Origin of the sequence: Nocardia sp. GP40 (genome assembly GCF_050434125.1) — a bacterium.
Taxonomy (GTDB): domain Bacteria; phylum Actinomycetota; class Actinomycetes; order Mycobacteriales; family Mycobacteriaceae; genus Nocardia; species Nocardia albiluteola.
On the sequence record NZ_JBNPVW010000010.1, the window covers coordinates 287592 to 345262 of the forward strand.

General features: G+C 67.8%; 52 protein-coding genes, 1 tRNA gene and 1 pseudogene (2 of these 54 cut by a window edge). 28 read left to right on the forward strand and 26 right to left on the reverse strand.

Going from position 1 to position 57671, the window contains the following annotated elements:
• A protein-coding gene (dnaG, locus tag ABH933_RS28820; RefSeq protein WP_429413279.1) for a DNA primase crosses the window boundary here: on the forward strand, positions 1-349 show its 3' end. The gene continues 1538 nt to the left of window position 1, outside the view; the window shows 349 of its 1887 coding nt (coding positions 1539-1887); its start codon lies beyond the left edge, outside the window; the stop codon is at positions 347-349.
• A 43-nt stretch (positions 350-392) separates the two neighbouring features.
• On the opposite strand, the gene ABH933_RS28825 is transcribed toward dnaG, so the two are convergent.
• On the reverse strand, positions 393-638 hold the full coding sequence (locus ABH933_RS28825; RefSeq protein WP_215917864.1) for a hypothetical protein: 246 nt from the start codon (positions 636-638) through the stop codon (positions 393-395).
• 153 nt (positions 639-791) lie between these two features.
• Complete coding sequence (locus tag ABH933_RS28830; protein WP_215918475.1) at positions 792-1256, reverse strand: PPOX class F420-dependent oxidoreductase; 465 nt, start codon at positions 1254-1256, stop codon at positions 792-794.
• A 144-nt stretch (positions 1257-1400) separates the two neighbouring features.
• Between ABH933_RS28830 and ABH933_RS28835 the strand changes: the two genes are divergently transcribed.
• Both ABH933_RS28835 and ABH933_RS28840 read left to right on the forward strand, forming a co-directional pair.
• Positions 1401-3293 carry a cutinase family protein gene (locus ABH933_RS28835; protein ID WP_429413282.1) on the forward strand — a complete coding sequence of 631 codons (1893 nt, stop codon included), beginning with the start codon at positions 1401-1403 and terminating at the stop codon, positions 3291-3293.
• Positions 3294-3461: 168 nt separating this feature from the next.
• Entirely contained in the window at positions 3462-4010 is a 549-nt protein-coding gene (locus ABH933_RS28840) for a YaeQ family protein (protein WP_429413284.1), read from the forward strand.
• A gap of 7 nt (positions 4011-4017) precedes the next feature.
• Here ABH933_RS28840 and ABH933_RS28845 read toward each other — a convergent pair whose 3' ends face one another.
• From ABH933_RS28845 to ABH933_RS28855, 3 genes are all read right to left on the reverse strand, one after another.
• The gene (locus ABH933_RS28845) at positions 4018-5037 is read right to left on the reverse strand and encodes an alpha/beta hydrolase (RefSeq protein WP_429413286.1); all 1020 of its coding nucleotides are present in this window, start codon (positions 5035-5037) and stop codon (positions 4018-4020) included.
• 214 nt (positions 5038-5251) lie between these two features.
• Positions 5252-5728 (reverse strand): N-acetyltransferase family protein, encoded by a 477-nt coding sequence (locus ABH933_RS28850; protein ID WP_429413288.1) that lies wholly within the window; start codon positions 5726-5728, stop codon positions 5252-5254.
• 48 nt (positions 5729-5776) lie between these two features.
• Positions 5777-6283: a pyridoxamine 5'-phosphate oxidase family protein gene (locus ABH933_RS28855; RefSeq protein ID WP_429413290.1), complete on the reverse strand. Its 507-nt coding sequence runs from the start codon at positions 6281-6283 to the stop codon at positions 5777-5779.
• A 398-nt stretch (positions 6284-6681) separates the two neighbouring features.
• Between ABH933_RS28855 and ABH933_RS28860 the strand changes: the two genes are divergently transcribed.
• A tRNA-Asn gene (locus ABH933_RS28860) sits at positions 6682-6754 on the forward strand.
• A gap of 99 nt (positions 6755-6853) precedes the next feature.
• Here ABH933_RS28860 and ABH933_RS28865 read toward each other — a convergent pair.
• The 4 genes from ABH933_RS28865 to ABH933_RS28880 all read right to left on the reverse strand — a co-directional run bounded on the left by ABH933_RS28865 (position 6854) and on the right by ABH933_RS28880 (position 10664).
• The gene (locus ABH933_RS28865; RefSeq protein ID WP_429413292.1) at positions 6854-8149 is read right to left on the reverse strand and encodes a tyrosine-type recombinase/integrase; all 1296 of its coding nucleotides are present in this window, start codon (positions 8147-8149) and stop codon (positions 6854-6856) included.
• Positions 8150-8177: 28 nt separating this feature from the next.
• On the reverse strand, positions 8178-8609 hold the full coding sequence (locus ABH933_RS28870; protein ID WP_429413294.1) for a helix-turn-helix domain-containing protein: 432 nt from the start codon (positions 8607-8609) through the stop codon (positions 8178-8180).
• 439 nt (positions 8610-9048) lie between these two features.
• Positions 9049-9951, reverse strand: coding sequence for a TRM11 family SAM-dependent methyltransferase (locus tag ABH933_RS28875; RefSeq protein WP_429413296.1), 903 nt, complete (start codon positions 9949-9951; stop codon positions 9049-9051).
• 80 nt (positions 9952-10031) lie between these two features.
• Complete coding sequence (locus tag ABH933_RS28880) at positions 10032-10664, reverse strand: hypothetical protein (protein WP_429413298.1); 633 nt, start codon at positions 10662-10664, stop codon at positions 10032-10034.
• A 494-nt stretch (positions 10665-11158) separates the two neighbouring features.
• Here ABH933_RS28880 and ABH933_RS28885 point away from each other — a divergent pair, with 494 nt between their 5' ends.
• The 11 genes from ABH933_RS28885 (at position 11159) to ABH933_RS28935 (ending at position 27143) form a co-directional block, all read left to right on the forward strand.
• Positions 11159-12067, forward strand: coding sequence for a hypothetical protein (locus ABH933_RS28885; RefSeq protein WP_429413300.1), 909 nt, complete (start codon positions 11159-11161; stop codon positions 12065-12067).
• On the forward strand, positions 12058-12462 hold the full coding sequence (locus tag ABH933_RS28890) for a pilin (protein WP_429413302.1): 405 nt from the start codon (positions 12058-12060) through the stop codon (positions 12460-12462). The genes ABH933_RS28885 and ABH933_RS28890 overlap by 10 nt, the downstream gene beginning before the upstream one ends.
• On the forward strand, positions 12459-14357 hold the full coding sequence (locus tag ABH933_RS28895; RefSeq protein ID WP_429413304.1) for a hypothetical protein: 1899 nt from the start codon (positions 12459-12461) through the stop codon (positions 14355-14357). Before ABH933_RS28890 ends, ABH933_RS28895 begins: the two co-directional genes overlap by 4 nt.
• On the forward strand, positions 14354-17443 hold the full coding sequence (locus ABH933_RS28900; RefSeq protein ID WP_429413306.1) for a PrgI family mobile element protein: 3090 nt from the start codon (positions 14354-14356) through the stop codon (positions 17441-17443). The genes ABH933_RS28895 and ABH933_RS28900 overlap by 4 nt, the downstream gene beginning before the upstream one ends.
• Positions 17440-20028, forward strand: coding sequence for a type IV secretory system conjugative DNA transfer family protein (locus tag ABH933_RS28905; RefSeq protein WP_429413308.1), 2589 nt, complete (start codon positions 17440-17442; stop codon positions 20026-20028). Before ABH933_RS28900 ends, ABH933_RS28905 begins: the two co-directional genes overlap by 4 nt.
• Positions 20029-20139: 111 nt before the next feature.
• Positions 20140-21183: a replication-relaxation family protein gene (locus tag ABH933_RS28910; RefSeq protein ID WP_429413310.1), complete on the forward strand. Its 1044-nt coding sequence runs from the start codon at positions 20140-20142 to the stop codon at positions 21181-21183.
• Complete coding sequence (locus ABH933_RS28915) at positions 21183-22196, forward strand: C40 family peptidase (RefSeq protein WP_429413312.1); 1014 nt, start codon at positions 21183-21185, stop codon at positions 22194-22196. Before ABH933_RS28910 ends, ABH933_RS28915 begins: the two co-directional genes overlap by 1 nt.
• Before the next feature lie 966 nt (positions 22197-23162).
• Positions 23163-23903, forward strand: a complete 741-nt coding sequence (locus ABH933_RS28920; protein WP_429413314.1) for a helix-turn-helix domain-containing protein — start codon at positions 23163-23165, stop codon at positions 23901-23903.
• A gap of 98 nt (positions 23904-24001) precedes the next feature.
• Positions 24002-24859 (forward strand): hypothetical protein, encoded by an 858-nt coding sequence (locus ABH933_RS28925; protein WP_429413316.1) that lies wholly within the window; start codon positions 24002-24004, stop codon positions 24857-24859.
• A 101-nt stretch (positions 24860-24960) separates the two neighbouring features.
• Positions 24961-25347, forward strand: coding sequence for a hypothetical protein (locus tag ABH933_RS28930; protein WP_429413318.1), 387 nt, complete (start codon positions 24961-24963; stop codon positions 25345-25347).
• A 326-nt stretch (positions 25348-25673) separates the two neighbouring features.
• Complete coding sequence (locus tag ABH933_RS28935; RefSeq protein ID WP_429413320.1) at positions 25674-27143, forward strand: cutinase family protein; 1470 nt, start codon at positions 25674-25676, stop codon at positions 27141-27143.
• Positions 27144-27264: 121 nt separating this feature from the next.
• Here ABH933_RS28935 and ABH933_RS28940 read toward each other — a convergent pair whose 3' ends face one another.
• The 13 genes from ABH933_RS28940 to ABH933_RS29000 all read right to left on the reverse strand — a co-directional run bounded on the left by ABH933_RS28940 (position 27265) and on the right by ABH933_RS29000 (position 41531).
• Positions 27265-27957, reverse strand: coding sequence for a TRADD-N-associated membrane domain-containing protein (locus ABH933_RS28940; RefSeq protein ID WP_429413322.1), 693 nt, complete (start codon positions 27955-27957; stop codon positions 27265-27267).
• 279 nt (positions 27958-28236) lie between these two features.
• Complete coding sequence (locus tag ABH933_RS28945) at positions 28237-29016, reverse strand: GIY-YIG nuclease family protein (RefSeq protein ID WP_429413324.1); 780 nt, start codon at positions 29014-29016, stop codon at positions 28237-28239.
• Between the two features lie 702 nt (positions 29017-29718).
• Complete coding sequence (locus ABH933_RS28950; protein ID WP_429413326.1) at positions 29719-30114, reverse strand: hypothetical protein; 396 nt, start codon at positions 30112-30114, stop codon at positions 29719-29721.
• A gap of 63 nt (positions 30115-30177) precedes the next feature.
• On the reverse strand, positions 30178-30792 hold the full coding sequence (locus tag ABH933_RS28955) for a hypothetical protein (protein WP_429413328.1): 615 nt from the start codon (positions 30790-30792) through the stop codon (positions 30178-30180).
• A 79-nt stretch (positions 30793-30871) separates the two neighbouring features.
• Positions 30872-32248 (reverse strand): hypothetical protein, encoded by a 1377-nt coding sequence (locus ABH933_RS28960; RefSeq protein ID WP_429413330.1) that lies wholly within the window; start codon positions 32246-32248, stop codon positions 30872-30874.
• A gap of 751 nt (positions 32249-32999) precedes the next feature.
• Positions 33000-35015, reverse strand: coding sequence for a BTAD domain-containing putative transcriptional regulator (locus tag ABH933_RS28965; protein ID WP_429413332.1), 2016 nt, complete (start codon positions 35013-35015; stop codon positions 33000-33002).
• A gap of 79 nt (positions 35016-35094) precedes the next feature.
• The gene (locus tag ABH933_RS28970; RefSeq protein ID WP_429413334.1) at positions 35095-35847 is read right to left on the reverse strand and encodes a hypothetical protein; all 753 of its coding nucleotides are present in this window, start codon (positions 35845-35847) and stop codon (positions 35095-35097) included.
• A 6-nt stretch (positions 35848-35853) separates the two neighbouring features.
• Positions 35854-36753 (reverse strand): alpha/beta hydrolase, encoded by a 900-nt coding sequence (locus ABH933_RS28975; RefSeq protein ID WP_429413336.1) that lies wholly within the window; start codon positions 36751-36753, stop codon positions 35854-35856.
• A gap of 364 nt (positions 36754-37117) precedes the next feature.
• A complete protein-coding gene (locus ABH933_RS28980) occupies positions 37118-38248 on the reverse strand; it encodes a lipase family protein (protein WP_429413338.1) in 1131 nt (376 codons plus the stop codon).
• Complete coding sequence (locus ABH933_RS28985) at positions 38245-38550, reverse strand: hypothetical protein (protein WP_429413340.1); 306 nt, start codon at positions 38548-38550, stop codon at positions 38245-38247. The genes ABH933_RS28980 and ABH933_RS28985 overlap by 4 nt, the downstream gene beginning before the upstream one ends.
• Positions 38551-38638: 88 nt before the next feature.
• Entirely contained in the window at positions 38639-39781 is a 1143-nt protein-coding gene (locus tag ABH933_RS28990; RefSeq protein ID WP_429413342.1) for a lipase family protein, read from the reverse strand.
• On the reverse strand, positions 39781-40998 hold the full coding sequence (locus ABH933_RS28995) for a cutinase family protein (RefSeq protein ID WP_429413344.1): 1218 nt from the start codon (positions 40996-40998) through the stop codon (positions 39781-39783). The genes ABH933_RS28990 and ABH933_RS28995 overlap by 1 nt, the downstream gene beginning before the upstream one ends.
• A 17-nt stretch (positions 40999-41015) precedes the next feature.
• On the reverse strand, positions 41016-41531 hold the full coding sequence (locus tag ABH933_RS29000; RefSeq protein WP_429455151.1) for a hypothetical protein: 516 nt from the start codon (positions 41529-41531) through the stop codon (positions 41016-41018).
• Positions 41532-42629: 1098 nt separating this feature from the next.
• On the opposite strand from ABH933_RS29000, the gene ABH933_RS29005 reads away from it, so the two are divergent.
• A complete protein-coding gene (locus ABH933_RS29005) occupies positions 42630-43406 on the forward strand; it encodes a hypothetical protein (RefSeq protein WP_429455153.1) in 777 nt (258 codons plus the stop codon).
• An 88-nt stretch (positions 43407-43494) separates the two neighbouring features.
• Here the strand turns inward: ABH933_RS29005 and ABH933_RS29010 are convergent, their stop codons facing one another.
• The 3 genes from ABH933_RS29010 to ABH933_RS29020 form a co-directional block, all read right to left on the reverse strand.
• Complete coding sequence (locus ABH933_RS29010; protein WP_429413350.1) at positions 43495-43683, reverse strand: hypothetical protein; 189 nt, start codon at positions 43681-43683, stop codon at positions 43495-43497.
• Positions 43684-44019: 336 nt separating this feature from the next.
• Positions 44020-44358 (reverse strand): DUF397 domain-containing protein, encoded by a 339-nt coding sequence (locus tag ABH933_RS29015; RefSeq protein WP_429413352.1) that lies wholly within the window; start codon positions 44356-44358, stop codon positions 44020-44022.
• Between the two features lie 5 nt (positions 44359-44363).
• Positions 44364-45224, reverse strand: a complete 861-nt coding sequence (locus ABH933_RS29020; protein WP_429413354.1) for a DUF5753 domain-containing protein — start codon at positions 45222-45224, stop codon at positions 44364-44366.
• A gap of 466 nt (positions 45225-45690) precedes the next feature.
• Between ABH933_RS29020 and ABH933_RS29025 the strand changes: the two genes are divergently transcribed.
• The 11 genes from ABH933_RS29025 to ABH933_RS29075 all read left to right on the forward strand — a co-directional run bounded on the left by ABH933_RS29025 (position 45691) and on the right by ABH933_RS29075 (position 56535).
• The gene (locus tag ABH933_RS29025; RefSeq protein WP_429413356.1) at positions 45691-46029 is read left to right on the forward strand and encodes a hypothetical protein; all 339 of its coding nucleotides are present in this window, start codon (positions 45691-45693) and stop codon (positions 46027-46029) included.
• Complete coding sequence (locus ABH933_RS29030) at positions 46026-46874, forward strand: hypothetical protein (protein WP_429413358.1); 849 nt, start codon at positions 46026-46028, stop codon at positions 46872-46874. The genes ABH933_RS29025 and ABH933_RS29030 overlap by 4 nt, the downstream gene beginning before the upstream one ends.
• A complete protein-coding gene (locus tag ABH933_RS29035; protein WP_429413360.1) occupies positions 46871-47764 on the forward strand; it encodes a helix-turn-helix domain-containing protein in 894 nt (297 codons plus the stop codon). The genes ABH933_RS29030 and ABH933_RS29035 overlap by 4 nt, the downstream gene beginning before the upstream one ends.
• Entirely contained in the window at positions 47761-48393 is a 633-nt protein-coding gene (locus ABH933_RS29040) for a hypothetical protein (RefSeq protein WP_429413362.1), read from the forward strand. The genes ABH933_RS29035 and ABH933_RS29040 overlap by 4 nt, the downstream gene beginning before the upstream one ends.
• Before the next feature lie 97 nt (positions 48394-48490).
• Positions 48491-48913 carry a hypothetical protein gene (locus tag ABH933_RS29045; protein ID WP_429413364.1) on the forward strand — a complete coding sequence of 141 codons (423 nt, stop codon included), beginning with the start codon at positions 48491-48493 and terminating at the stop codon, positions 48911-48913.
• Positions 48910-49557, forward strand: a complete 648-nt coding sequence (locus ABH933_RS29050; protein ID WP_429413366.1) for a DUF3558 domain-containing protein — start codon at positions 48910-48912, stop codon at positions 49555-49557. Before ABH933_RS29045 ends, ABH933_RS29050 begins: the two co-directional genes overlap by 4 nt.
• A gap of 1558 nt (positions 49558-51115) precedes the next feature.
• Positions 51116-51841 (forward strand): ESX secretion-associated protein EspG, encoded by a 726-nt coding sequence (locus ABH933_RS29055; protein ID WP_429413368.1) that lies wholly within the window; start codon positions 51116-51118, stop codon positions 51839-51841.
• A gap of 77 nt (positions 51842-51918) precedes the next feature.
• Positions 51919-52236, forward strand: a complete 318-nt coding sequence (locus ABH933_RS29060; RefSeq protein ID WP_429413370.1) for a hypothetical protein — start codon at positions 51919-51921, stop codon at positions 52234-52236.
• A gap of 23 nt (positions 52237-52259) precedes the next feature.
• Positions 52260-54614 carry a hypothetical protein gene (locus ABH933_RS29065; protein ID WP_429413372.1) on the forward strand — a complete coding sequence of 785 codons (2355 nt, stop codon included), beginning with the start codon at positions 52260-52262 and terminating at the stop codon, positions 54612-54614.
• Positions 54611-55198, forward strand: a complete 588-nt coding sequence (locus tag ABH933_RS29070; RefSeq protein ID WP_429413374.1) for a DUF3558 family protein — start codon at positions 54611-54613, stop codon at positions 55196-55198. The genes ABH933_RS29065 and ABH933_RS29070 overlap by 4 nt, the downstream gene beginning before the upstream one ends.
• A 377-nt stretch (positions 55199-55575) precedes the next feature.
• Positions 55576-56535 carry an HNH endonuclease gene (locus ABH933_RS29075; protein WP_429413376.1) on the forward strand — a complete coding sequence of 320 codons (960 nt, stop codon included), beginning with the start codon at positions 55576-55578 and terminating at the stop codon, positions 56533-56535.
• Positions 56536-56602: 67 nt separating this feature from the next.
• On the opposite strand, the pseudogene ABH933_RS29080 reads toward ABH933_RS29075, so the two are convergent.
• Positions 56603-57316, reverse strand: a pseudogene (locus tag ABH933_RS29080) (transposase domain-containing protein); the annotation flags it as partial.
• A gap of 265 nt (positions 57317-57581) precedes the next feature.
• Between ABH933_RS29080 and ABH933_RS29085 the strand changes: the two are divergent.
• Positions 57582-57671: the start of an N-6 DNA methylase gene (locus ABH933_RS29085; protein WP_429413378.1), read on the forward strand. It continues 1485 nt past the right edge of the window; the window shows 90 of its 1575 coding nt (coding positions 1-90); the start codon lies at positions 57582-57584; its stop codon lies off the right edge, out of view.

Below are 57671 nucleotides of genomic sequence, written 5' to 3' on the forward strand. Positions count from 1 at the left end.
TACCGCCATCGCCGAGGCCGGCGGGATCGCCGCGGGCCTGGGCGGCGCCGAATGGGTGGCGCGGGTCGCCGACCACACCGACGATCTGACGCTGCGCGCGCTGGTCAGCGAGGTGGCCGCTGAGCCGTTGCCGGTGAAGTCGGCCGATGACATCCAGCGGTTCGTCACGGCCGTCATTGCCCGCACCCAGGAGGCGTGGGTGGGGCGGCAGGTGGCCGAGCTGAAATCGAAGCTGCAGCGCATCTCCTCGACCGAGCAGGCCGAGGCGTACATGGCGCTCTTCGGTGATGTCGTCGCGCTGGAGCAGTACCGCAAGAGCCTGCAGGCGCAGGCGATGGGGGCGGTGTAGGGGACCGCGGCCGCGGGCCGGACGGGGTGTGAGCGGGATCTGCTCAGCGACGTAGCTGATCCTGCGGGACCATGATCGTCGTGCGCTCGTCGAGCGGCTCCATGGGCTCCAGCTTGGGCTGGGTGCTGAGCTTGTCCGACAGCTTCTGCCGGCCGACGAGAACGAGCTTGCGGGTGACCGGGCTCGCCGCCAGGGCGCGCGTGGTCTTGGTGATCTGCTCGTAGCGGGCCCGCCCGGCCTTCGAGCCGAGTACGTACCCGGCAGCCACGCCGATGATCAACCGCAGCATATTCTCGAGCTCCCTCCAATGACCTGTCCGCGCGCTACATCCTGCCCGACACCCGGCCCGGCTGTCGATCCGGGTGTTCGGCTCGGGCACCACAATGCCAGAGGGGTACGACATGTCGCCGCGAATGCCGTTGCCGCGGCGCCGGACGCGCGGTCAGGATTCGGCGAGCTGCGGGGGAAAGCCGCCGGTGGCGACGGGGCCCCACCGCTCGATGTGGATGCGGATCAGCGACTTGTCCTGGCGCGCCATGGCCTCTCGGTATTCGTCCCAGTCCGGGTGCTCGCCGGAGATGCAGCGGAAGTATTCGACGAGTCCGTCCAGGGCCTCGGGCATGTCGAGCACCTCGGCCCGGCCGTCGACCTGCACGTAGGGACCGTTCCAGTCGTCGGACAGCACGCAGATCGAGACCCGGGGGTCGCGGCGGGCGTTGACCGCCTTGGCGCGCGCCGGGTAGGTCGAGACCACAAGGCAGCCGTCCGACGCGAGTCCGCAGGTCACCGGCGAGAGTTGCGGGCTGCCGTCGGCCCGGGAGGTCTGCAGCACGGCGCGGTGCCGCGGGCGCAGGAACTCCAGCAGGGCGTCGTGCTCGACGCGGTCGGCGGTGGCGATACGGGGCATCGGTGATCCTCTCGGGTGGGCGGCGGGACATGGTTGTTTGTTCCATCTTGTAACACCGATCGCTCCGGCGACGACTTCTCCGGTGGTGCATGGTCCTCGGGGGGACCGGTTCCGACACTCGTCACTTCGGATATGGGATCGGGCATGGCTTTCAATTTCTCGGCTTGTCGGGATTTCGTGGTGCGGCACCGTATTGCCGCGGCGGTTGCGGCCCCGGTGGCGCTGGGTGCGGCGGCGGTCGTCGCCGTTGCGGTGCTTCCCGCAAACGCTCCGCGAACCGACGCCACACGGCTCACGGCATCGGTGACCGAATGCCACGACATGGTGACCATCTCGGTCGCCGGGCGCAACGACAGCCCCAACGCGAGCACGACGAAGATGCTGCTCGGGGCCGATGGCAAGCCGCTGCCCGCGGCGCTGTCGGACGACTACCACAGCACCTGGGAGGATCCGGTCGTCAACGCGCCCAAGAGCGCGGTCGTCCCGGGCAACTACGCCGCGGTGTACATCGCGTACCCGGCGAACATGAGCACGTACGAGGACGCGGTGAACACCGGCGTCGCCAACACCGAGAGCGTGATGGAGCAGATCCGCCAGGCCTGCCCCGCGACGAAATTCGCGATCGTCGGCTACAGCGAGGGCGCCGACGTGGCGCGCCGCGTCGCGATGCAGATCGGCAATCAGACCGCGCCGCAGAACGGTACGTACGGCATCGTCGACCCGAAGAACGTCACCGGTGTCGTCATCCTCGCAGACAACGGCCGCTCGGTGGGGGAGGCGCCGTTCCCCGGCGCGCAGAATCCCTACAGCAACCCCGACGGCTTCGATACGAAGTATCAGACCGGGGTCACGCCGATCTCCGGGCAGGGCGCCATGCAGGACAACAGCGGCGGGTTCGGCGCGCTGAGCGGCCGGGTCGCCTCGTTCTGCTCCGAGGGCGATCTGACGTGTGCTGCGCCCCAGAATATTTCGCTGCTGCAGCTGGCCGCGAACGTCGGCAGGCAGCTGAATGTCGATGCGCTGCAGAACAACGGGCTCACCCCGGCGACCGGGCAGGACGTGGCCGTCACCCTGGCCAAGATCGGCTTCAACGCCTTCCAGTACATCCAGTCGCAGCCGAACTGGATGGCGAGCAACGAAACCCTGCTCCAGGTGCTGATCAAGGTCTCCGATCCGGAGTACAAGCCGGGCCAGCAGACGACGGATCCGGCTCCCGCGCAGAACATTTCGAGCAATCAGCTGGAGCCGCTGGCCTATCTGCCGCAGAAGGTGTTCAACGAGATCGTCGGCGACATCGTGACCAATCAGAACACCATCCCGGTGCTCCTGAGCGATCCGTATCAGCTCACCCTGGGGCCCAACGGAACCGGCCACCATTTCGACTACTGGCGCGACTCCAACCCCGCCGACGGTAAGCCCCTGACCTCGGCGCAGTACGCCGCCGCCTGGCTCACCCACCTGGCCCAGCAGGCCCAGTCGGGTCAGAAGGTCGACCCGACCTCGGCGGTGCAGGCGCAGGACGTCGCCGCGGTGAACAAGGACGTGGCCGATACGAAGGCCACCGACGCGCGGAACGCCTCCACGCCGACGACGATGACGGTGACCGCACCCGCGAAGCCGACGACAACGACGAGCCCGGGCGCTACGACGACGGCCACGACGACGACCAGCCCGGCCCCGACTACGACGACAACATCGAACGCGAGCCCGACGACCACAACGACCTCGACGACGGCTCCGACAACGACGAGTCCGTCGTCGACCACGACGACGCCCACCGCGTCACCGACCACGACGAAGCCCGCCGCGTCGACGACCACCAAGCCTGCCCCGGCGCAGGCCATCGCCAGAACCCCGGCCGGGCAACTCCCGGCCACCGAGTCGTCGACCCAAACCCCCAGCACGACAACCAAATCGGCGCCGACCACGACCCCGGTGCCGACGACCGCGCCGGCTTCGGGCACCACCACGACCGGCGCCCGACCGACCGCGACGACGACCGAACCTCTTCCGCCGACGACAACCCCCGCCAACTGAATCACCGCGGGTCGTATCCCCGCGCGGCCTGGAATCGCTCGACCTCCGGGATCGCTCCGGCTCGTCGACTTCTTGCTCGGTCGGCCGGTCGTAGATCTCGCTGGGCGTGTCGTCCGGTGGGCTTCCGGAAACCAGGTCCTACGACATGGCGGCTAAACTGCTGCACCCATGGCTCTCAGTGCAACCCTGTACACCTTCACCGTCCAGCTGGCCGACGTGGATCGCGGGGTCTATGAGGATCTGGAATTGCGGTTGGCGCGCCATCCTTCCGAGACGGCCGAGTTCATGGTGACGCGCCTTCTGGCCTACTGCCTGGAGTACCGGGACGGAATCGCGTTCAGCGACGGCGGCGTCTCCTCCACCGACGAGCCCGCGGTGCTGGTGCGCGACCTGACGGGGCGCGTGACCGACTGGATCGAGGTCGGTGCGCCGGATGCGGACCGGCTGCACCGCGCCGCCAAGCTGGCCGACGGGGTCGCGATCTATACGCACCGCGAGCCGGCCAAGGTGCTGGCGCCGCTCACCGGCAAGCGCATCCACCGCGCCGAGGAGATCCCGCTCTACGCCTTCGAACGCGCCGCCATCGACACCGCCGTGGCGGCCCTGGATCGCCGCAACACCGCCGGGCTGTCGGTTACCGAACGCCAGCTCTACCTGACCCTGAACGGTGCCGATGTGAGCACCCCGATAACCGAACACCGGATTCCCGGCGCCTGATTCCCGATCAGGCGATGCCGAGCCCGCTGGCCAAGGTCGGCCAGGAATCGTGCAGGGGCGCTTGCCAATACGGCCAGGAGTGGGTTCCGACCGGATAGAACTTCACCGTGGACGGGATGTTCTCGACGTGCAGTTCGGCATCGAAGGCGAGGGTGCAGTCGTGCGCGCCCTTCTCGATCGCCACGGCCTGCGCCTCGGTGGTCGGCCAGGCCCACGACGGGTCGAAGGTGTTGTCCGCGGGTCCCGGTATGCCCGAGGCCACCGAGACGAACAGCGGCTTGCCCCGGAGCGGGCCGGTGTGCAGGACGACGTCGTGCGCGGCCCACTGCGGATTGAGCTCGATGCCCCACATGTTGTCCGGATTGCCGCCACGCTCGATCACCGCGGCCCGCACGTACGCCTGCCCGATGCTGCCGGTGAACAGGCAGCCGCTGTAGGAGCCGACCGCGCGATACAGCGATGGGTTCCGGAAGGCCAGCGCCATCGCGGCCTGGCCGCCCATCGACACCCCGGCCACCGCGTCGACGCCGTTGCCGTGGAAGGTGCCGTCCATCAGCGGCGGAAGTTCCTGTGTCAGAAAGGTTTCCCACTGGTTGTGACCGAGCTTGGGATCGTCGCGCAGCCAGTTGGTGTAGAAGGTGCCGCCGCCGCCCACCGGCATCACGACGGTCACCGGCTTGTTCGAAAAGAAGTTCACCGCATCGGTTTTCAGCGTCCATGTGCTCTGCCCCTCGGACGCGTCCGCGCCGTTGCCGTCGAGCAGGTAGAGCGTCGGATGCGGGGTGGTGGCGGCCGCGGGCAGCAGCACATCCAGCTGCACCACGCGCTGCAGGGCCGGGGACTGCACGTACACCTCCAGCCACCGGTCGGTGCGCTTGACGATGTGGTCGATCGTGGCCTGCGCCGCGGCCATCGGCGGCGCCACCACCAGCAGGGCGAGCATGGCGAACACGGTTCCCGTGATCGTCAGCGCCCGGCGCAGCAGTGCCCGCTGGTGCAGCAGGCGGTCTCTCGCGCCGCGGGTCATCCGAAAACGGTGTGGTGCTGAGAGATTCGAAGCCATGCCTGTCCTGTATCTCGAAAACGTCTGCCGGGGTGGCACTTTACGTTGTTTCGGTCGGGTCGGCGCGCCACGAGGGCCCGGACTTCAGGTCGGTTTCATCCCCTAAGGGGCCCGGCGGTCCGCGCGGGTTGCTCGTAAGTATCCGGGGCAGCTTATCCGGCACCGCGGTCGGTGACCGTCATGCTGTCGGGCAGGGAGTGTCGGGGAGGGGCCTCTTGAATCCGATGTGTGTCGGTTCGAAGCCGAGCCGTTCGTAGAACCGGTGCGCCTCGGTGCGGCTCGCGTCCGAGGTCAATTGCACCAGCACGCAACCGCGTTCGTGGGCGCGCCCGACACATTCCTCGATCAGCCTCGTGCCCAGCCCGCTGCCGCGCACCCCGCTCGCGACCCGCACGGCCTCAATCTGCCCGCGCATCGGGCCGCGCCGCGACAATCCGGCCAGGAAGCTCACCTGCGCCGTCCCGACGACCCGCCCCGCCTGCTCGGCCACCAGCAGCAACTGCTTGCCGTCGCCGTCGATGTCACGGAACGCGGACTCGTACGGTTCCAGATCCGACACCGATTCACGCGCGCTACCCAGCGGATCGTCGGCGAGCATGGTCACGATCTCCGGCAGGTCGGCAGCCGTCGCGCGGCGAAAGATGATCTCGTTCATTCGTCGATGACATCACGTCGGAGCCCCCGCTGAATACCGTTTCAGGGGTCAGTCCGACGCCTCGGAGTCCCACAGGTGCGACATCATCACCGGATACCGAACCGGTCGTACCTCGGTGAAGGTGATGTCGCGGACATGAGTGAAATCCGACCACAGCAGCCTGCCGCCCTTCAGCAGCCGCATCGGCCGGACCCGCCGCCGGACCAGCTCGAGCTCGGCGGTGGTCGCGGGACGCCGCGCGGACGCGGTCCCGTACAGCCGAACCCCGGGCGGCGCGCCGAAGCGCCCGGCCAGCAGCGAGCGGAACCAGAACAGCGATCCGCTGTCGACCGCCATCAGGCACATCCGCGGCTCGGCATCCAGATTGCGGGCGAGCGCATCGGTGTATTGATCGAAGTAATAGCCGGTGTGATCCTCACGCAGAAACAGCGTCCCCACCGGCGTGACGTTGGGCATCCCATCCGCACCCACCGACGCGATAGCGAAATGCCCGGTCGACCGTTGCGCCCGCGCCACAACCCGCCGAACCTGCTCCCAGTGCCCCTCGACGTTCACCGCCCACCCCTGCGCATGCCTTCGATCCAGCCCAAACCCGTACGTGCGCAAGGGATACCGCTTCCCGTGTGTCGCATGTATCGCAGGCTAACAGCGCCTCGGTCAGCACGCACCGCCCTTCGGCAACTCGTCGTTGCCCAGGACCACCTCCGGGCAATGTCTCGCAGGTTTCGATCGGCATTGGTGTGAATCTCATCACGAATGCGCGAACCGAGCCTTCGTTTCGATCCACGCCGACGCCGCCAACGTCCGTCACACGCCGAAGAACCACCCCGCAACCTCGCCGGACGAACCTCCCCGAGGCGCTTGTATCCCCAGGTAAACACGCGATTTTGGCCGACGGCGACCAATGCGCTAAAGTTTCTCCTCGGCCCGCCCGATAGGACGAGCCGGGACAATCCCCTATAGCTCAATTGGCAGAGCAGCCGACTGTTAATCGGCAGGTTTCTGGTTCGAGTCCAGATGGGGGAGCACAAAAATGCAGGTCAGGCCCGGTCGATCGACCGGGCCTGACCTGTCATTATGGGGGTTGACCAAACCTACACCAAACTATGCGGTCGCGACCGTGTGTCAGTAGGCCAGGCCCAGCCCCTTCTCCAGCAGGGCCGACGAATCCGGTGCCTGCTCCGGGGATGCTATGTAGTGGCGTTCCGTGACAACATCTCGGGAGTGCCCAAGCTGCTTCGCGGCGGTTTTGGAGTCCGCTGCCTCAGCGATCAGCGTGGCGACTGTCTTCCGGAACGTGTACTGCGTGACATCCTTGTACAGCGTGCCACGTGCGGCACGCCACGTGCGGTTGAAGTTGTTTGGTTCGCGCAGAACTCCGCCTCGGCCGGGAAACACGAGAGGTACTTCGTCGTCAACTTCCACCGCGGTGCTGCCGACCTGACGAAGCGACTGCACCTTGCACATCTGCTGGGGTTTCGGGGCGGCTTGCAGCCGTTTCAGCATGCTTGTGGTGAAGTCCGGTAGGGCGACGACCCGATGCCCGGCATCGGATTTGGCCCACTCCTGTCGGAACAGGCCCTTGCCTTTGATCCTGACGATGGTTGCCGACACGGTGAATGTTGCTGGCATCGCCTGGAGATCGAACTGGTCCCAAGAAGCGGCAAGGGCCTCCCCGGGGCGCACTCCCGAGCCGAGAATTAGATCGGCTACGTCCAGCACGAGGGGATCGCGTTTCGGCCCGTGGGTGTGGGCGGGGGTGCCGGGGATCTTGTTGCCCGCCAACCATTCTCGAAGCTGGCTACGGAGACCGTTCAAACGATCCCGGTCGATGATCTGCGGCGGGGTCTTTCGGCTGCGCATGCGGGAGGTCTCACGGACGGGATTTTCGGGAAGAGCGCCGTATCGGACGGCTAGTCCCATGATCCCGGCCAGAATGACCTTGTGTGCGCGGGCCTTCGATTTCAGTCCGCTATCGACGATGGACTGGATATGTTCGTCGAGTCGGCCCGTATCCGCTTCCCACACACGAAGATTGCCCAATGCGGGGCGCAGTTTGATCGTGGCCTTGCTTGCGCGCTTGTCGTCGCTGGCATTGATCTCGCCCCTGTACCGGTCGTACGACTGCGGGGCTACTCCTTCGTCCCGTTTCACCTCCTCGAGCCACATGTCCATCAAGATCGAGAGACGAGTGTCCCGGGTGACCTTGCCGCGTGTGCGGCCCTTGTACTGTTTCTGACGGGCCACCAGTTTCTTTCGCAGCGCTGCCTTGGACTTACTCTTTGTCGGCCCATAGGCATCTACGAGGCGTCCCTTTCCGTCGTAGTCACGGAAGGTGGCCCAAGCCCTCCAATTCCCGTCTTGCTGTTCCTTGGTGCCGATATCGCCGTAACTGCCAAGTTCGGTGCCTGGTCTTGGCACTTTTGTTCTCCTTCCTTTTCGGGTGCGCTCAAGCGGCTTTAGGCTGCTGGCTGGTGTGCACTATGTGGGCCTCGAGATAGTCGTCCAGGTCGGCGAGCCGGTACATGCATGAGTTGCCGGACGGCTTCGAGTAGCGGGGGCCGTGCCCTTTGGCGGCCCAGTTCGCAAGGGTGCGAGGGTGAACGCCCATGTATTTTCCCGCTTCTACTCGTGTTAGCCAGGGTTTACCAGTGTGGCCACCGAACAAATCCGCACCTGCCGAATGTACGTGGCGTTGGTGCGATGAAGGTGGCTCTGCCGGTTCAGGTTTCATCGTCTTTACTCCTAAACTTGGCGCTTTCGATGTTCCGGATACGAACTTTGCTGCCGGTTTCACATTTAGCTCAGGTTCCGAACTTAGGTTGGAATATTTTTCTCGAGGTAGGTTTGCGTCATCGCCGGGATTCGATTCGTCGTACATCTCCTGGGTGTGCGTTGAATTCGATATTTTCTGGAATTTCAGCGCGGACCGTTATGAACGCTCCGTACACCCGAATCTGTCAAGCGGATGTCTTTTGCTGCGTCGCCGCCAAATTATCTGCCCTGCTCGGTACCCCCGGGTTTCGGGTAATGGGCTGACATGTCCAGCGGCCGTTCTGGGGTACCGCAACGCGCCACCGAACCCAGCCCGGGGTATGTCCACCCAGTAACCCCGGGGCGGGTTGGCGTGCAGGGCCGCTGGGGCCCGCCGGAAGAGATATGGGCACGGGTTCGGAATGTCTTGCATCGAACCCGGCCGCGATCTATCGGCTAGGCCGACCAGTCCTCGGTCCGATGTCCCGTCTCCGACGAGGGAACAATTTCCGGTATGGATTCGTGCTGAGAACGTTTGGCGTCGAACGCATTCCGGGATGCAGGTCTCAGGCGCGGAAGATCAGCACATCCTCGTGTGCGATCAGCGCCAGGGGCAGGCCCTGATCGCGGTTTTTCAGGACGAAGTCGCGCTGGAAGAAGCTGGAGTGCGCGACGATGTCGTTGTCGGTCAGCCGTCCCAGTAGGGCTACGGCGCGGTCGACGGGCACGAGCCCGGCGGTGGCGGCGCATGTGGTGAGTAGCGAGGGCAGGTCGACCAGTTCGGCGTGCTGGCGCCAGGGGCGGGCGGTGATCACCAGGTAGCCGCCGGGTTTGAGGTAGGCGGTGGCGGCGGTCAGGATGCGGGTGAAGCCGGACAGCAGGCGGGGCACGCCCAAATTGGCGAGGTTGCCGCGATCGAGGGTGTTGCCGTAGCGGTGGTTGCGTTTGTGGATGCCGTCCCCGGCCTTGAGCTTGACGTGCCCGTGGAGCGAGTCGCCGTAGGGGGGTGAGGTGATGATCAGGTCCACGGTGCCGCGCAGCTGCTCGGGTAGGACGGTGCGGAGTTTGCGGGCATCGCCGGTGTGCACCACGGCCTGGATGTGTTCTCCGTTGTCGGCGGCGGTGTGGGTGGCGAGGGTGAGGTTGTCGCGGGCGATCGCGGCCCAGCGGTCTTCGTATTCGACGCCGAGGGCGCGGCGGCCGGCGTGGACGGCCTCGACCAGCGTGGTGCCGATCCCGCACATGGGGTCCATCACCAAGTCGCCGGGATGGCTGTAGAGGTCGATGGCGTGGGCGGCGATGGCGGGCAGCATCTTGGCCGGGTGCGCCGAGGAGTCCCGGGTGTAGCGGTTCCCGCGCTGGGCGGCGGGGCTGGTTTGCGCGCACGCCCATACCGACACCGGCGTGGCGGTGGGGGTGCTCGGGGTGTGGCCGGGAGCAGTGTGCGCGGTGGGGTCGGGTGTGGTCATGGGACGGTGACCTTTCGGCGGGGTGGACGAGGCGTCGGGCGTGCTGGGGGTGGGCGGGGTCCGGTGGTGGGGGTCGGTGTTCATGCGGCGGTGTTCATGTCGTGGGGCTGGTAGAAGACCAGGACGTCCAGGTGCACCGGGTCGGTGTGGATCTCCCCGGTGTGATCGGCGTTGTCGCCGGGCCCGCTGTCGCGGCCCGGGCCGGTGGGGGTCGGGACGATCTGGGTGCGGTGTACGGGTGCGGCGATGAGGTGTTGCAGGTACAGCAGGTCGGTGTTCTGGGCTTGGTTGACGATGTCTGCGGAGGGGTCGTGGAACTTTCCGTCGGGGGTGCGGTGGGGGCGGGTCAGCACGACCAGCAAGCCTGCGGCGCGCAGCCGGGACGCGGCGATCTCCGCGAGCCGCCACGGCGGTAGCGCGTCGGTGCCGGGCAGGGCGCAGGCCACGATCAGGTCGGTGTCGGCGCCCCGGACGTGCCCGTGCGCGGGGACACGGTCCAGGTCCGCGACGAGGTGGTCGGCCTCGGCGGTGCGGGGTAGCAGCAGGACCCGGTGCCCGGGGGCGCTGTATTCCAGGAGCGCGCGGGACAGGACCCGGGGCGGCCACACGAGGGTGTGGTCGATGGGGGTGGGCCCGCACGCCCACAGGGTCGAGGTGATCGAGCCGGGCAGGGTGCGGGAACGGGACGGGCGCGCGGGGGTGCGTGCGGTCATCGGGGTGTACCTCGATTTCGGTCGGGGTGGGTGGTGAAGCACGGTTGCTTCTGCACAGGGACTCCCTCCCACACCCGGTTTCTGGACATCGCCCGCGAAAAATGCAAATAGCCACGACCCCGTACTCGGTGTACTCGGGCGCGGAGTCTTCGATGGGGAAATACCGCCCGATCTCCGAATTCGGCACATTTTCTTGCCTACCCGGAATCTGCGCGGTGCGGCGTTCCTGTGGCATGGCCCGCGTGGCCGCCACACGCCCGCCACACCGCGATTTCACAGCAGGTAGGCCCCTGTTTCACGGACGAGGCTCGGCGGCTGGTCCGGCCTTGACTCGGTAGGGACGAATCGGAGGTTAATTCGGGCGTGAATGTGTCTCGAGGTTGTTGTGTGCGTGTGGTGAATGTGGCGTGAATGTGTTCTGAGGTCGCCGTGTGGATATCGGCTTCTTTCCTGGCTCGGTCGATTTGTTTTTCACCGAGCACGGGAGTTGCACGATGCCGAATTCGCCCACACCCACTGTCTGGACCCCGACTCCGCTGGGGATGATCCGGGACCGATTCACCCGCCTGGCTGCGTACCGGGTTCCGGGCTTGCCGCCGGGCTGGGACCAGCTCGGGGCGGGGGTGCTCGCGCCGCGGCTGATGGACCCCGGGGTCCCGATCAGCGAGTTGGATGCGGTGTGGGCGCAGCTGATCGGCCATGCCCGCACCGGCGAGGAGAGCGCGGTGCTGGTGTGTGCGGGCGCGGCGTTGCCGATGCTGTCCTCGATCTCGAAGATGTTGTGCGGGCACCCGGTGTACCGGGCGGACACCGAGTCGATGACGATCCTGGGTTTCCTGGAAGCCCTCGAGGCTGTGGATATCGAGCGGCCGTATGTGGCGTACCGGTTGCGGTGGGCCACCTTCCACCGCACCTGTATCCCGATCCGCGAGCGCCGCGCCGCGCCGTCCCCAGCCGACTGGTTCGGTGAACACGAACCCACGCCCGCGTCCGGGGTGATCATCTCCTCCCCGCACGGGCACCCGGACCTGCTGCTCGCGATGGCGGTCGAGGAGGGAGTACTCAGTGCGGCCGAGGCCGGGTTGATCACCGACACCCGCCTCGAGCACCACAAGCTGGTCCAGCTCGCTCCCGAGACCGGTGTGCCGTACCAGACGCTGGCCAAGCGCCGCCGCCGCGCCGAGCAACGCCTGGCGGTGTGGCTGCGCGAGCGCATGGCCGAGCAGCCGAGGTTGACCGCGGTGGAACGAGCGGTCCTGGACGGCCTGGCCCCGTCCGGCGACCGGCATCGCTCGGCGGCCCTGGTGTCCAGAAACCGGCCTGGGGCAGGAGTCCTGTCAGTGCCGAAGTCCGCTTCCCGCGCGGATGTCCCCTCGCACGAACAGGCACGCCGATGCGCATGATCCCCCGCACCCCCGCCACCCCGACCCCACCCCGCCACACCACCGGTGCCCGCCGCCCCAGCCGCCGCACCCGGATCCTCTTCGCAACCGCCGCCGTGGTGGTCGTGGCCGTGTGTGCGACAGCGGGCCCGGCCGCCGCCGCACCCGTCGTGCTGGCCGAGGTCGCCTCGCTCAACCAACTCGCCGACAACGTCAGGAACTGGCTCGTGGCGATCCTGGCCACGATCGCGACGGCCTACCTCACCATCGGCGGCGTCCGCTACCTGCTCTCGGGCGGGGATGCCGGCGAGGCCGAACGAGCCAAATCCGCCATCCGCTCCGCGATGATCGGGTACTGCCTGGCCATCCTGGCCCCGGTCGTCGTCGCTGTCCTCAAGTCACTCGTGGGGGCATGACCATGCCTGCCCTCGTCTCGATCCGCCCCGATCATCGCGGCCGAGCCCGGCGGATACGCCGCTACGGGCTGGCCGCGGTGCTGGTCGGCATGCTGCTAAGCGCAGGCGCGGCCACCGGGTCGGCGGCCCCACCACCGACGACACCGGCACCGCCACCAATGGTCACCGCCCCGGCCGTCCCGGCCCCGAATACGACTGCAGCGCCGACTCCTGCGGCACCGACGCCACCGCCAACGACCGCCCCCGAGCCGCCGCCGGGGCAACCCTGCCCGCAAACCCCCGACGGGTGCGCCGCGCCGCCGGGTGGTGAGCAGAGTCCCGGTGCTGCACCCGAACCCGAGTGCGGGTTGGACAACATCAGCGGCTGTGTGGTGAAGGCGATGGACGGATTCTTCTCCGCGGTGGTGTCCTCAGCGTTGAATCCGTTGCTGGAGCTGTTGTCCAAGACGTTGCTGACCACCCCGGACCCGGCGAGCGTGCCGGAGGTCGGGAAGTTGTGGGGCTCGTCGTGGCAGATCACGTTGACCGTGTACGGGCTGCTGGTGATGGCCGCCGGGATCCTGGTGATGTCGTATCAGACCCTGCAATCGCGGTGGTCGCTGCGCGAGATCGCCCCGGGCGTGGTGATCGGGATGCTCGCGGCCGGTTTGAGCTCGACCGGGGCCAACCAGGCCGTGCGCGCGGTGAACGCCCTCTCGGTCGCGGTCGCCGGGAACGGCACCGATCCGGACTCGGCCGCGAAGGCGCTGCGGGAAAAACTCACCTCCTACGACACCAGCCCGTCTGGGACGTTCACGCTGCTGCTGTCGCTGGTGCTGGTGGTGCTCGTGGCCGCGTTGCTGGCCGGGTACGTGATCCGGGTCGCGACCACGATCGTGCTGGTCGTCGCCGCCCCGCTGGCGCTGATGTGTCACGCGCTGCCGGTCACCGAGCCGATCGCGCGCTGGTGGTGGCGTTCGATGGCCGCGTGCCTGGCTATCCAGGTCGTGCAGAGCCTGACCTTGATCACCGCCACCCGCACGTTCCTGACCTCCGGTAACTGGAATGTGTTCGGCACCACCCAGTCCGGGTCGGTGAACCAGCTCGTGTCGATCGCCATGGTGTGGCTGCTGGTGAAGATCCCGTTCTGGATGCTCTCGGTGCTCAAGATCCGCTCCGGCGGGCATTCCATGGTCGGCGGGATGATCCGCAGTTACCTGATGTACAAGACCTTCGGACTGCTCGGCAAAGGCGGCAAGCGACCGAAGAGGCCGCCGCGCCGCACGCCCGGCAAGCCCGATATTTACGACCAGGCCGAAACCCTCCCGGACGGGCAGATGATGCTGCCACTGCGGGGCCTGAAATTCGTTGCCCCGAAACCGGAACCGAAGCCACCGCGCCTGGCGAAACCGTCGTCGAAGAACCTGGGTAAGCAGCTGGCCCTGGACTTCGATACTCCCGCCCCGCCGCTGCCGCCCGAGGCACCCCGCCCCGAGGGCCAACTGGCCCTGTTCTACGCCACCCCGGTCACCAAACCCCCCACCCGCCGCCGACCGTCGTCCTCGGCGAAGGCTCCCCGAGCGGGTAAGGGCCGCACCGAGGCGACGCCGGCGAAGCGGCCTGCGAAGGGCCGTCAGCTGACCTTGCGGTTCCCGCCCGCCCAACCAACGGTCTCACGCACGCCCCGAGTCGCTTCCCGGCCCGCGGACCCGACCCCGAAGTCCACCGCCGACGGCCAATATTTGCTGCCTTTCGACGTCACGAAGGTCAAGAAACCACCGTCCCCGCCTGCGCCGGTGTGGATCGCGCCGCCCGCCCAACGCCGCGCCGGTCGCCAGCTGCACATCCCTTATCCCGACCTGCCCGTGCGCCGCCGCCGACGCGGCCCCGACACCACCGGAGGTGGGCTCCGATGAACTCCTACCGTGTTCCCTCGGATGTGGACCGGCCCGACCGGATCTGGGGCCCGTTCACCGCCCGACATCTGGCCCTGCTCGCCGCGCCCGGCCTGGTGCTGGCGCTGGGGTGGGCGGGCACCCGCACCGTGCTGCCGACCCTCGTGTTCGCCGCGGTGGCCACACCGCTCGCGGCGGTCGCGGTCGCGGTCGTGCTGTCCGCCCGCGACGGCCTGTCCGGAGACCAACTCATCGCGGCCGGGCTCGCGCACCACCGGCGCGCCAAGCACCTGACCGCCACCCACCCCGACGGCGCCCTGGGCCCGCCGGTCCCGGGCTGGCTGACCGCGCACACCACCGGGCCGCGCCCACCGACGGCGCACCCGATCACCCCCGAGCACGCCCCGCTGCCGAGGGCAATCGACTCGGGCACCGGGGCCGGGAGCGGGGTCGGGGTGCTCGATCTCGGCCCGGAAGGGCTCGCGGTGATCGCGGCGGCGACCACCATCAACCTGAGCCTGCGGACCCCGGCCGAGCAGGCCGGGGTAGTGGACACCCTCGCGGGCTACCTGCATGCCCTGCCCGGCGCCGGAGTGCAGATACTTTTGCGTTCGGTCCGCCTGGATGTCACCGGCCACATCACCACCCTGCGCACCGCCACCGAAGCCATGTCCCCGGAGCTGGCCGAGTACGGGCGTGACCACGCCCGCTATCTGGGGGAGCTGGCCGACGACCAGGCCACCGCCGCCCGCCAAGTGCTGCTGGTGTGGCGCGAACCCCTGGACCCCCTGGACCGCCTGACGGGCCCGCTCAGCAGCCTGTCCGCGCGAGGCCGCCGCGATCGAGACCTCGCCGCCGGGGCCCGCCACGCCGCCGGGGCCCGGCTACTCGCACGGGTCGCCGAGGCCACCGACCTGCTCGCCCCGATCGGTATCGGAGTCCGCGCGCTGGCCTGCGAGCAAGCCGCTGCGGTGCTGACCAGCTGCACCAATCCCGCCCGCCTCGTCCCCCACACCGCGCCCGAGGCCGCCGGCGCGGACGAGATCATCACCACCGGGCACGGGGAGTTCACCGGCATGCACCTGGACACCACCCCCACCGACGATCACGACGACTCCGCCGAGACGACCCAGGCGGCCCCGCACCCGGGCGCGGGCGGCCGACGGCGGCGGGCCCGGCGGGGCGGGCGGGTTCGGTTCGCGCCCGAGTCGTTGACGATCTCGACCCGGCACCTGCAGGTCGGTTCGGACTTCGTGGCCACGATCGCGGTCACCGGGTACCCGCGCGAGGTCACCCCCGGCTGGCTCACCCCCCTGACCGGCTTCTCCGGGCGCGTGGACATCGCGATGCACATCGAACCCGTCGACCCCCACCTCGCCGCGACACGGTTACGCCGCCAGATCGCCCGCCTCGAATCCAGTCTCGCTTCAGCGGCGGCGCACAACCGGGTCGGTGACCCCGCGGTGGAAGTGGCCGCCGAAGACGCCGCGGCCCTCTCAGCCCAGCTCGCCCGGGGCGAATCGAGGTTGTTCCGGGCCGGGCTGTATCTGACCGTGCACGCGGACTCCGAACGCGAACTCACTGGACAAGTCTCCGCATTGCGGACCCTGGCCGCGAGCATGCTGATCGAGACCTGCCCGCTGTCCTACCGCGCCGTGGAGGGCTGGACCGCGACCCTGCCGCTGGGTATCGACCCGGTGCGCGTGCATCGCACCTTCGACACCCACGCCCTGGCCGCCGCGGTGCCGTTCGCCTCCGCCCAGCTCCCGCCACCGGATCCGATCTCCACCACCCCGGCGGGGGTGTTGTACGGGCGCGACGGCGCGGCCGGGCTGCTGTTCCACGACCGCTTCGGCGCACCGATGCACAACCACAACGAAACCATCCTCGGCCAATCCGGCGCCGGAAAGTCCTACCTGGTCAAAACCAGCATCTTGCGGTCGCTGTATCGAGGGATACAGGCCATCGTGATCGACCCCGAAGACGAGTACGCGGCCCTGTGTGACGCGGTCGGCGGCACCCATGTGCGCCTGGGAGCCCCGGGAGTGTGCCTCAACCCGCTCGACCTGGACATCCACGTGTCCCCGACCGGGCGGCGTACTGCTCCCGCCGACGCCCTCACCCGGCGGAAACTGTTCCTGCACACCGTGATCGAGGTCCTGCTCGGCGACCAAACCCCCGCCCAACGCGCCGCCCTCGATGCCGCACTGACCGCCACCTACACCGCCGCCGGAATCACCACCGATCCCGCGAGCTGGGTGCGTCCCGCCCCGACCTTGAGCCTGCTGCGCGGCGAGTTGGCCGCGACCGGGGATCCGGTCTCGGTGGACCTGGCCGCCGGGCTCGCCCCCTATGTCGCAGGGGGTGCGTTCGCTGGCCTGCTCGGCGGTGCCAGTACCCACCGCGCCCACGGTGCGTTGATCGTGTACTCGCTGCGCGAGCTGCCCGACGAGCTACGCACCATCGGCACCGTGCTGGCCCTGGACGCGACGTGGCGCCACGTCACCGACCCCGCCTCCCGGTGGCCTCGGGTGGTGGTCGTGGACGAAGCGTGGCTGCTGATGCGCCAGCCCGCTGGGGCGAGGTTCCTGTTCCGGCTCGCGAAATCCGCGCGCAAACACCTGGCGGGGTTGACCGTGGCCACCCAGGACGCCGCCGATGTGCTGGCCACCGACCTCGGCAGGGCGATCGTCGCGAACGCCGCCACCCAGATCCTGCTTCGGCAAGCCCCGCAGTCAGTCGACCAGGTCGGCGACGCCTTCACCCTCTCCGCCGGAGAACGCCGGTTCCTGACCACCGCCCCCAGGGGAGTCGGTCTCCTGTCGGTCGGGGCGCAGCAGCGGACCGTGTTCGCCTCCCTGGCCTCCCTCGCCGAACACGAACTCGCCACCACCTCACCCGAATACGACCTACCCGAGGGCGATGGCACCAGCTACCTCGACCTCGGTGGCGACCCCGAGAACACCCACATCGACCTCGGCGCCGAGGTCGACCTCGACCACGTCGGCGACCAGGACGCCGGCACCGCCCCCGACGCCCTCGCCGCCGCCCACGGCGAAGACCTCACCGACTCCGACGCCCCCTTCGTCCAGGAGACCGACCGATGACCCCGACTGCCCGCCACACCCAGAACACGCCCAGCCCTGGCACCGGCGGCGGGGTGATCGGACACCTGCTCACCCACCCTGCCTTCCCTCTTGCGCACCTGCTCGGTTTCGTCGAACAGCACGCGATCGGGCTGGCCGCCGCCCTCGTCGCCACGGTCACCGGTCTGTACGCGGTCACCGAGCAGGTGCGTCACGGTCGCGAACATCGGTGGGCGGTCGGGGCGCGGGAGGTGGAGATCCTGGTTCCGCCGCACGTGGCCCCCGACAGCGCGCAGGTGTTGTGGGAGCACCTGCACGGCGCGATCGCGCGCCGCTGGTGGCAACGCTGGTGGTCCGGACAACACGCGCTGGGGTTCGAGTACCGCATCGCCCCCGGGGACGGGGCCGCGATCCGGGTGTGGGTGCCCTCGGGTGTGCCGCCGGACCTGGTGGAGAACGCGATCACCGTGGCCTGGCGCGGGGCCCGCACCCGCACCCGCCCCGCCACATCCCCCCTTCCGGCCGCCCCGCCCGGGCAGCGGAACCTGATCGCCGCAGGCCAGCTACGGCTCGCCGATCACGACCGGTTCCCGATCAGCACCGACGGCCCCGGCGACACCGTCGCCGCCCTGATCGGTGCCGCCTCGGGAATGGAGCCCGGCACCAGCGTGTGTGTGCAGGTCCTGGCCCGCCCCGCCCCCACCCGCCGCCGCACCCGACACACCCGCAGCGGCGGTGGACCGGCTGCGGCGGCGTTGCTGGCGTTCCTGGGGGCGCTCGTGCGGGAGTTCGTCGGCCTGTTCGTCCCCGGCCCGGCCCATTCGGCGAGCACCACCGCGCGGGCGGGCACCCGCTATCGGTCGGGGGATCGGCAGGTCAGCCTGGAGCAGTCCGCCCGCGATCATGCTGCTGCGGCCAAGGCCCGAGGGCCTGCGTGGGCCACGATCGTGCGGTACGCGGTCACCGCGCCCGTGCCCGTCGACGCCGACCGTGATCACCGAGCCCGGGTGCAGGCGATGGTGCGGGGGCGGGCCCTGTCGGTGGCCTCCTACCTGTCGGGGGCCTCGGGATTCAACCACTACCGGCGCCGCCGCATCCTCGGGGCGGCGGAGGCGCTCACAGCTCGCCGGCTACGGCGAGGCGACCTGCTGTCGAGCCCGGAGCTCGCGGTGCTCGCGCACCTGCCCGCCGACACCGCGATCGCGGAGATCCACCGCGCCGGAGCCCGCGCCCTGGCACCCACCGAGGCCCTGTCCGCAGGCGGGCCGGGCACCAAACCCCTCGGCCACGCCGACGCGATGCGCGAACGCACCGTCGCGCTGCGGGTCGCTGATGCCCGCCACCACGTCCACGTGATCGGCCCCACCGGCTGCGGCAAATCCACCCTCCTGGCCCGGATGATCCTCGCCGACGCCGAGGCGCAGCGGGGCCTGGTCCTGATCGACCCCAAGGGCGATCTAGTCACCGACATCGTCGCCCGCCTCCCACATGACGCCGGTGACCGGGTGGTGCTGTTCGACGCGGACTCCCAGGCCCGGCCGCCGTGCATCAACCCCCTGGACTTGACCTCGTTCGGTGGGGACCTCGATCAGGTCGTGGGCAACATCGGCAGCGTCTTCGCCCGGATCTACCACCAGTATTGGGGCCCGCGCACTGACGACCTGTTCCGCAACGCCCTCACCACCGTCCTTGCCCAACCCCGCCGCCCCACCACCGGGGCCCAACCCCGCCCCGCCACCCTGATGGACGTGGCCCGCCTCCTGACCGAGGACGCCTTCCGCGCCCGGCGCGTCGCGGACGTGGAAGACCCCATCCTGCACGGGTTCTGGAACAGCTTCGAAGCTCTCGGGGAGACCGGCCGCGCGCAGCTGACCGCCCCGCTGATGAACAAACTCCGCCAACTGCTGATGCGCCCCTTCGTCAAGGCCACCCTCGCCGCCGGGCCCGCCACGGTCGATGTGCGCGCGCGCCTCGATGGCGGCGGCATCGTGCTGGCACGCCTGCCCAAGGGCCGCCTGGGCGAGGACACCACCCGCCTGCTCGGCGCGCTGCTGGTCGCCCGGACCTGGCAAGCCGCGACCTCCCGCACCGACATCCCCGAAAGCCAACGCCGGGACGCGGCCCTGTACCTGGACGAGTTCCACAACTTCCTGCACACCAAAACCCCCATCGACGAGATGCTCGACGAGGCCCGCGCGATGCGACTGTCGATGGTGCTCGCGCACCAGAACCTGGGCCAGCTCAATCCTGTACTGCGCGAAGCGATCTCCGCCAACGCCCGCACAAAGATCTACTTCGCGACCTCACCCGAGGACTCCCGCGACCTGGCCCGCCACACCACCCCCCACCTGAGCGAGCACGACCTGGCACACCTGGACGCCTACCACGCCGCCGCCCGCCTCATCGTCAACGGACAGAACACCACCCCCTGCACCCTGGCCACCGACCCCCTCCCCCCGCCAATCCCGGGCCGAGCCCGAACGATCCGCGCCGCCGCCCGCACCCACACCACCCCCGCCGCGCGCAAGCACCTCCCGCCGGTGCCCACACCTGGCCTGCGAACCCCGACACCGCAGATCCCGCACCGAGACCCCCGCCGTTCGTGAATCCCGCTACCACACACCAGCTTCCGGTGTTCCCCGCTTCACGGCCCCCCTGCGACCGCCCGCACCGCGCCTGCCGTGCTCGCCCGCTCCCGAATGGAGGTGTCATCTCCGATGACTCGCATCCCCCGATCTCCCGCCACCGCACCCGCCAGGCGTGCCCCCGCAGGTGCGCGCACAGGTCCGGCCGGGCCCACGCTGGCCGGGAAGGCCCACCTGGCGTCCATCCTCACCGCGCGGGACCGGTGGCTGCTGGGAATGCTGTACGAGCATCGGGTGCTAACCGGCCCGCAGATCAGCGCCCTGGCGTTCACCGGGCCCCGCCGGGCCCGCACCCGCCTGCTCGAGCTGTACCGGGCCGCAGTTATCGACCGATTCGCGCCCTACCGCACGCTCGGCACCGCGCCCTCGCATTGGATCCTGACCCCCGCCGGAGCCGCCATCCTGGCCGGTGAACACGGCCTGGCTGTCCGCGAGCTGCTGTGGCGTCACGACCGCGCCCTGGCCATCGCCCACAGCATGCACCTGCAACACGACATCGGCGTCAACGACTGGTTCACCACCCTCGCCACTTCCGGCGGCGCGTTGAGTGCGTGGTGGTCCGCGACCCGCTGTGCCCGCCTCTGGGGAGACCTCGCCCGCCCCGACGGCTACGGCCGCCTCGACCCCCCACCCAACACACCCGCCGGATCCGGCGGGGTGGAGTTCTTCCTCGAATACGACTGCGGCACAGAATCACTCACCCAACTCTGCAACAAAATACCCGGGTACGCGAACCTGACCGCGGCAACCGGGATCACCACTCCGATCCTGATCTGGCTGCCCACCAGCACCCGCGAGGCCAACGCCTGCACCGCCCTCGCCAAAACCGTTGCCGCCCTCGACAACCCCGACGCGGTCCCGATCGCGACCGCCGCCGCCGACCACACCCGGAGCTCAGGTCCGGCCGCACCGGTATGGCTGCCGCTGCACCCCACCCCGAACCACGTCCATCCCGGGCCCCGCCGGAGGCTCGCGCAGCTGCCCGCCGCCTGGCCGCACCTTGCCGCCCCTACCCTGGCTCCCGCCCCAACCGGCGACGAGGCGGACACGGTGGTGGATCGGCGGGTGGTAATCCCCGCGCCGCCCCCGCGCCCGCCCCGCGAAGGCGGACGGTGATGCTGGGCGCAGCCCTCGGCGCGGCGGGCGCACTACTGACCGTCGTGTGTATCGGCGCGTTCACCGTCACCGTCGCCGCTGTCGACTCCGCCCGGCCGCACACCGCGGTGACCGCGCCCGCCCCGGGGACCGGGCAATCGGCCCCGAGTCCGGACGCGGTCTCCGACATCCCGCCGACCATGCTCACTTTGTATTGGCAGGCCGCCTCGGACTGCCCCGGACTGGACTGGACGATCCTGGCCGGCATCGGGAAAGTCGAGACCGACCACGACCGAAGCCGCCTTCCCGGCGTCCTGGACGGCGAGAACAGTGCGGGCGCAGCAGGGCCGATGCAATTCCTGGCTCCCACCTTCGCCTCGGTCACCACCCGCCACCGGCTCCCCGCGGGCGGGGCGAGCCCGCCCTCGCGGTACAACCCGTCGGACGCTGTTCATGCCGCCGCGTTCTACCTGTGCGACTCGGGTGCACCCACCGACCTGCACCGCGCCCTCTACACCTACAACCACGCCGACTGGTATGTGCAGCAGGTTCTCGACCAGGCCGCCCGCTACCGCACCACCCCACCACCCGCATCGCCTGGTTCCGGCGACTGCCAGCACCTCCCGGCCACCGACCCGACCGCGGCCACCGTACTCGCGTTCGCGTGCGCACAGCTGGGACAACCCTATGTGTGGGGAGGCAACGGACCCCGCGCCTCGGGCGGCTGGGACTGCTCCGGACTGACTACCGCCGCCTACGCCGCCGCCGGAATCGCCCTACCCCGCACCGCCGCCGACCAATACCACGCCACCACCCCCATCCCCGAAAACCGGATCCAGCCCGGGGACCTGTTGTTCTACGCGAACCCGAAAGACGGAATCCACCACGTCGCCCTCTACCTCGGCAACGGAGAAATGATCGACGCACCCGACTACGGGCAAAAAGTCAGAATAGAAAGGTACCGATACCCGAAAGACGACTTCCTGTCCGCAGGCCGAGTATTCACACGTAATCTCGCAGGTTCTCATGCCTGAGGGCGTGCAGGCAGCTACGGATACTCTAGGGCATTCTCGCCAGTTCGGCAGCGAGCAGGGTTGAAAGAAAACGTGCGTTGTGTTGGGGATCGCTTGACATTCGACCCGTGACGAGCGTCCATGTATGTGGTGCCCCGCTACCCCGGAATTGCGTGACGCAATCCGCGTGCGGGATGCCGTCCCGGCCGGGACATGACCGACCACCATTACCTGAATGGGAAACATCATGTCCACCCCTGCAACAACCACACCCGCGACACACGGCACCGCCGACGCGCACCACACCGGGGACACCCGGAAACCGGGGGCGCACCGATGAAAAACAACACCACGCACGACGAAGACGGCGCGATTCGGAAGGGCGCGAAGGTGTCGGGCAATGCGTACGTTTCGGTACGACTGCGAGACACGAATTCCAAGGCCGAGAAGATCCTTTTCAGGTCACCCGACAAGTGCAACCACGAGGCCACGATATGCCGCGACTGCGCGGAATCGTGGAGCTGGGACCACACCATCGGTTTCGACCGCACGGCCGCTGGCCGACGGTTGCGCGCCGAAATCGAGGCCCATACACAACCGAGCGCCGAGCTGTCGCCGAGGCCCACCATGACCGACGCCTCACCCATCGCCCGATGCGCCGCACCGGCCGATAGCAATTCCGTCAATTCGCCCCACACGCCAGACTCGTAAACAGGCTCGCGCTATCCGGCCCATCGTGGGCCGGATAGCGTGGGGCACTGCTATTCATTCCCCGCAATGGATACGCCCCATTGTCGGCGAAAATACAAGACGGGTGTCTTGTTTCGGTTTCGGCTTGACATTCGCGCGGGTGACGAGCGTCCATGTATGTGGTTCCCCGGAAAATTCCTGGAATTGCGGCGGCAACGCCGCTATCCGGGGGGCCGTCCCGGCCGGGGCATGACCACCCATCCCTATCGAATTCCCTACCCATGTGACGGAGATGTCATGTCCAAAAAACCACGATCGAAAAACAACGCCAACGATGCCGTGTTACGCGACGCATTGGCCGCCACCCCGGGGGCCACGGTCAGCGAGCTGGCATTCGACGCCGGAATGAGCGTGTCCACCGCCCGCGCCATCCTGAACACGATGGCCGAGAACGGCACCGCCACACGTGCCGCCGACCCCGACGCGCCCCGCCCCCTGTACCGGTGGACCCTGACCGACACCACCGCACCCGACACCGACACCACACCCGCACCGCCCGCCCCGAAGGGCGCGGGCCCCGCATCGGGCCGGGGCCGCAGCGGGGCGGCGGCACGGGCGCGGCGTACCCGGACCACGACCGGCACCCCACCCGCGCCGACCGATCCGGCACCGGCATCACCGGACACCGACACCACCCCCACCAGCCCCGTACCGGCCGGGCCCGCGACCGCCCCGGCGGGCGCAGCCGGTACCGCCGCTGTAGCGACCGCGAACACCGGGGACGCTGCGGCGACGGCACCGGTGGTGGAGAAGCTGCCTTCGGGTGCGCTGCGGGGAATGGTCGAGAGCCATCTGCGGGAAAATCCCGGGCAGGCGTTCAGCCCGACCGCGCTCAAGCACGCGCTCGAGCTCGAGCACGCGCCCCGGACGCTGTCCAGCGGCGCGATCAACAACGCGCTGGAGAAACTCACCGCCGACAAGGTCGCGGTCCGCACCAGCGACACACCAAAGAAGTGGGCACTGGCGGCGGACGCATGAGCCCCCAACACGCACCGAGCATGCGCCCGGCCCTGCCTCCCGCACCGTTCCCCCGACCCGACATCTGCTGCGCCACACCACGAATCGAGGTTTCCGCCATGACCACATCGCATCCCGAGTTCGGCTCTGCGTCCAATCCCGGGTCCCTGTGCGAGCCGATCCCGCACTTGCTCGCCGCCCGTGACCGGGCCGTGCACGAGGGGAACCTGGCCCGCGCGCTGGAGCTGGACAACGAGCTGGAAGATCTTGTGCAGCCCGGGAACTGGGCCCGCCGTACATGCTGGCCGTGCGGGAGATGGGCCGACCACGTCCACGAACCCGCCACCGGGGCCCGCATGCTGGTCGACGGTGAGCACCCGGTGTCCGAGTACCACACCACCACCGCCCTGCACGTGTTCGCCCTGGCCGCGACCGCGCTGCCGCACCAGTGGACCGACACCTACTCCGCCGCGCAGGTCGTCATCGATTTCGGGCCCTACCGGTACACGGTGACCGTCCACACCGGCACGGGCGGCACCACCCCGGACCGTCACCAGCGGGCCCGCGCGGTGTACATCAGCCAGTGCCAGCACCGCCTGTCGGGGCAGGCGCGGGCGTTCCCGGTCATCCACGCCCCCGAGCACCAGGCCGCCACGATCATCACCGCCTACCGATACGCGGTGCACGTGTGCGCGGGCCCCACCCCGCCCGCGCCCGCTGCGCCCCCTGCGTCTGCTGCGACGGACGGTGTCGAGGATCCCGACGAGCTGCTGCGCCGGTTCCACATCCTGCAAGCCGAGATCGACGCCGAACTCGACGGCGGTAGCGACGCCACCGATCCGGCCGGGGACGGTGAGCACCGCGACCGCCTGGCCGCGCTGCACCGCGACGCCAGCGAACTGATGGACGCCATGGACACCCACCTGCGCGGCGGGGGCGAACTGCCCCGCGCGTGGGCGGCGGACCTGACCGCCTGACACCCCCAGCTCACCCCCTGCCCGGTCTACCGCCGGGCGGGGGGTGAGTCCGTTCATCATCGTTGCCCGGCATCGTCCGGACAGCGCACGAGGAGAAGGTTATGTACGAGAGGTTGACCGCCCGGTTGGACGAGTCCTACACCGTGCTCGGCACCGCGAACCGGGTCACCCGGATCCGTGAGCACGTGTTCACCGTGGTGCCGCCGGAACGGTGCGCGCACACCACCGGCCGCACGATCTGCGCCCGGTGCGCCGGGGATAGGCAGATCGATTACCAATTCCCCGACCCGTTCCCGTTCCCGCGCATCACCGACCGGTGGACCATCAGTGACCTCGTGGCCACGGGCGCGCTACACGTCGGGGCCCAGCTCGAGATGACCGGCACCGACACCACGGCCGTGGTCACCGGCACCGGCGGGCTCATGCTGTCCGACGGGCGCGTCTTCGAGAACCCCTCGGCCGCCGCGAACGCGGTCCTGGGAACCTGAGCCCACCTGACCAACCACCGACGCCAGCGCGGGACATCCACGCGCGCACCTCCACCCCGGGCCCCGGTCACGGAATTTCGATTCCGTCACCGGGGCCCGCTGCCGTGCACCACCGTGCACGGGTCGGTAGTGCGGGGCGGTGAACGGCCCGCGCGGCCCCGTCCCGGCGATCATCGCCCGGGCCGGTGGCGGCGCGGTACCGACCGCCCGGCGGTGACGTGATTCCGGCGAATGTGTCCAATTCCCGGGTGTGAACAGGAGTCCTCTGACAGCGGAACCGTGCCGCGTTCTGTTGTCCGACACCTGTTGCACCCCCGGGAGTTTCGATGACCACCACACCACACGCCAGCACACCCCGCCGCGCCCGCCCGCACCGCTACCGGCGCGGGGTGAGCGGGGCGGCGGTGTGCGCTACCGCTGCGCTGGCGGCCGGTCTGTGCGCGGTCCCCGCGCCCGCCCTGGCCGCCCCCGTATCGGGGTGCGCGGCCACCACAGCGGTCCTGGTATCCGGGACCGGCGAAACCCGACCCGACGCCGACCCAGCCTCACCCTCGGGCATGCTGGGCCCGCTCGCGCACGCCCTGACCGCCCGCTACGGCACCGACCTGGCCACCAGGACCGTTGCGTACCCGGCCTCGATCACCCCGACCTACGCCGCCTCGGAAACCGCCGGAGGGCAAGCACTCTCATCGACACTGTCCTCACTCTGCCCGAGCACCCGCATCGTGGTGGTCGGCTATTCCCAAGGCGCGCAGGTCGCCGGGGACATCGCGACCCTCATCGGGCACGGGCAAGGCCCCGTGCCAGCATCACGAGTCCTCGCCGTCGGGCTCGTCGCGGACCCCCACCGAGCCGCCTCGACTCCTACCCTCGGAACCCCGGCCGCCGGCGAGGGCATCGAAGGACCTCGCATCCAAGACTTCGGCGCCCTCGCAGACCGGGTCCGCAGCGTATGCGCGGCCGGGGACCTCTACTGCTCGGTCTCCCCGCAAACCGACCCGGTCCTGACCAACCTCGGGCACGCGATCACCAGCACCCCCACCACAACTCCCGCCACCCAAGCCAGCACTGGCAGCGGCAGCGACTCGGTGCTGTCTCAGCTGTCCGGCACCGGCGGGGTTCTCGACGGCGTGAATGTGTCCTCGGTGATCGGGCAGGTCCTTTCGGTGCTGGCCGGAATGTCCAGCCTCGCGGCGAATCTGCCCGCGATCGGCGCGGACCTGGCCGCGCTGCCGCCACGGCTGCTCGCCGGGGATGTGAACGGCACCCACCAACTCGCCGGAGATTTGAACAACCAGTTCGCGCCTCTGGTCACCATGGCCTCACAGCTGGACCTGCACCTGATCGCCCGAATCCTGACCATCATCGCCCCCGCCGACACCAGCGGCCTCACCGCCGCCGCCGCGCAAATCGTGCAGATCCTCGCCGGAGTCGACGTCCCACGCCTCGCCTCGGACCTCGGTACCGCCCAGGAAACCGCCTGGACCGCGCTCAGCAAACTCACCGCCGGGGACCTCGTCGGCGCCGCCACGGTCCTCACCGGCCTGCTGCCCGTCGCCGCGGACCTCGCCGCCGTGGCCGCGAACGCGCTCACCGGCACCGCCGCCGCACCCCTGACCGCCCTCACCACCGCCAGCACCAACTCGACCGGTGCCGGGACCGGACTGGCCCAGCTCGCCAAACAGGGCAGCGACGCGGCCTCGTTCTTCGCCTCCGGAGTCCACCAGTCCGGATACACCTCCGGGATGAACGACCTCACCACCTGGCTGACCAGCCGCATCCCCGCCAGTCACTAACCCCACCCTCATGCCAGCTGTAGTTTCTCATGGCCGAGTTCGCTCTCTCAGTGCTAGTTCGCCTGTCGTTCGTTCGCGAACAATTGGCTACACGGCAGATTCGGCGAAAGGCAGCGGCAACTCAACTCCCTGGATCCAGCTGCCCCCTCTGCGAATTCTCCACGGGCTCTACCGGTTTCGGCTCCGCAGGCAAGTGTTTTGACAGATCGATCGGGTTCGGGCTCAGCCCGAGTTCATTCACCGCGGTGATCGCGAGCAACCGATCTCGCAGAACGGGGTTGTCCACCTTGCCGATCAGCGTCGTTGCCCGATCGAAGGATTGATCGGACTTCATATCCTGCCGAACGGTCGCCGCTTGCTCGGCCGCATGCTTGCGTGCCTTGTTGGCCTGCACAGCCATCGCTCCACCACACGTAGTGACCGCAATCCCCGCGACACCGGTCAGCAGCGGCACCACGGTCGAGGCGTGCGCGTTCGCGTGCACCACCGCCAAGGCCGCCCCGACCAACACAACTGCCATACCCGCTGTGGCGACGAGCATGCTCAAGATGAACGTCACCGTCGCCTGGGTCAGCGACTGCCCCAAGAACCGGAAGTAGTAGCGGGCGCGAAGATCCTCGGCCTCATACGGATACCCGTAGTCTGGAGAGGGAGGATAGGTGATATTGACGTGGGCGTTCTCGCCGTCGACAAAAACCTGCTGCGGTTGCTGGGGAGGGTACGCCGCGTACGGTTGCTGCGGAACGGAGTACGGCCACACCGGCTCTGTCGGCTGGTCGCTGTTCTCTTCGCCCCGCGGAGCATTACCGTCCATGTTGACGGTTCCAAGCCACCATCACTACATCAGGAACCTTCGATCGTCGCTTCGGCATCCGATCCCCCAGGCGTGGTTGATATTGAGCAATAGCCTACGCTCGCAGCAGCTTCCACGCTGCGGCGATTAGCACTTTCCGCCTAGGAGCACCATCAGGCACCGGCCGCGCAGCGCTGGTGGCTCGATCTGCTTCGACGGTGGGTGGAGGTGGTCTTCAGTTGCGGTTGAGGCCGTGCTCGCGTGTGAGGAGCACGCGCTTGAAGTGCGCCTCGGCTTGGTCTACGTCCGAGGTCGGTGCGGCCGGTCCGAAGACCCGCAGGATGCTGAACTGCAGGTGCCGTGTGTGGTCGGGGTCGATGCCGGCCAGCTCCCGCAGTGTGAGGTTGCCTCCGTGGCCGGTTCGCGCATAGCTGGTCCAGCGCCCGAGTATCGTTCGGTGCCGTCCGCCTTTCCGACGTAGAGCTTTCCGGTGCTGGTGTCGGCGATGAGGTAGATGCCCTGAACGGCGCTGAGAGCGGTGCGCCACGCCGCGTACCGGGGGTCGTCCACCACGGCCTCGAGTTCCCGGTGGGTGATGAGTACTTGGTCGTAGCCTGGGAATGGCACAGGCTCGCGGTCGACGATCTCGACCACGCGGAATAGTGCTGCGCTCCGAGCGTGTTTGGCCCAGTTCACCGTGTCCCCCGACCACTCGATGACGAGCCGGCCGCTCAGGGCCGAGAGTAGATCGCAGGGACGGAGGTCGAAGATCCGGCGCGAATCGGTGCGTTCGGGGAGCAGCTCGCCGTGATTCTCGTAGGCGACGAGCAGTCGAGAGCGTCGTCCGCCATCGGCGATGAAGATCAACCAGAATCGCGGTGGGCTCTGTTCGAGCTTGCTCTTGGCGATCTGGTGCCAGCGGGTGTACTCGAGGACCTTGTCCGGAGTGAGGTCGCTCGGCGAGGCGAGGCCCTCGTCGGTGTAGGTGTGGCGGAGAACGAGAATGTCGTCCAGATCGAGCCCGGTCGCTGCGAGGATATGGCCGAAACAGAGATCGCCGGTGATGGTCGCTGGTGTCACCGAGGCAACATATCCGGTCCGACGGACAGCCTACCCCGAATTCATACTTTTCACACGCGAGATGATAAGCCGGACACAGGATTTAGGTCGCGACGCGCGTTGTTCTTGTGCGGGAACCCCACGTACTGAGCGACGGCAAGGTCGCTTGCTCATCGGCGGCGCGCCCAGGCAGATCCGCAACACAGTCACACCACGAAAGCCCCTGCGCCGCACCGCCCGAAAGCGACATACCAAGAAGAAAACGAACCACCGTTGAGAAGACCAAGACGAACAACCGATGAAAGCCCGCACCGAACCCCCACATCACCACGGCCTGAGATGAAGAGCCCCATGAGAACCCACACCAGCGGGCCGGGCCCGCCGTCCCGAACACGACTTCCCCGGACGGTGACGGGCCCGGCCCGCTGTCCTGTTTCCGGGCCCCGCATGCCCACCACCCCCGCTCACCCCGCCGCCCCGTAAGGGCCCCGACGCCGGATCACACCGAAACGCGCCAGCGGGTGCGCACCGGGAAGCGCATGCGTGCGGCACGGGGCGCGGGTGCGGGCGGTGCGGTGCGGTGGCGCACGCCCCCGACGGGCGACGCGGCGCGGTGTGACGCGGCGGCGGCAGGACAATGCTGGGGCCGGGCAACCCGACACGTGCGGAACGGCCCCCAAGTGCTTGGCACATCGGGGGCCGTCAACGTGTAAACGGGTCAGATCATCGCGGCCCCGGTGGGGTGCGGAGGGTGAGGATGCGGTCGGCGTACTCGGTGAGGGTGTCGATGATCTGCTGCCAGCTGGCGGCCTTGGCGTGCGGGTCGTGGACGTCGGGGCTGGCGATGAGTCGCCAGGCGGGGGCGGCGTCGTGCTCGCGCGCCCCGGGGAAGGTGTAGGTGGCCTGTGGGATGGCCCAGAGCTCATTCCATGTCCGTGCGCCCGGATCCCATGCCTCGACCAGGAAGTGCGACTGCGCGATGTAGCGGTCGACGTGCAGGCGGTACCGCACCGGGACGCCATGCCGTTCGGTCAGGACGGTCACGTCGTTGCGTTGCTGCGGCCCGCCGATGATGTCGGCGGCGGACAGCCGAGGGCCGGGGATCTTGTGAGTGGTCATAGGTGTTGCCTCGCTTGCTGTGTCGGTGTTCGGGCGATGTGCTGAGCTGGATTTCCCGGGCCGCTACTGCGCCCCGGTGGGGCCGGGCGCGGGTGCAGTCTGGAGGGCGTGCTGTACGTACCGGTAGGCATCCGCGATGGCGGCGGTGGCGCGGTCGGTGGCGTACACGATCGGCATGTACCCGACTTCGGCGCCGGGCGGGGGCGTGCACGCGGCGATATAGGCCGACCCGACGAAGAATCCGCGCCGGTCGCTGCTGGGCGTACGGACCTCATACCAGGTCGAATCCAGTTCCACGGCAACGCATCCCAGACCATCGGCCGGGCCTATCCAGTCCTCGGGCGGGGCGATCGAGGCCAGCGCGAACACCCGCGCGGCGGTCCGCGCGACCCCACGGATGTCCTCAGCGTCCGGCCGCCACCCCGACCAGTGCACGCTCATCGGGTCACCGGTCAACGGGTCGTGCACGTGGTCGGCCCACTGCCCGCACGTGGCGCAGGTGCGGCGGCCGTGCCGTGCGCCCCGGGCCTCGAGGGCATCATCGGCCAGCCGGGCGCAGAACAGGTCACGGGCCTCTGCCGCCTCGTCGCGGGCGGCCAGCAACTGCTCGCTATCGACCTCATCCAATGCGGCCACATCGAGGGCGCGGGCAAGGTGATCGTGGTTCTCGTGCGTCATAACGTGACTCCAATCAGGTTGTGGGGCAAGGATTCCCGACCCGGGGCCACGGGTTCGCGGCCCCGGGGTGTGCGGGGTGTCAGGCGGCGGCGCGGGCCGGGGCGGTGCGGGCGCGCCGGGCCCGCGCGGGCGCGGCGGCCGGGGTGTCGGTCGCCGGGGCCGTTTCCGGGCCGGTGTCGGTGGCGCGGTTGGCGGTAACCCGCTTGGCCGCAGCGGGTTTCGTGGTCTTGCGGGCGGTGCTCGACTTGTCCGGGGTCGGTGTAGCGGGCGCGGTGGCCTGCGCGGGCGCGGCGGGCGCGGTGGCGGCCGGTGTCGCGGTCTTGCGGGCCGCGCGGCGCGCAGCTGGTGCGGGTGCGTCGGTGGCCGGGGTCGTCGTCGGGTCCGGCGCGGTCGTGACCTTCGGGGCGGCGGCGGACTTGGCTGGGGCGGTGTCGGTCTTGCGGGCCCGGCGCTTGGGTGCGGGCGCGTCGGTGGCCGGGGTCGGCGCGTCGGCGGGTGTGGTGGTTGCCGGGCGGGTGGCGGTCGCGGGCTTGGTGCTCTTGTGGGCCCCGCGCGGCGCGGTCGGTGCGGCGGTGGTGGTGTCGGCGGCGGTCGCGGTGGCGGCCTTGGTGGTGGTCTTGCGGGTCCGGCGCTTGGGGGTGGTGGCTGCCGGGGGTTCGGCCACGGCGGAATCGGTATCGGTGGCGGCGGGCGCGGTCGGGGCGGGTGTGGTGGTGCGGGCGGTGCTGGGCGCGGCCGGGGTGGCGGGCGCGGGGTCGGTGGTCTGCGGTGCGGGGGCCGGTTCCGCCGGGGTGTCGGCCACTGGGGCCGGGGCGGGGGTGGGTGCGTTGTTGGGTGCGTCGGGGTGGGGAGCCTCGAGGGCGGGGGTGGCCGGGGCCGGGGCGGGGGTGAGCGTGAGCCGGGCGGGCCTCGTGGCCACGGCGGGGCGGGCGGCCGGGACGGTGGCCCGGCGGGCGCGGCGCGGGTGGGTCACGGCGGCCACGGTGTGGCGTCCCAGCGCGGCGAACACCCCGGCCACGGCCAGCACCAACACCAGGGCGGCGCGGGCGAACGCGCCCGTCGCGTGCCCCAGGGCGGCGGTCGCGGCCACCGGGCCCGGGGCGGCCGGGGCGGCGGCGGGGGCGGTCATGGTCCGGGCGGCGTGGGTGGTGCGGGTGGTGTGGCGCGGTGCGCGGGCCGCGCTGGGGGTGGTGCCGACGGTCGCGGCGGCGGCGGTCTTGGTGGTGGGGGTGGCGCGGTAGCGGCGGGGGTTGTCCTGGGTTTTGACCGCGTGCCCGGCGGCGGTCAACCGGTCCAACGCGTTGCCGACCGCACCGGCCGAGCGTCCCAACACGTTCGCGATGTGGCGGGGCCCGTAGTCGGTGCCGGGGTCCGCAGCCAGCACGTGCGCCACCATGGCGCGCAATTCGCCGTTGCCCAAACGAACGGGCCCGGTGGCGGTGATGTGGTCGGTCATGTCGGTAACTCCTGATCTGGGAAACGGGATGCGTCGGACCATCGGCGAAATCGCGGATATCCGGTGCGGGGTGGCCGGGGAATGGAATTGATTTGTTCGGCCCCGGTCGGTCGAAGCTATCTCCGGACCGCCCGCGAATTCAAGCCCATTCCCGGAAAATCCACGGAAATTGTTCCCCGACACCCGCAACGCGGCACCGCCGGGCGCGGAAATCGAGCACGGCAAGCTCATTGAAAACAATTCGCCATGAAACACGCACAGCCGTGCCGAGCGAGCCGGCATGCGTGCTCGACGACGGACTCGCCCTGCATGCGGAACGGGACCGACACCACCGCTGCAGATCGATCGGCCGACGTCCCGGCACGCCCACAGAGGCAAGGATGCGGCCCCCGCGATGTGTATGTACTGATGTAATCCATACAGCCTGGGCGGTGAAAGGCCCGTGAAATAGCCTCCGAGCTGCGCGAACATCGCGCACGGGGGGTCCGATGATGATCGGACCCCCGGTTGGACCCCCGCGTGGACCCCCGGTTGGACCCCCCATTGGCACCCACCGGATCACTCACCTGCACCAAGGTTCAGGTGAGTCTCTTCGCGGGCTTTGCGCCGCCGGTCACGCTCGGCTCTCGGGTGCCGCCGACGGCCTCGAGACCCTCGCCGATCGCCTCTCTGGGCACATTTTCCTGTCCTCGCTGTGGACGTGCGCCGTGCGCCACGGGAGCGTATTTCCAATTTCTTTTTCTCCTTTTCTTTATTTCCGGCTCGGGTTTGTGGTGGGGGTTTCGTCGGGTCCGGTGCCGGGTTTGTTTCGGTGTTGATTGCGTAGGTGTGTGGCGATGTCGAGGGTTGTTTGGGTGGGGAGGTCGCCGATGGTTTCGAGGCGGCGTTTGAGTAATGCGAGGGTGGGGTTGATGGCGGTGCGTTCGCCGAGGCGGGCATGGAGGCGGAGAATGTCTTGGTATATGGGTTCGTTGGTGGGGTCGTTGATCAGTGCGGTTTCCAGCAGGGCGAGGGTTTGGTCGGGGTCGGTCTGCACGAGCATGGCGGCGAGTTTTCCGACTGCTTTGAGGCGGTCGCGGCGGGCGTGTTCACGGATCGGTGCGATCCAGTCGCCGGTGAAGTCCTCACCCAGCACCCCGTCGGCGGCGGCGAGGATGGCGCGGCAGGCGTGTTCCCGGTCGGCGCTGGCGGCGGTGGTGGCGCGCAGCGCGGCCACTGCGGTATCGAACCGCTGGTAATCCACCTCCCAGATGTCCGGGCGCAGGCGGTAGCGGCCGGTGTCGTGGTCGAGGATCTCGGTGACCGCCTCCTCGGTGGCGGTGGTTATCGCCGCGCGCAGCCGGGAAGCGACGGTGTTCAGGGCGTTGGTGGGGCGGGCCAGGGTCTGTTCGGGCCACAACGCTGCGATCAAGGCGTCGCGGGCCGCGCCGTGCGGGTGGACCGCCAGCACGATCAGCAGATCCCGCTCCCGCCGCCGCAACGACCGCGTGATCTCCACCCGGCCCGGCTGGCCCGAGCCTGTGCCCGGCTGCCACCACACCCGCAACGGGCCGAACACCTGCACCGACAACACCGCACCCGGCGACCCCGCCCCCGGGCCGGGCTCCTTCAGGCGGGGCGTCAGCGGCACGGTCGGCCCGGGCGGCTTCGGATCGGCCGCCACCGGGTCAGGGACCGTCGCCGGGTGAATGGTCCGGTGTCCGGGCTCGGGGTCCGGTTCCGGCCCGGCTGGGGCACGCAGCGGGCCGACGATCGGCTCGGGCACGGCGGGCCGGGGAGCGCGCGGGCTGTGGCCGGTATCGGGGCCGCTGGTGCTCGGATGGTGTGGCGGGGGCGTGGCGGGGGCCTGGTTCGGTGCCGAGGGGGTACCGGTGGGTGGTTCGATCTGGTAGATCGCAGGCTCGGTGGCCGGGCGGCGGGCCGGGCGAGGCGGTGGCGCTGGGGGCGTGGGCTCGCTGGCTGGCGAGGTCGAGGATGCCGGCGCGGGCGGGTGCAGGTGCGCCTGCACGGTATCGGCGACCGTGCGCGCGGCAGTCAGCAGCCGGTCGCGGCGATACCGTCGGCGGGTTCCCTCCCCCAGCGCGCTGGCCGCGCCTGGGGCGATGGGAAGGCTCGCCAGGACCGGCAACGCGAGCGCGGTCGCGTACTGCCTCGGCGATCCGGTGCCGAGGAGCAGGACCGCGCGGCGGCGGCACAAGTCCGTCAGCGCCAGGATCCGGGCCCGGGCGTGGGCCGGGTCGTGGCGATCGGTGTCCACGACGATCAGGCACGCGTCCGCAGCAGCCAAGATCGTGGCGGTCGGCGAGCCCGGTTCGGGGGCACCGCAGTCGGCCAGCACTACCGGACTGTGGTGGTCCGCACTCGCGGCGCGGGCGTCGGCGGCGCGGTCGAGACCAGTGAGCAGCGCGGCAGTGAAGACATCCCGGGCGGGCGAGGCCCCGGGCGGGGCGGCCAGCAGCCCCACCCCACCGGGCAGGACCTGGAGGTGGCCGGTCCACTCCCCGGCCCGGCTCCCGGCTTGCGTCGAGGTGCCGGTGCGTGCGGTGCGGGCCAGGCTCGCCACCCCCTGGTACGGGTCGGCCCCGATCAGCTGGGCCAGCTGCCCGCCGGACGGGGCGGCCTCCACCACGATCACGCCCCGGGCGGGCCAGGTGCGGGCCAGGGCCAGGGTGATGGTGGTGACCCCGGACCGAGGGCCGATCCCGGCGACCGCGACCAGCGCCGCGCACTCGGCGGCCCGGGTGGAGGGTGGTGCGGGCGGGGGCATCACAACGGCTCGGACGCGGTGCTGGCCTGCCCCGCACGGGGCACAGCCCGCCGGGGCGGGTCGGTGGCGCGCAGGATCCTCATCCTTTGCTCTGGACGTGGGTGATCAGCATGCCGCCGGGGGTGGGGCGGGTGTTGATGAGCTGGAGGTAGTCCACGCGGGTCCCGTCCGGGTGGACCTCCGCGAGGTGCACGTCGGCGGTGGCCGGCGCGATCAGAGTGATCGACACGCAATGCGTGGTCCCCGCCGGAATGGACGCGATGCCCGCCCCCAACGCCTGGGGAGTGATCCCGGCCTCGGGGGCCAGCAGCCGCGCCGCCTGCTCGCCGGAGCGAGTGTCGTAGTAGGCGGCCTCGAACGTCGCGATCACTCCGGCGACTGTCGCCGGGTCTCCGGCCCGGTCGGTCACCACGGTCCCGGACAGGCCCGCACACGCACCACTCACCCGCGGGGACGTGCGCGGCGACGCGGTCGAGGCGGGTTTCCCGGCGCGGGACCCGGGCGGGTGCGTGGGGTCCAGAACGGCGGCCAGAACCCCGAACACCACCGCCGCGCAGGCCGCCAGCGCTGCCCAGGCTCGGACCGGTACCCGCCGGACCCGCCGGTGCGTGCGGACCGGCGCGTCCTCGGCCACCGGATCCGATGGCGGGATGAACCAGGTGTCCTGGTCGGTGAGCTCGGGTACCGGACCGGTGTCCAGGTCGATCTCCTGGACTTCGTCGTCGTCCTCGTCCGCTTCCGGATCGAAGTACGGATCCAGCTCTGGGTCGGTACCGGGTGAGGTGAGTGGCCAGCGATCGTGGTCGTGCGGGCCGTTCTGGTTGCTGGGCAACCTTTTTCACCTCCGGAAAACGGGATCGGTGCCGGGGAGCCCGTCCTCGGTGTGGCACGCCGGGCCCAGAATCTGGAGGATGGCATCGACTACGCGGGCGGGATCGGTGCCGGGCAGATCATGTCCGGCACCGAGGACGAGCTGATAGTCGGCCCAGATCGCATCGGCCAGGCGCACGACTTGGCGCGGCGGCACGATCGGGTCGCCTTGCCCGGCCAGCACGAGCACCCGCGTGCCTCGCAGCCGTGCGGCGCCCTCGCCCGACAGCAGCGGGACCGGCGGGAAGGCGGCCAGGACATCCGTGGTGACGCGCGGGTCGCTGCCGCCGCGCACCCGCACCCCGAGGCGGCGGCCGGTGTGCTGGAGGCGGCGGTACAGGATCGCCTCGCCCACGCTGGCGGTCCGGTGGAGGCCACGGATGCGCCGGAATCGTTGCAGCCACTGTGGCCATGTCCGGACATACCTTGGGAGGCAATCGTATTCGGGGAGCGCGGCGGCGGGGTTGAGCAGCACGAGCCCGGCCAGGGGGTGGTCGTGATAACGGGTGGCGTAGGCGTGCACCAGCAGTGCCGCAGCACCGTGGGCGACCAGGACCACCGGAGGTGTGGCGTGGGCCAGGACAGCGTCCAGGTCATCGACCAGTCGGCCGATCGTGGTGATGTCGTGCCGGGCAGGTGCGCCCGAATCACCGTGGCCACGCTGGTCGTACGCCAGCTGGGTGACCGCGTGGTCCAGGTGCGCATGCAACCGGGTAGTGACAGATGCCCAGACCCGACGGTCGCACAGCAGCGGCCCGTGCACGTACACCACGGTCGCCGCGCCGGTGCGTGGGCCGGTGCGAGTGGCCGCGAGCCGCACTCCATCGCTGGCCGCGATGGTCACCACATGGGTATCGGGTCGGGCCATCCCATGTGGCTCCTGACCTTGGTCCCGGCTCGAACACTGTGGCGGGCAACCTCTTTCGTGCGTGGAGCTCGATCGCCGTGTGCTGCTAGCGAATCGGCGCCGTCCGGTCGCCGGGCTGCCGGGGAGTGTGGCCAGCCAGTTGTCCAGCGGGCCAGGCTCGCTGCGCGGTCCGGTCGCGTCGTCTACGCCACAGTCGAGGACGTCGTCGAGGTACCGGCGAGGTGCCGGTGGGGGGTCGTGCGGGTTCGGGTCGTCGCTGGTGTTGCGGGGCAACGGTGTTCACCTCCGGGCGTGTGTGCTCCCGGGGGCCTGCCCGCGCCCAATGCCCGGCGGGCCGGGGCGCTGGCAGGTTCCCCTGGAGGGGTCACGGGCGCAATGCGCGCGCGGTCCTGGCGCGGGCGGGACCGGGCGTGCGGGACAGGTCCTCGCCCAGCTGGCTCAGGACTTCGCCGATGGCTGCGAGGGCGGTGCCGGTGTGGCCGGCGTCGTACTCGCGCCAGGACAACTCGGTGCTGCGCTGGCGGTAGGAGATGAGCACCTTCAAGCCCGCGCGGACGGGCACGATCTTGTCGTTGTGTCCGTGGTACAGGTGCACAGGCACGGCGGGGGCCGAGTGCACGAGGGTTTCGTATCCCAGCACGTGCCGCCAGACCGGGGTGTTCCACGGGTCCGGCTGTTTGCACCAGTGCGCCAACGGCTGCTCGCTGTATCGCTCCAGGATTTGGGCACGGGTGAGGGTCGCGGCGCCCGCCACCGCCCGTAAGCCCTCCTCGGTCAGGACCCCGCGTAGCGGCAGATACGGGTGCGCCCTGGACAAGCCGATCAGTCCGGCCAGCCCGAGCGCCGCGCACGGCCCGCTGGCGGTCGAGGGGGCGAGTGCGGCCAGGTCCGAGGCGACCGCACCGGCGGCGACTCCCCGCAGGTCGAGTTCGGGGGCGTAGCGGGGTGCCATTTCGGCTGCCGCGCAGACCGCTCGGCCGCCATCGCCGTACCCCCAGGCCGTGACCCGCATCCTCGCCGCGGTCAGGTCGGGGAGGTGATGCGCGGCGCGGGCCAGGTCCAGCACGATCTGCCCGCCCGCGCGGGCGGCCAGGAAGGTATGCGGACCGCAGCCGCCCACGCCGATTCCTTCGCCGTCCGGCACCGCGACCGCCCACCCCTGCTCCAGGGCCGCGGTGATCGCGGCAGTGTCCGGCTCGTCGCCGGTAGCCAGCAGCTCCGAGGTCGCGCACCGCCCGCCCAACCCCCGGAAAGGCGGGTAATAGACCAGCAGGCCGTCCGTACCCGGATCGGTGTCGAGGGCGGCGTCGGGCACGACCACGATGCCCGAAGCCGCGATCAGCTCGCCGCGGGAGTTCTGGCTCGCGTAGAGCAGCTGCCAAGCTCCCGCGACCAGGGGCAACCCCGGCACGAAGACGGGGCGCTTGCGCAGCAGATCGCCGGGGCAGGCACCGCGGCCCAAGGGCGGCGGGGAGTAGAAGTCGAGATCGGTCATGGTGTCTCCTGAGCAGGTCGGTCGTTCTGGTCTCGGTCGAGGGTTTTCAGGGCGTTGCGCAGGAACAGCGCGAGGGACTCGATCACGGCCGGGTTGTCGATGCGGGGCGGGAGTCCCTGCTCCAGGCGGCTCTCGGCGACCCGACGGGGCTGGTCGCTGGTCGGTGCGATCCGCATCCGACCCTTGCGGTCATCGGTCGAGGGCTCGGTGGGCTGGTCGGGTCCGGGTTCGAGGTTGGACGCGGATGTGGCGAGGGCGGGCCAGTGCCCGCGATGGCGGCCGGACGGGTGTGCAGGGTTCATGGGTGCGGCCTCATGGGCGAGAGGGGTGGCACCTGTCCTGCCCCGGCGAGGGGGTTCCGGGATAGGACAGGGCACTCGGGCTGGTCTTCTACGCGCAGGCGCTGCCGGTGGCGGTGAGGTACTCGGCGAGGCGGGAGAGCACTTGCTTGGTGGCCTCGCCGGCGGTCCGGACATGGTTGCCCTGGTATTCGCGCCAGGACACCTGTGCGCCGCGAGCGCGGTAATCGAGGTAGAGACCGCGCCCGAACTCGATCGGGATCACCGTGTCGGCGCGCCCGTGGTACAGGTGGATAGGCGCGGCGGGAAACGCGCTGGCACTGAGGATTTCGTGGCTCAGCACGTATTTCCACAACGGGTCGTCCCAGGGCGGGTCGGCGCGTTCGCACCACACCGCCAGCGGGACCTGGTAGCGCTCGCACAGCCTGGACATGGTCGAGGTCTCCGCATCCGCCAGTAGCTGGCGAGCGGTGCTGGTCAGGACATGACGGAGCGGCAAGTGGCTGTAGGCGTGGGACAGGCCGATCAGGCCCGCCAGGCCCAGCCCCGACCACGGCCCGCCGTCCAACTGGCGGGCGATCGCGCCGGGATCGGTGGGCACTGCCCCCGCGGCGATGCCTCGCACGTCCAGCTCGGGTGCGTACCCGGTGTGGAGCTCGCCGGCCCAGACCGAAGCTCGGCCGCCGTCGGCGTATCCCCACAACAGCAGCGGACGCTCCGCAGCATTCAAGGCCGGAATCTTGCGGACGGCGCGGCCCATGTCGAGCATGATCTGCCCCGCCGCGCGACCAGCGAGAAGAGTGTGCGGCCCGTGCCCGCGCACGCCGAGTCCTTCCCCGTCGACTACCGCCACGGGCCAGCCGCGAGCCAGCACTGCGCTGATCTGGTCGGTGTCGGGCTCCCCACCGTCGGCGATCAGCTGCGAGGGCGCGCAATGCTCGCCGCCGAGGCCGTGGAAAGAGGGGTAATAGATCAGGATCGGATCGTGGTCGAGGCCGGTGCCGGAGGGGGTGATCACGGTGCCGGACACGGGAATTCGCGCGCCGTGCGAGTCCTGTGAGACGTACAGGATCTGCCATGCCGGGCCTGCGGGCAGGCGCGGGGGCGAGATCGGGCGCAGCCGCAGAATGTCTCCGGGCTTGTGATGGTCGTTCAGAGCGGGTGGGGTGAAGAAGGCGGCATCGTCGGTCACTGTGGCATCCGTGGTGGTGTTGGTCGTGGTGTGGTCGGTCATCAGGGGTGTCTTCCGGCGAGGTCGTGGGCGGCGGCGATCAGCCAGGCGATTCCCGAGGCCAGCTGGCCGGACAGGGCGTAGTCGTCGTGAGCGGCCACGGTGGAGATGAAGCGGATCCACACTGCCGGGTTCACCAGGTCGCCGTTGTCGGCGGCCAGCTGGCCCCAGGCGGCGGTCAGCTCGCCGACCAGGCGCGGCAGCAGCTCGAGCGGATGCGCGGCGACGGTGCCCACGATCTGACCCCAGCGTTGGGCTGCCGCGCCCGCCTGGGCGGGGGTCGGGTGCGCGAGGCGGGGGTCCGCTGCGTCGATCAGCCGCTGGCTCAGCCGGGCGCGGGGCGTGTAGTCGACGTTGCCGGGCGTCAGCGTGAAGTCGTCGAGCACGATGCTGGTCCAGGCGTTGCCGAGGGCCGCCGAGAGCAGGCTTTGCAGGCTACCCAGGGCGGCAAGGGGGTTGGAAAGGTTTGCCTGGGCGGCGATTTCGGCTCCTAGGCGCAGCAGGGCCGCGTGTTCGGGTCCAGCGCACACCAGGTCGCCGGAGTCGCAGGTATCCAGCACCCGGCCCGTGAGCGCGCCGTATTGTGCGTTGTCGTCGGCGATCCCGGCACCGGGCGCGGGCGGGTTCGTGATCCGCACACCCGCGACCGCGCCTCCGGTGGTGCCGGGGGCGCGATCCGGGACGGTCTGGCCGGGGCGGCCGGGGAACAGCGGCGAGTTCGGGCGGCGTTCGGGGTCGGCGTAGAGGAGGGTCGCGGCGACTTGCTCCGGGCGTACCCGGTCACGTCCGGCACCGACTTTCCTGGCCCATTGCGAAACGATCTGTGCCCCTTGGGAATACCCGACCACCCCGAGCTGGGTGCGGGGGCATCGAGACAGTACCTGTGCCGCGTCGTCGTCCAGGTCGCTGATCGCGGCGGTCGCGGAGTTGGTGTATGAGGCTGGTGAGCGGCCGTCGATGCCGCCGAACCCGGCCTCATAGGGCAGATAGAAATGCTGGACCAGCCCCGGCACCGCCGCTTCCACCGGCCCCAGCAGCGCCCCGAGGACCCCAGTGTCGGCGGTCGGGGACGCGGCCGGAGCGGACTGCCCGGTGCCCTGGACACCGAGCAGATACAGGGCCGGACAGGGACCGATCGGAATAGGCGGGGCCGCAACCGATCCGGGGGCCGTGATGACGCTCGCGCCGAGCGCAGCGAGCGTCACCGCTGTGGCCGTCACAGTACGTATCGAGGCTCTCACCGCTGGCCCACCCCGACGCCGCTGCCAAAACCCGCGCCGATGGTTCCGCCGATGACCGCGCCGACCGCCGCGGTGGGGACTCCGGCGATCGCGGCACCGATCCCCGCGCCGATCGCCGCGCCCGCTGCGGTACCCAGCACGCCGGAGGTGACGGTGCCGATCACCGGGATCGCCACGACGGTTCCGATTGCCGCCCCGGCGATGCCGCCGATCGTGCCGCCGATCAGTCCGCCGATCACCGCTCCCGCTGCGGCTCCCGGAGCTCCGGTAATCGCACCACCGATGGCGCCACCGGCACCAGCACCGGCCAGCGTCGCGCCCGCGACCCGGTCCGAACGTCCCGGCGGCAGTCCAACCGAATCCAGCGCGGTGGAGACCTGCGCCTCGGCCGTCGCGGAGGCACCGTTGATCGTGTCGCGGACCTGCGGGGGCAGCCAGCCCGGCGACGGCGTTTGGAATTGGCCGATCCTGATTGTGTTGGGCGGCGGCTTGATCGGCGCGACCGCCTTCACGGGGCGCGGCCAATGAAGGTCTTGCACACGCACCGGCGGGGCCGGAGCCGGGGACGGCGCGGGCCGTGGCACGGGGCCGTTCCGGACAGAGACCGGTTGCTCCGGATACACCGGCGGCGGGGGCGGCGGCGCGGGTGTTTGGGTGCCCGGCTGCGCCGGGGCCGTCACTCCGGGTTGATCAGCTATCAGCCCGGCACCGGTTGCCGAGGCCGTGCCGGTGCCCGCCAGCAGCACCGCCATCGGCACAGCGCCAGCAACGAGGACGCGGCTTATCCCGGCATATATCGACGGCGAGAAAATACGCGCGGACCGCCGGTAATCGGACGGGCTCACGAAAAATGGTGACGGCTGCGAAGAGATCGGTATTCCCGATGTGGACATGCCGAATAAACCCCTTTCCGGGGGACTGAAAATGGATCAGAAATAACGGACAGACGAATTTGCCTGGACGGTGCTCCCAGCTGCGGAATCCGCAGCCAGGAGCCACCGGAGCGTCAGAGCAGGATCACGGGTGCGGAATGTGCGCCCATACCCAACTGCCGATCTGAATGACATCCCACAAAACATTGGTGCCGACGTTGATCCAGGACAACACATCGAACGGACTCGGCATATTCTTTTTCCTTTCATGAGCGGGTCGGTGTTACCCATCAAACCCACAGAACACCCGCTCGCGCCACCCTTTCCGCCAGGGGAGTTTCTCACCGGTGACGCATTCACCTGATACCGAAATACTATTGACCTGCGCCGACGGCAAAAAGAGGTGAGCGGCTCACCTCAGAAAAAAAGTTCGCCGTGTCGACGCCGATCGTGTCCACATCGCAGTGAACGTCAACACTGCTTCGATAGCAATCAGTTCGCTAACTTTCCCACCCCCGGGGAGTGTTTGCGTCTGCAATGTTGCGTCTTCAATCACCACATGGTAGTAATCGAGAGGCTTGGGGGAAGATCAACCTTTTAACATATCTGGCCGGAGACCCGGCCGGTAGACCCGAAAATTCAGGGGGTTTGACAGACATGAGCAGTCCTCCCAGAAGATCACGTGGCCCGGCCAGAGGGAACCATCGCGGCCGGGCACGCTCGCAACCGCCCTCGGAGGTGATCTCGCTGGGCAGCTGGGCACGTGGGGTCCGCGACATCCACGGCCTGTCCCGCCCGCGGGCCGGGCTGCATGTCGGCGTCAGCGGCGACTTCCTCAAAAATCTCGAGGAGGGCATGCGCCCGAGTGAGGAGTACCTGGACAAATTCATCACCGGCTACCAACTGGATTCCGCGCAAGCCCGCCTGACGTGGGACTTGTGGCGACCTGCTGTGGCCTTGCCGCCGGTCGAGCAGTTGCGCGAGCAGATCGCCACACCCGAACGGCTCGAACTCCTGGCGCTGCTGGACCGATGCGGGATCGTCGCTGCCTACATCGACCCCCTCTGGAACATCGTGGCGGCCAACGAAAGCGTCTACCGAATCCTGCCCGAGACCATGGCTCACACGGCCCGCACCGCCGGCAACCTCGCGTTGGGGATGCTGCCGCCCACCCCCGCCCGCTCGCCGATCGCGCCGCTGCTGCTGGACCGTGACCGGGAAATCGGGTGGCTCGTGTCCAATCTGCGCGGGGCGTTCGGCCGCTACCGCACCAGCCCCCAAGCATGCCGCCTGTACCAACAGCTTCGCCGCAACCGCGCCTTCACCACCCGCTGGAACACCAGCATCCACGTCGCCCACGGCCGCAGCCCGGACGAGCCCCTGCGCCTGCGCCACCCCGCAACGAAACTGCCCTACACCCTCGCCCTGCAAATCACAGACGTCTCGGATCTCCCCGAAGTCCGGTACCTCACCGCCTGGCCACCCCCACAACCCGGACCCCCGCCCCGCGAGTGAAGATGCCGTCGACGTCACCGGTCATCAGCGCGTGCCCGGCCCTTGCCCAACCCGAGACGTTACCGAAAGGCTTATGCTGCATCGGCTTTCAGAGTTGATCGTGTCCACCGTTGATGTTCATGGAGTCCGTGTCTGTCTCGGGTCGGTCGCGGCAGCCTGGTCGTGTGCGGCCTGGCCGATGCTGGGCGAGTTCGCCGAGCTTGGTGACGAGGCTGCCGGCGGTCTCGGTGCGGCCCGCGTCCGACAGATCGGCGGCAACCAGATACGCGCTACTCATCACCTGCATACACTTCGAGGCGGGAACCTGCGGCTCGGGCACCTCGACAAGGACAGGTTCCGCGCCGCCGAGCACCGCACGCGCGCTCCCGGCCTCCCATCCCCAGCCTTTGTTCCACCCACGCCAGCGAGCTGCCGGTCACCGCCCGCGCGCCGCGCTTGAGATCCCCGAGAATCCAGTAACTGAGGCTAACCAGAGTGAGGGGCCAGTTCGATGCGCTCGCCCTTTCCAGGCGATTGCTCAACCACTAACTAGCCCCTGCTGATAGCGAGGTCTGCCCGATCCGTCGACCGCGTGGACTCGCTACAACTGGCCTACAGCGGCGGCACTCAAAAGCTATGCGGGGAAGTCGAACTGGCCGTCGGCTACCCCCTTGGCGAAGGCATCCCATTCGTCCGGGCGATACACCAGAGCCCGTCCTTGACCAGCAAGGATCGCCCCGCCGTCTGGCCGTATCGTGATGGTGACATCGCCATCCACCCTGCCCGAGTTCCCGCTCAGAACCAGATCGAGAACTGACTGCCAAGTCGCTGCCGGTACGGAGACGATCGGCTGCTCGTCGGCAGGGCCGGTGAACTTACTGTCTCGCATCAGCACGAAGTCCGGGGCGAACCTCACCTCGACACAGGTGTGCTCCGAGCCGGAGAACGACGACTTGTACCAGCCCAAACTCATGGCATTCAACCTATCCCGCGCTCAATGTGCCTGATCAGCGCCAGCGATTCGTCACGCTCGAGCGCCGACGCCCGAGTTTGAGCGTACTGGTACTTCAGGGGCTCGATCATCTTCTCATCGTCGATGATCTCCGCGTACACGCCAGATTCGAACCAAGCCATGGTCGGCAACCTGGGACTCTCGAAGTCGAGCAGATGGAAGGTCGCTGCGTTCACTGCCGCGCTACCGGTCGCGGTAAATGGGATGACCCTGAGATCAATCGTCTCAGGATGGGTCTCAATCGACGCTGTCAGGTGCCGGAGCTGCGCCTTCTGGACCTCCGGCCCGCCGACCTGCTGCATCAGTGCGCTCTGGCCGACCACCACGGTCAGGCGCAACGGCTGCTCGCCGTCCAACCGCTCCTGGCGGCGCAGACGTGCCCGGACGCGCTGCTCGGCTTCGGCAGGTTTGGTGGCCACCGGCGAGGAGGTCAAGGCTCGGATGTAGTCCTCGGTCTGCAGCAGCCCAGGGATGACCGAGCTCTCGAAACTATTGATGCTCAACGCGCCGTGTTCGAGGCCGAAGTACCGCAGCGTTTCCTCGCCGAACAGTGCGGAGTATTGGCTCCACCAGCCACGTTCCTTGGCCGTGGCCCGTAACGCGAACAGTTCAGTTTGATCGGCGGCGCTGAACTCCAGGAGATCCAGCAGGATCTGCAGCTTGTTCTCGGTAAGCACGCCCTTGCCGTTGATGACCTGCGACCAGTAGGTGGGTCCGACACGAAGCGCCTTCTGGATGTTGCCCGCCGTCACGCCGAGCTGCTTCGCCCGCTCACGGACAACGAGCATGAGCTCCCAGCCAGCCACCGTCGGCGATGTCCAAGTCACGTCAGCCTCCTCGGTAACAGGACCATACACTAGTGCCATTCTTACTGAACCTAATCTGGTAGGTTGACTACTGAATTTCAGTATTCTACCGTCGTGGTGACCCTAGTCACATCCGATGTGCATCACAGCTGGCCAGACCCTCTTCTCAAGTCGGGCCCATGAACACAGCAGGAACGACCATGTCGAAAAGCCCACAACCGACACGCAATCCGGACCGAACGCGGATGGAGCTTCGGCACCCCCCGCTCGCCGTCCGGTCTATTCACATGGCTCCTGACCGCGCTGCCGCTCTCCGCGACTCGGCTGCCCTCGAGCCCCCGGGCGATGGTGTCGACCAGTCTGCGCCACCGTCGGGGACGTCACCGCGTGCAAGACCGGCGGTGACCCGAGATTCGTCGCGCACCAACACAACCCAGCTCGGTCACCCAACGACCGCCCCCGAGCCGCGCAGAGACGAGACCCGACCATGCGCGCGCTGAATCACTTCAAAGGCCCGACGGGGCCGGATGCACCCGCACCGATTCGAGTGCGGGGAATCGTACGCACCGACCTCACTCCCGACAGCGACACCGACGTCGCTGCCATTTACACGCTCGCGGACGCTTTGGCGGTCGAGCAAGAACCGGTCCTGATCGCCAACTCCGAGAGGGGTTTTCCGTTGCTGTTCGCGCTACTGGACGTCACCGACGTCACCGCGATCGTTGTCCCGGATACCCGGCATCTGGGTGACTGGCTACCGATAGTCCGTACCCAAGTCGAGATCTGGACACTTCGACCAGCCCGGTTCCCCAGGACCTGCCGATGAAAAAGCCTGCGTCTCAACGGCACCTGCACTTGGACTACGGGCCCCTGCATGTGGATTACCAAGGTCCGGACAAGCAGATAGCCCAGGTCGCCGAAGAGTTGGCCGCCAACGGCCGATGCCGTGTTCGAGTGGACGACGAAGTCCACCCCGATCAGATCCCTTTGCCATACGCGCGGCTGTGGGACCACCCCTACTCGCGCATCCTGCCACCGTCGCAAGGAACCGCGCCCGCGCCGATCCATACAATCACCGATGAAGGAATCATCATGTCTACCAAGGTAATTGGCAACTCATCAAAGACCGTGCCTATTCCGGAATCCGTCGGTGTGCCAGAACCGGATCCGGATCGCGCTCGTCTCATCGGTGATCGGGCCACGGTGTATCGGGAGCAGTTCGGGCTGGGCACCATCAGGACGCGCAACGGGGCCACCTTGGCGATTCTGGTCGGTCGTACCGTCGGCCTGATGATGTCTCGCACCCTGGCTCAGCAGGTTCGCCGCGTGCTGGGCCGTGAATGCGGTCCGGTGTTTACCGATTCGGGTGACACGTCGGTGTTCCTCACCAACAGCCCTGCCGCGGATATCGGGATTCCCGAACTGACGCTGGAGCTGTTCCAGATCTACGGGGTGATGGCGCTCGCGCAGCCCGGCCTGCTGATCCCTTTGCCCACGCCAGGAACTCCGGGCCGAAGTTGGATCAACCCATTGCGCGACAACCGATTGCCGGCGTTCTCCCACGTGGTGTCCGCGCTCGCCACGGTCACAAAGGGAGGCCCGAAGGTGACCTACAACGACAGCCCTGCCGCGTGGGCGGGGTTCGTGCGGAATCGAGGTGACCGTCGATGAAGCCGATGGAGCACTACACACTTGTCGGGCGAGCGCTCGGACGACGAATCACCCAGTACCGCACACGCATCGGAATGACCAAACAGACCACCGCCGCGATAGTCCAAACCTCGCCACAGACCTTCTGGCGCCTCGAGAACGGGGTAAAGGTACGCGTCTCCGACCTATGGATCCATGCCTGGTCCGACGCCTTCGAATGCACCGACGACGAGCGCAAGGAACTGCTCGACCTGGCCGCCGAGATGCGCCCGATCCCCAAGGGCTGGTGGTTCGCATACCCTGACGCGATCCCTCCCGGCTTCGAACGCTACCTCGCGCTGGAGGCATCGGCGACCCGGCTGACCCTCTGCACCAGCCTCATCCCCGACCTGTTGCAGACCCCGGACTATCAGCGCGCACTGCTCCGGACCGAAAACCCGAGCCAGACGCTCGCACAGGTGGATCGGCAAGTGGAGGTGACGGCTGCACGCCAACGACTCCTGGCAGACCAAGATTTCACCCTCGAGGTGTATTTGTCCGAGATGGCCCAGTGCGCCCTGGTCGGAAATGATGACCTCACCGCCGAACAGCTGCTCAGACTCCTCGAACTCATGAAGCTGCCGAACGTGATCATCCGCATCATGCCGTTCCAAGCCGCCACCCCGCTCGGGCCACACACCGGCACGCTCGCCTTGCTGGACTTTCCCAGGCTCCTGGCAGCCGAACACATCGAACCGCCGCTGGTATACATCAAGGGTCTCACCGGAGATCGGTACCTCGAACAAGACGACCACGTCGCGTCCTACCAGGACGCGATACGCCGAATCCGCCAGACAGCGTTGAGCACAGCACAAACCCGGGAACTACTCAGCGCAGCACGCCGAAAGCGCGCCCCAGGCGGTGTTGCATGACCAACCCGCCAGACGACCGCACATCCGCGCAGCACCGCCGTTTCACCACCTGCCAGGACCACGTGGAATACGTGCGCCGTGTCGCCGAATCCCTCGAACTCTCGTTCCGGCCGAGACCACAGCCGCCATACGGATGGCACCTGTGCACCGGAGACCAGGAACTCCTCTACGGTTCACTCGACGAGATCGAAACCTACCTTCGACACGAAAAGCTTTGGGATCCAAAGGGAATCGAACACGATGCCTGGCATCAGATCGGCGTCGCCCCTGAATCGCTGACCTGCGATATCGCCGGACGCAGCCGAGTGCACGGATTCAAACGGTGCGGCGGAATCGACTCCGACCACCGCTACGCCGTCAGCGTGTGGTCCCAGCTTCACACCATCGACGACGTACGGCACAAGGAAATCGGCACCGAATTCGTACCCATCACCATTTGCGGCCGTGACGGCGTGCGATATCGGCCGCGGTCCGACCACACCGGGGACCAGTGCGACCTGATCTTTCCCGCAGCTGACGGCGCATATCTCATCGACGTGCTGCGGCTGGACCAGCGAACCCACACTTCGCCCGTCGACCGAATACTCGAGGTCGCCCAGGTCATGGTCCCGCTGTTGCCGGACCGGTAGCCAATCCACCGTGCGAGTCTCAAGGCGAGAAGGGCAGGGTGACAACGAACGCCGGGTGGTTCGCGCTGGTAAGCTCCTACGGACTGAAACCGGGCCGGTGGAATCCAGCAAAACCGAGGGGGCGTCGACTGTGGCGGCACAGTTACCGGACAAGGGGCAGAGAGACGCGCAGGCGGCATATTCGGCCGCGAAAGCTGGGACGTTCGTGATGCCGGAAGACGGTGCCAAACGACTCGCCGCTCAGTGCGACACGCTGGTCGACGGTTTGATCGATGAGATCGAGGCTGCGGACCATCTCACGAAAGTGACAGGCTTCCCGAACCTTCCCTCGGGGAAGGCGCTGACTAAGGGGTTCAGTGCCAAAGGGCAGGAGTACATCGACACGTTGAAGGCGTTCGTGCAGACGGCACTGCAATATAAGGCGGCCTACCTGGCCGCCGGGAAGCAGTTCACCGAGGCCGATGCGGCAAACCAGGCGGCCATCAAGTATGCGACCGAACAGCTTCAAGGCAACGCATGAGCAGCGACATCCGTTACTCGCGCCTCACGGCCGCCTCGATCGTGGTCACAGCCGCACTCGCCCTGGCTGCGTGTAGCTCATCTCAACACGGGACCACGACCTCCACTTCCGCGGCGGCATCGACTACGGCGCCGAAGTCGGCTGGCAGCCCGCCGTTTCCGACGCTGACTGCGCCGAGCCTGCAGCCCCCGGCACAGCACAATCAGAACCGGCCGGACGTCGTCTTCGATCCCTGTACCTGGATCGATGACGCCACGATGACCCGTCTTGGATACGCTCCTGCAACTCGCAAGCGGTCGACGGACATCAACGCTGAATACACGTTCTTGACCTGTGAGTTCCAGTATCCGAACAAGGCGTACGCGTTAGGAATTCTGTCGGGAAACCGGACGATGGACGAGGGCCGCGCGAAGGAAGCTGCTGAAGGTGCCCAGATCCAGGACACCACGATCGGCGGCCGATCAGCGCTGATAGTGCGTGGAAGCGATCCGGACACGTGTGATGTCCTGTTGCAGACCAAAGCGGGCTACGTCGATTTCGACCGGAGAATCTTCAGCTTCAAACTCGATGGCCCGACGCCTGAAAGATGTTCGGGCATGACAGATTTGGTGCAGGGGATCATTCCGCGCATCGGGGACAACTAAGCAGGGGTGTTGTGGGGAGACGGACGAAGGCCGAGATCGCTGATGACATCCGGATGCAGGAGGCGCAGCTCGCACGGACGAGCGGGTTCGGCTCGGCTGGTACGGATTCGGCGTTTGTGGCTGATCGGGAGCAGTTCAACGGCTACAGCCATCAGCAGATCTGGGATCAGGTCCACGAGAAGATCAGTCCGGATCTGTTGGGGCAGATCGCTTCTCACTGGGGAGACCGTGCTCAGAAGCTCCATGACCTGTTCGATACGTTCGGGCAGGGGGTGAAGCGCGAGTTCGCGGAGTGGTCAGGCGCGTTCGCCGAATCTGCGCAGCACTCTGCGAATACGTTCCTGACTGCCAGTTCCGAAGCGCATGGTTCCGCGCTGACGGTGCAGCGGTTGATGGAGTTGAATTCCAGTGCCGCGCAGACCGTTCGGGCAGCGATCCCACCCCCGCCACCTCCATACAAGCCGGATCCGGATCCGGCCAAGGAAGCCGCCGACGGCGGAGCTCGGCTGCGGACGTATCAGAGCGCGGCATCCTCGGCGCAGGCGGAGGTTCAGGACACGATGAATTTCGTGTACAACCCCACGATTCCAGCTTCCGGTGACGCGGTACCCCGATTCGTACCTCCCGCGCCAGGCCCAGCGGTACAGCCTGGTCCGGCAACACCCGGCCCCTCCGCGACGAATAGCCAGCCCAAGCCGGGGACTCAGCCCAGTGCGACCGGAAAGGACGCTCAGCCGAGCACCGGTAAGCCTGGTGATCAGACTCAGGGAAACGGTACTTCCCCCAGTGCCGCGCAGGATCAGACGCAGACCGCGTCGGCAGGCACATCGACAGCCACGACGCCGTCCTCATTCTCCGGCCTGCCAACCAGCACGGCGGCGACTTCGACGATGCCGTCGAATGCTGCTTCTCCAGCTGGCGCTGGCCCAGGTGGTCTGGGCGGGTCAGCTGCACCGGGTGCGACCAGTATCGGACCGGTTGGAACGGGGACGCCAGGAACGCCGGGCACGGGGTCACCGACGGGTGGCGGGCGAGGCGCCTCGGTGCCAGGCGCGCCCGTTTCATCTGCAGCGCAAGCGAATACGGTGCGAACAACTCCAACTGTGGCAACGGCAGCACAGCGGGCTACATCGAGCGGGATGCCACATGCAGGTCACGGTGGCAAGGAGTCTGACGAAGAGCGCTCCAAGACCAGTCCGGAATATTTGCGTCGGCAGTACGAGGAGCTGATGGAGCTGGCTCCGGCGGGACCGGGCGTGATCGGCATCAACCCGGCCGAGGAGGAACTGCCGCCTACGGCGCCTCCACCGCCTGCACCGTTTCCTCCACGTGTTCCGGCTGGTCCGCCGCCGCAGGCAGCCACCAGGCCGACGTCACCACTACCGGCGCAGGCCTCGCCGACTCCGGCACCTCAACCGCACAGTGCCCCGGCTCCAGTACCACAGCCGCACGTCGCCTCGGCGCCGCCACCGCAAGCGCCGACTGCGCCGCCGAGAGCACCCGAGCCACCGAAGAATCGTGAGGGATACGTGGGCAAGGGCCCGATGGAGGATGGTTAGTGCCGCAGTGGTCCTTCACCAGCGATGAGTTCACCCACGTATGGGAGGTGGAGACCGGTCACGATCGTAGACCGTATCCGCTGGACCTCGCGCCTCGCGGCACCACGGTCACCGAGAGCGAACAAGCCGCGTTAGGGCTCGCGGACCGGTTTCCGTTCAACGGCGCCCCGGAGCTGACCAGCACGCTGCGGTTCCTCGCTCGCACCGATGTCACCACGGTCTCGCTGTTCGGTGACCGATTCCTCGACGGACATCCACAACCGGACCCGATCCTGGCATTGGGGGTCACATTCGGCGACTGGGGCGCGGCGGCGATCGCGACCTCCGAGAAGGTGACAGTCGTATCCTGTAAGGCCCGCAACACAATTCGGCATCTGGTGACCGCGATGGGCCCGGTACCGGCGGGCGGGCTGGAGCGGATGCGCGAGCCACGGCAAGCGGTGTTGTTCCCGCCAGCCGACCAGTGGCAGGAGACCGCAGAGATCCGCCGCGCCACTCAGCTGCGGCAGGCGCTACGGCGCCCGATCGACGCACGCGGCTATATCACCGTGACGGTGCTGCCTGACGAGGTGATGTCGCCGCCGCCGGTGCACCGTACCTGGATGGACTTCACCGGCGATGGTCGTTACCTGCTGGCCGTCGGGCACGAGCTGACCCTCGCACCGGCCGGGCCAGATCTATTGATACATCACCTGTCCGGACTGGCTCGGATTGATCGCCGATGACGCGGTCGCTGGGCGAAGTACCGCATGATCTAATGGCCTGCAGGACGCATGGCCCGAAACATCAGGGGGTTTAGCCAATGGCGCCTTTACTTCAAGCCGACCTCGACGAGCTGCACAAGCTGGCTGGAGTCCTGGCCGCGGCGGGAACGAACATCACCAAAGTCAACGCGACGACGATGGCCGCGCAGATCGCCTCCGCCCTGCCGGGCAGTGGCCTGGACGGCGTGTGCACGCAGGCCGGCCAGTTCGTCGACGGCGCCTATCAGCGGGTCGCGAAGAAGCTCTCGGATGTGTCGGGCAAGGTGGAGACCGCCTCCCAGTGGTATTTGGAGACCGACGAGGACTTCGCTGCAGCGATGCGGAAGTTCGACGTCACCCACCTCGGAGGGCAGTGATGGTTGCCGCTGGATCCACCTCGTTGCTGCGCTCGAACGTCGAAGCCTGGCGCACCTCCGCGCTCACCGACCTTGCCACCGCGCTGGCACAGGCCAACAACCAGACCTTTCAGGTCAACATCGATCAGCCGAAGAACTACTTCGCCAGTCTGGGCACCTCGTGGAAGGGCGCGGCCTACACCGCCGCTTACGACCGCGTAGGCCAAGACCACGACCAGGCCCGAAAGGTCTGGACCTACGTTGATGACCTGGTCACCGCGATCAAGCAGGTCGCCGGTGACATCGAATCCCACCGCACGACGCTGATGAACAAGGTGAGCGACGCTCGGGCTCACGGCCTGACCGTTGCCGACAACTGGGTGATCCCCGACAAGGACGGCGTCCCCGTCGCCACCATCAACTCGCTACAGGACGCCATCAACCAGGCGTTCTACCCGTTCCGCGACGCCGTATCCACCGCGGCGACGAAGATCAGCGAAGCCGCCGAGCTCATCCGCGCCGCCGGCGACCTCTACGGCTCGGACATCGACGTCACCGCCGCGCCGGCCGCAGGCAGTCGCCTCGGCGCCGAGGACGGCCAGGCCGCCGCCGACGCCGCCCGCAACGGCGACACCGCCAAACTGGACGAGATCGCCTCACACCTGCCCACCAACGCGCTCACACCCCAGCAGATGCAGGACCTAGCCAACGGCAAAGACGTGCCTTCGCTGCCAGCCGATGTGCAGGATTACTACAAGTCGTTCTTCCAGCACTCCGGTAAAGACGGCCTTCTCGCCTTGCAAAACCAGTTGCAGCAGGAAGCCACCGCGACCTCGGACCACCCCGCCAGCACAGTCGCTGCGGCGCAACAGAGGGCGCTAGCCGACGGGATGATGGCTGTCAGCAATGAGCACCTGGGCACCGGCACAGGTCCGGACGGCAAGCTCATCTCACCCGGTGCCTACACCAATCTGCCGCCTGACATCCGTCAGCTCATCTCAGGGCGCGAACAGGAGTATGTCGGCGACAAGAGTGGGCCCGGCGACACGTTCCGCCGTATGCAGGATCGCGTAGGTTTGGCGAACCTCTTGGGGAGCGCTGATCCAGAGATGACCGGCGGCACTACCTTCAGCACCGAGGTTGGTCGTCAAGCTCAGAGCATCGCCCAGTACGTCGACAGCAGCGATGGTCGCCCGATGGCATTCACCGACGATGAGACCAAATCGCTCGATGGTGCGGCAACGAAACTGCTCGACACGGCCACAAAGAACCATGACGCCAGCTATCAGCTACTTACTGGTCACGGTCTCGATGGTTCCTCGATTCCTAATGACTTGTCGTTCGGTGCCGACAAAGGTCAATACCTCTCCAAGGGTGACTACGATCCGCAGAAGTTCGCGGACACCGTTTTCCGCAACCACACCTGGACCGACCAGGGCAAGGCCGCTTCCGACCTATACAACTGGACCAGTGATCATGCGCACGATCAAAGCAACGAAGGCGTTGTCGCTCGCAAGACCATGGATGCGCTTCCAGGCCTATTCGCGCCGCATGACGGCGATAAGTTGATTACCGATAAGGACGGAAAGACCCTATACGAACACACGATCGAGAACTTCAACAAGAATCCAGAGCTCGCTAATGCATTGGGCCGGGTGAACAGCTCGAATATCGACGCGTTTGCTCAAGTGGACAACGATCACAATGCTCCGAAGCCCGCTTCTCCAATGGAGGTCCGGGATGCACAGCGCATGCTGTTTCTGTCGAGCCAGACCGAGGACGGGCGACAGACAGTGGACCTGGCCCGCCAGACATATGACAACGCGACGCTGTATTCCGTAACCCATGGAGGGACCGGCGACGATGTCAGTGCCCATGACGCTGTCCGCAAGGTTGCAGCCATCGACGCTCTCGTTGGGGACTCGGAACGCAACGCACTGATTTACCAGGATCACAATGACGTCGCCCAAAAGAATGATCAGGCGCAGCATTCACACGATGACAAGCAGCAGATCGGTGACACCGTCAAGAAGGTCGTGGATGCCGTTCCGATACCCGGCGGCAAAGCAGTAAGCACCGTGAAAGACATAGTTGAAGATCAGGCATACAAGGATCTGATGAAGGGGATAAACCCGGATCCGATACCTGGAACCGTCCAGTATCCTTCAGTTATTCAGCTCGAAAAAGATAGTCATCAGGATTTCCGCGATCAACTGAATTCCCTCTCGGGCGGAAGCAATGATCCGCTAGTTAAAGATCAGCTTGAAAAATATCGTGACGCCTACAACCAGCAGTACGATTCCATCGTCCAATCCGATCAGGTCCACGACAACAGCTCGCTAGACCAACTGGTGACAGGTGGGGCACAGGCCCCGGATGCTACAAAGAAGGGCTCGTGACGAATGCGGTGCAAGAATTGGACACGCGAGTGAAATATCGAACGAAGGACGCGAACAGGCGACCTACGATTCTCTGCGGTGCAATGATATTGCTCACCCTGATTGCCGGGTGTGGCGACAATAAGCACAGTCAGACACCAGAGGACAAGTTAGCTGCGGGCGTACCTCAATCATTCGACCCATGTCACGGAATACCAGACGAAATACTGAGCGGGAGCAAACTGCTCAGCCATCCTCATCCCATATCGGATAACGGTACCAAAGTAAAATCTCAGGGTTGCGATTACACGATGTCCAACGACGGCGACGGCTCCGATCTGGACGTGATGGTTACGAACATGACCTACGACTACTTCCGCGATGTGTACGTAAAACGCTTCGGGAATGGGCCGGTCAAGGAAATAAGCATTAATCAACGACCTTCGATTACCCACGGCCCCGAGGCCGATAAAACATGCACCCTATTCATATCTATCAAAGGCGGCGGGCTGAAATTCGACACCCTGACACCAAAGGGTGACCCGTGTCAGAATTTGATTAATTTCGCAGACAAGGTACTTCCCATTCTCCCTCCCGGGGCTTAAGGTGACTCGAGTTCCGGCATGGCTCCGTCATAGTCGTAGTGTGAAGGGATGACCTGCGGAACGCGACGCATATACGCCGATCGAGTTCGCCAGGCAGCAGATCGATGAGGTATGCCGCCAGCTCCTCTGTACCGCAGCCAGGTAGTCAAGTCCAGGGCCCGCGCGACGACGGCCAGCCAGGTCCGGTTGGCGACGAAACTCTGAAACGGGACGTTGGGCACGCTGGCGCCTTTCGCAGTGCGGATGCGACCTTCACAGAGGGTGCCGGCGACCTGCCTCTCGATAGAGCTGGGAGCGTCAAAGTAGTGGTAGTCGCTGTGGCACAGGAAAATTGGACCATCGAGATATGTTGATCGTCTTGTCTGTAGCATGTGGCGATGGCCGCATCGAACAGGGGGCAGTGCGAGCGCTGCGGTAAGCCAGCACTACTGCGCCAGTACTGTACTGAGTGCCGAAAGACGATCACCGAGTTCAAGCGGCAATACGTACAGTCGGCCGCGCAGATCCTGGCGACAACGGGTCCGTTGAGCACCGCGTGGGGCGACCTCGAACGGTGGCGCGAATCCGTCGGACTCCCGAGCAGCGATGCTCGTTCGGGCGCGGCGCATCTGGCCAGCGATTGGCTCCGCCGCTATGCGGCCTTCGCCGCCAGCGACGGCGTAGTGTCCGACTCGGAGTGGACGACATTCAATCAGGCCGCCAGAGCTCTTGCCGCGCAGCCAACATTGGTGCAGCAACTCGGTTCATGGCTCCAGCGGGTTCACGCACTCGGCGTCGTGCACACCGGACAACTGCCCGTTGTGGAAGTCCTAGACCTGCATCTACCCTCCGACGAACACTGCCACCTGTGCGTCCCGGCGACTCGCTGGCGGCCCCTCAAATCCGGGCCCCAACCTGCCCCAGGACTACTGGTCGTGACGAACCGGAAGATCCGATTCAGTGCACTTCAGCACGGTGGCGAAGTCGCCCTGGGCAAGGTGCTGCGGGTGACCTGGCTCAACCAGCACATGATCTCGTTGGAAGCGACAACTCGCACGTTGAGCGGGCATTACTCGACCGACGACCCCGAATGGGCGGCCGCGGTCATCGACACCGCGCTGCGAATCGACCGCCGCGTCATCCTGCCGGGGGCCAGCTCCAACGGATCGCGGGCGATACCCCACCACGTGAAAACTGCTGTCTGGCAACGAGACCGGGGCCGATGCATCCAATGCAACGCAGACGCCTACCTCGAGTTCGACCACATCATCCCTTGGTCGAAAGGAGGGGCCAGCACAGTCGGCAACATCCAACTACTCTGCCGCCGCTGCAACCTCACCAAATCCGACCGAATCTGATCGATTTCAGTCCAACGTCAGCCATGTGAGCGTGATCCGCAGCGATAGTAGCTCCGATGCTTCACTCCAATGGCTGGGCGCCGGTCGCGCAGACTTTGACGAGGAAGTCGTTGCTGTCGAAGCCCCTGTCCCACAACACCAGCATGTCCGGGCGCAGTAGATGCAGCAGCTTGCAGGCGTAGCCGGTCTCGCCCAGCTCGGTGGGTCCGAACACTGCCCCGATCACCGCGCGAGTTCCGGTCTCCACCAGCGTGATCAATTCCAGCATCGGGTAGGCGTAATGGGCGGTGGCACGCAGCCAGGCCCGGTTCCGGGCGGTGGCGGGCACTTTCCGGGAGGTGCAGCCATCGAAGGACACCATCCGATACCGCCCGAACCGAACCCCCGGAGTCGACGGCTGCGCCAACGGCCCGGCCAGCACATCGAACTACATCCGCATCGGCGCGACCCCCACCCGACGGCGCAAGTCCCGCAACGCTTTCGCGCTCGGGGCGGGCAAGGGTATCCCGGTCAGCGAGGCCGTGAGTTTGTCCCAGACCGCCCGATAACCCATCTCGGGGAACAAGCACATCGCCAACACGAAATAGACCTCGACCCGAGACGGGAGATCACGCAACCGGCTCTGCACCGACCGGGTCTCCTCGAGGACCGCATCGACAAGCTCGAACGGCACCACCACGGTCAACTCGCCCAGATGACCGGCAGCGAACCGGCCCGCGGCCACGGTCACCGACCGGGTGATCGCCGCCAACGCGTGAGGCAGGGGAGAATGAAACGGCAACGGAGCTCCTCGGCAACAGGCTGTCTTGGTCGACTACCTGAACCAACGAGCTCCGTTGCCCTATGCCCGAAATCCTCAAACCGCTTGCGCCACCAGCGAAAACACTAACTACCCGGCCTTGGGGGAACCTCACAAGTCGGCGTCTGTCAGTCAGCAGTCGCTTTCGTTGTAGCCTCCTGAGAGGATGTTGCAGATCGTGAGTGCGCTGTCCTATCGCCAGGGCCTCCCGGCCATCGCCTACTAAGAAGCAAGGACACCCCGACTGATGGCAGTGACTCAGCAGGAAATTGAGACTCGGTTGTGGGACGCCGCCGATGAGTTGCGCGTGGCGATTCCAGAAGCGCAGTACTCTTCA

What these genes read in the sequence shown, in the direction of transcription:
- ABH933_RS29030 (WP_429413358.1), top strand. Translation starts at nt 46,026, where the DNA reads ATGAAAAAGCCTGCGTCTCAACGGCACCTGCACTTGGACTACGGGCCC.
- ABH933_RS28935 (WP_429413320.1), top strand. Translation starts at nt 25,674, where the DNA reads ATGACCACCACACCACACGCCAGCACACCCCGCCGCGCCCGCCCGCAC.
- ABH933_RS28975 (WP_429413336.1), bottom strand. Translation starts at nt 36,753, where the DNA reads ATGGCCCGACCCGATACCCATGTGGTGACCATCGCGGCCAGCGATGGA.
- ABH933_RS28925 (WP_429413316.1), top strand. Translation starts at nt 24,002, where the DNA reads ATGACCACATCGCATCCCGAGTTCGGCTCTGCGTCCAATCCCGGGTCC.
- ABH933_RS29035 (WP_429413360.1), top strand. Translation starts at nt 46,871, where the DNA reads ATGAAGCCGATGGAGCACTACACACTTGTCGGGCGAGCGCTCGGACGA.
- ABH933_RS29010 (WP_429413350.1), bottom strand. Translation starts at nt 43,683, where the DNA reads ATGAGTAGCGCGTATCTGGTTGCCGCCGATCTGTCGGACGCGGGCCGC.
- ABH933_RS29015 (WP_429413352.1), bottom strand. Translation starts at nt 44,358, where the DNA reads ATGAGTTTGGGCTGGTACAAGTCGTCGTTCTCCGGCTCGGAGCACACC.
- ABH933_RS29025 (WP_429413356.1), top strand. Translation starts at nt 45,691, where the DNA reads ATGCGCGCGCTGAATCACTTCAAAGGCCCGACGGGGCCGGATGCACCC.
- ABH933_RS28880 (WP_429413298.1), bottom strand. Translation starts at nt 10,664, where the DNA reads ATGACCGCACGCACCCCCGCGCGCCCGTCCCGTTCCCGCACCCTGCCC.
- ABH933_RS28910 (WP_429413310.1), top strand. Translation starts at nt 20,140, where the DNA reads ATGACTCGCATCCCCCGATCTCCCGCCACCGCACCCGCCAGGCGTGCC.
- ABH933_RS28980 (WP_429413338.1), bottom strand. Translation starts at nt 38,248, where the DNA reads ATGACCGATCTCGACTTCTACTCCCCGCCGCCCTTGGGCCGCGGTGCC.
- ABH933_RS28890 (WP_429413302.1), top strand. Translation starts at nt 12,058, where the DNA reads ATGCGCATGATCCCCCGCACCCCCGCCACCCCGACCCCACCCCGCCAC.
- ABH933_RS28965 (WP_429413332.1), bottom strand. Translation starts at nt 35,015, where the DNA reads ATGCCCCCGCCCGCACCACCCTCCACCCGGGCCGCCGAGTGCGCGGCG.
- ABH933_RS28840 (WP_429413284.1), top strand. Translation starts at nt 3,462, where the DNA reads ATGGCTCTCAGTGCAACCCTGTACACCTTCACCGTCCAGCTGGCCGAC.
- ABH933_RS28920 (WP_429413314.1), top strand. Translation starts at nt 23,163, where the DNA reads ATGTCCAAAAAACCACGATCGAAAAACAACGCCAACGATGCCGTGTTA.
- ABH933_RS28895 (WP_429413304.1), top strand. Translation starts at nt 12,459, where the DNA reads ATGACCATGCCTGCCCTCGTCTCGATCCGCCCCGATCATCGCGGCCGA.
- ABH933_RS28930 (WP_429413318.1), top strand. Translation starts at nt 24,961, where the DNA reads ATGTACGAGAGGTTGACCGCCCGGTTGGACGAGTCCTACACCGTGCTC.
- ABH933_RS28985 (WP_429413340.1), bottom strand. Translation starts at nt 38,550, where the DNA reads ATGAACCCTGCACACCCGTCCGGCCGCCATCGCGGGCACTGGCCCGCC.
- ABH933_RS28915 (WP_429413312.1), top strand. Translation starts at nt 21,183, where the DNA reads ATGCTGGGCGCAGCCCTCGGCGCGGCGGGCGCACTACTGACCGTCGTG.
- ABH933_RS28870 (WP_429413294.1), bottom strand. Translation starts at nt 8,609, where the DNA reads ATGTACGACGAATCGAATCCCGGCGATGACGCAAACCTACCTCGAGAA.
- ABH933_RS28960 (WP_429413330.1), bottom strand. Translation starts at nt 32,248, where the DNA reads ATGACCGACCACATCACCGCCACCGGGCCCGTTCGTTTGGGCAACGGC.
- ABH933_RS28905 (WP_429413308.1), top strand. Translation starts at nt 17,440, where the DNA reads ATGACCCCGACTGCCCGCCACACCCAGAACACGCCCAGCCCTGGCACC.
- ABH933_RS28850 (WP_429413288.1), bottom strand. Translation starts at nt 5,728, where the DNA reads ATGAACGAGATCATCTTTCGCCGCGCGACGGCTGCCGACCTGCCGGAG.
- ABH933_RS28950 (WP_429413326.1), bottom strand. Translation starts at nt 30,114, where the DNA reads ATGACCACTCACAAGATCCCCGGCCCTCGGCTGTCCGCCGCCGACATC.
- ABH933_RS28885 (WP_429413300.1), top strand. Translation starts at nt 11,159, where the DNA reads ATGCCGAATTCGCCCACACCCACTGTCTGGACCCCGACTCCGCTGGGG.
- ABH933_RS28955 (WP_429413328.1), bottom strand. Translation starts at nt 30,792, where the DNA reads ATGACGCACGAGAACCACGATCACCTTGCCCGCGCCCTCGATGTGGCC.
- ABH933_RS28875 (WP_429413296.1), bottom strand. Translation starts at nt 9,951, where the DNA reads ATGACCACACCCGACCCCACCGCGCACACTGCTCCCGGCCACACCCCG.
- ABH933_RS29050 (WP_429413366.1), top strand. Translation starts at nt 48,910, where the DNA reads ATGAGCAGCGACATCCGTTACTCGCGCCTCACGGCCGCCTCGATCGTG.
- ABH933_RS29040 (WP_429413362.1), top strand. Translation starts at nt 47,761, where the DNA reads ATGACCAACCCGCCAGACGACCGCACATCCGCGCAGCACCGCCGTTTC.
- ABH933_RS28825 (WP_215917864.1), bottom strand. Translation starts at nt 638, where the DNA reads ATGCTGCGGTTGATCATCGGCGTGGCTGCCGGGTACGTACTCGGCTCG.
- ABH933_RS29075 (WP_429413376.1), top strand. Translation starts at nt 55,576, where the DNA reads ATGGCCGCATCGAACAGGGGGCAGTGCGAGCGCTGCGGTAAGCCAGCA.
- ABH933_RS28835 (WP_429413282.1), top strand. Translation starts at nt 1,401, where the DNA reads ATGGCTTTCAATTTCTCGGCTTGTCGGGATTTCGTGGTGCGGCACCGT.
- ABH933_RS28830 (WP_215918475.1), bottom strand. Translation starts at nt 1,256, where the DNA reads ATGCCCCGTATCGCCACCGCCGACCGCGTCGAGCACGACGCCCTGCTG.
- ABH933_RS28990 (WP_429413342.1), bottom strand. Translation starts at nt 39,781, where the DNA reads ATGACCGACCACACCACGACCAACACCACCACGGATGCCACAGTGACC.
- ABH933_RS28940 (WP_429413322.1), bottom strand. Translation starts at nt 27,957, where the DNA reads ATGGACGGTAATGCTCCGCGGGGCGAAGAGAACAGCGACCAGCCGACA.
- ABH933_RS28900 (WP_429413306.1), top strand. Translation starts at nt 14,354, where the DNA reads ATGAACTCCTACCGTGTTCCCTCGGATGTGGACCGGCCCGACCGGATC.
- ABH933_RS28845 (WP_429413286.1), bottom strand. Translation starts at nt 5,037, where the DNA reads ATGACCCGCGGCGCGAGAGACCGCCTGCTGCACCAGCGGGCACTGCTG.
- ABH933_RS29060 (WP_429413370.1), top strand. Translation starts at nt 51,919, where the DNA reads ATGGCGCCTTTACTTCAAGCCGACCTCGACGAGCTGCACAAGCTGGCT.